This is a genomic window from Vibrio sp. 10N.261.45.E2 (genome assembly GCF_002875705.1).
In the GTDB taxonomy this organism is placed as follows: domain Bacteria; phylum Pseudomonadota; class Gammaproteobacteria; order Enterobacterales; family Vibrionaceae; genus Vibrio.
In genome coordinates this window covers 115,343-173,013 of the sequence record NZ_MCZZ01000111.1, presented here as the reverse complement: position 1 = coordinate 173,013, position 57,671 = coordinate 115,343, and the positions used below count along the sequence as shown (strand labels likewise).

Annotated in this window: 45 protein-coding genes and 2 tRNA genes (1 of these 47 cut by a window edge); 20 read left to right on the top strand and 27 right to left on the bottom strand. The window is 44.8% G+C overall.

From position 1 onward, the window contains the following. Positions 1-67: 67 nt before the first annotated feature. The 4 genes from rimI to BCT34_RS08710 form a co-directional block, all read right to left on the bottom strand. A complete protein-coding gene (rimI, locus tag BCT34_RS08725) occupies positions 68-523 on the bottom strand; it encodes a ribosomal protein S18-alanine N-acetyltransferase (protein WP_050633586.1) in 456 nt (151 codons plus the stop codon). Continuing rightward, positions 516-914, bottom strand: coding sequence for a DNA polymerase III subunit psi (locus BCT34_RS08720; RefSeq protein WP_076655151.1), 399 nt, complete (start codon positions 912-914; stop codon positions 516-518). The genes rimI and BCT34_RS08720 overlap by 8 nt, the downstream gene beginning before the upstream one ends. Positions 915-1,072: 158 nt before the next feature. After that, a complete protein-coding gene (locus tag BCT34_RS08715; protein WP_076655150.1) occupies positions 1,073-1,576 on the bottom strand; it encodes an N-acetyltransferase in 504 nt (167 codons plus the stop codon). Beyond that, complete coding sequence (locus tag BCT34_RS08710) at positions 1,560-2,087, bottom strand: SCP2 domain-containing protein (protein ID WP_076655149.1); 528 nt, start codon at positions 2,085-2,087, stop codon at positions 1,560-1,562. Before BCT34_RS08710 ends, BCT34_RS08715 begins: the two co-directional genes overlap by 17 nt. Positions 2,088-2,343: 256 nt before the next feature. On the opposite strand from BCT34_RS08710, the gene BCT34_RS08705 reads away from it, so the two are divergent. The 3 genes from BCT34_RS08705 (at position 2,344) to BCT34_RS08695 (ending at position 6,474) form a co-directional block, all read left to right on the top strand. Beyond that, the gene (locus tag BCT34_RS08705) at positions 2,344-4,383 is read left to right on the top strand and encodes a bifunctional diguanylate cyclase/phosphodiesterase (RefSeq protein WP_076655148.1); all 2,040 of its coding nucleotides are present in this window, start codon (positions 2,344-2,346) and stop codon (positions 4,381-4,383) included. A 180-nt stretch (positions 4,384-4,563) separates the two neighbouring features. After that, positions 4,564-5,577 (top strand): peptidase U32 family protein, encoded by a 1,014-nt coding sequence (locus BCT34_RS08700; RefSeq protein ID WP_017068227.1) that lies wholly within the window; start codon positions 4,564-4,566, stop codon positions 5,575-5,577. 18 nt (positions 5,578-5,595) lie between these two features. Then, positions 5,596-6,474 carry a U32 family peptidase gene (locus BCT34_RS08695; protein WP_076655144.1) on the top strand — a complete coding sequence of 293 codons (879 nt, stop codon included), beginning with the start codon at positions 5,596-5,598 and terminating at the stop codon, positions 6,472-6,474. 85 nt (positions 6,475-6,559) lie between these two features. Here BCT34_RS08695 and BCT34_RS08690 read toward each other — a convergent pair whose 3' ends face one another. The 17 genes from BCT34_RS08690 to rlmE form a co-directional block, all read right to left on the bottom strand. Beyond that, the gene (locus tag BCT34_RS08690) at positions 6,560-7,897 is read right to left on the bottom strand and encodes an MATE family efflux transporter (RefSeq protein ID WP_076655140.1); all 1,338 of its coding nucleotides are present in this window, start codon (positions 7,895-7,897) and stop codon (positions 6,560-6,562) included. Between the two features lie 88 nt (positions 7,898-7,985). Continuing rightward, positions 7,986-8,393, bottom strand: coding sequence for a MarR family transcriptional regulator (locus BCT34_RS08685; RefSeq protein WP_076655138.1), 408 nt, complete (start codon positions 8,391-8,393; stop codon positions 7,986-7,988). A 157-nt stretch (positions 8,394-8,550) separates the two neighbouring features. Next, the gene (nlpI, locus tag BCT34_RS08680) at positions 8,551-9,474 is read right to left on the bottom strand and encodes a lipoprotein NlpI (protein ID WP_076655136.1); all 924 of its coding nucleotides are present in this window, start codon (positions 9,472-9,474) and stop codon (positions 8,551-8,553) included. A gap of 124 nt (positions 9,475-9,598) precedes the next feature. Beyond that, positions 9,599-11,719: a polyribonucleotide nucleotidyltransferase gene (gene pnp / locus BCT34_RS08675; protein WP_060982624.1), complete on the bottom strand. Its 2,121-nt coding sequence runs from the start codon at positions 11,717-11,719 to the stop codon at positions 9,599-9,601. A 378-nt stretch (positions 11,720-12,097) separates the two neighbouring features. Then, complete coding sequence (gene rpsO / locus BCT34_RS08670; protein ID WP_004728948.1) at positions 12,098-12,367, bottom strand: 30S ribosomal protein S15; 270 nt, start codon at positions 12,365-12,367, stop codon at positions 12,098-12,100. A 218-nt stretch (positions 12,368-12,585) separates the two neighbouring features. Then, positions 12,586-13,539, bottom strand: a complete 954-nt coding sequence (gene truB, locus BCT34_RS08665; protein WP_017059233.1) for a tRNA pseudouridine(55) synthase TruB — start codon at positions 13,537-13,539, stop codon at positions 12,586-12,588. Continuing rightward, positions 13,539-13,952, bottom strand: a complete 414-nt coding sequence (gene rbfA / locus BCT34_RS08660; protein ID WP_017065964.1) for a 30S ribosome-binding factor RbfA — start codon at positions 13,950-13,952, stop codon at positions 13,539-13,541. Before rbfA ends, truB begins: the two co-directional genes overlap by 1 nt. A 134-nt stretch (positions 13,953-14,086) precedes the next feature. After that, the gene (infB, locus tag BCT34_RS08655) at positions 14,087-16,777 is read right to left on the bottom strand and encodes a translation initiation factor IF-2 (RefSeq protein WP_076655134.1); all 2,691 of its coding nucleotides are present in this window, start codon (positions 16,775-16,777) and stop codon (positions 14,087-14,089) included. A gap of 22 nt (positions 16,778-16,799) precedes the next feature. Beyond that, positions 16,800-18,287: a transcription termination factor NusA gene (nusA, locus tag BCT34_RS08650; RefSeq protein WP_076655133.1), complete on the bottom strand. Its 1,488-nt coding sequence runs from the start codon at positions 18,285-18,287 to the stop codon at positions 16,800-16,802. A gap of 35 nt (positions 18,288-18,322) precedes the next feature. After that, positions 18,323-18,778 carry a ribosome maturation factor RimP gene (gene rimP / locus BCT34_RS08645; RefSeq protein ID WP_004738265.1) on the bottom strand — a complete coding sequence of 152 codons (456 nt, stop codon included), beginning with the start codon at positions 18,776-18,778 and terminating at the stop codon, positions 18,323-18,325. A gap of 234 nt (positions 18,779-19,012) precedes the next feature. Continuing rightward, positions 19,013-19,089 (bottom strand) — tRNA-Met (locus BCT34_RS08640). A gap of 53 nt (positions 19,090-19,142) precedes the next feature. After that, positions 19,143-19,227 (bottom strand) — tRNA-Leu (locus BCT34_RS08635). A 16-nt stretch (positions 19,228-19,243) separates the two neighbouring features. Then, on the bottom strand, positions 19,244-19,576 hold the full coding sequence (secG, locus tag BCT34_RS08630; RefSeq protein WP_076655131.1) for a preprotein translocase subunit SecG: 333 nt from the start codon (positions 19,574-19,576) through the stop codon (positions 19,244-19,246). Between the two features lie 294 nt (positions 19,577-19,870). Continuing rightward, complete coding sequence (gene glmM, locus BCT34_RS08620) at positions 19,871-21,211, bottom strand: phosphoglucosamine mutase (RefSeq protein ID WP_076655129.1); 1,341 nt, start codon at positions 21,209-21,211, stop codon at positions 19,871-19,873. A 21-nt stretch (positions 21,212-21,232) separates the two neighbouring features. Further along, complete coding sequence (folP, locus tag BCT34_RS08615) at positions 21,233-22,063, bottom strand: dihydropteroate synthase (protein WP_076655127.1); 831 nt, start codon at positions 22,061-22,063, stop codon at positions 21,233-21,235. Between the two features lie 86 nt (positions 22,064-22,149). Beyond that, positions 22,150-24,117, bottom strand: a complete 1,968-nt coding sequence (gene ftsH, locus BCT34_RS08610; protein ID WP_076655124.1) for an ATP-dependent zinc metalloprotease FtsH — start codon at positions 24,115-24,117, stop codon at positions 22,150-22,152. Positions 24,118-24,224: 107 nt separating this feature from the next. Continuing rightward, the gene (rlmE, locus tag BCT34_RS08605) at positions 24,225-24,854 is read right to left on the bottom strand and encodes a 23S rRNA (uridine(2552)-2'-O)-methyltransferase RlmE (protein ID WP_019824352.1); all 630 of its coding nucleotides are present in this window, start codon (positions 24,852-24,854) and stop codon (positions 24,225-24,227) included. A 114-nt stretch (positions 24,855-24,968) separates the two neighbouring features. Here rlmE and yhbY point away from each other — a divergent pair, with 114 nt between their 5' ends. Next, complete coding sequence (yhbY, locus tag BCT34_RS08600; protein ID WP_004738252.1) at positions 24,969-25,265, top strand: ribosome assembly RNA-binding protein YhbY; 297 nt, start codon at positions 24,969-24,971, stop codon at positions 25,263-25,265. Between the two features lie 125 nt (positions 25,266-25,390). Here yhbY and greA read toward each other — a convergent pair whose 3' ends face one another. After that, on the bottom strand, positions 25,391-25,864 hold the full coding sequence (gene greA / locus BCT34_RS08595; RefSeq protein ID WP_076655121.1) for a transcription elongation factor GreA: 474 nt from the start codon (positions 25,862-25,864) through the stop codon (positions 25,391-25,393). 514 nt (positions 25,865-26,378) lie between these two features. On the opposite strand from greA, the gene BCT34_RS08590 reads away from it, so the two are divergent. Both BCT34_RS08590 and dacB read left to right on the top strand, forming a co-directional pair. Continuing rightward, positions 26,379-27,428 carry a porin gene (locus tag BCT34_RS08590; RefSeq protein WP_076655119.1) on the top strand — a complete coding sequence of 350 codons (1,050 nt, stop codon included), beginning with the start codon at positions 26,379-26,381 and terminating at the stop codon, positions 27,426-27,428. Between the two features lie 112 nt (positions 27,429-27,540). Next, positions 27,541-28,974, top strand: coding sequence for a serine-type D-Ala-D-Ala carboxypeptidase (gene dacB / locus BCT34_RS08585; protein WP_076655116.1), 1,434 nt, complete (start codon positions 27,541-27,543; stop codon positions 28,972-28,974). A gap of 104 nt (positions 28,975-29,078) precedes the next feature. Here the strand turns inward: dacB and BCT34_RS08580 are convergent, their stop codons facing one another. Beyond that, positions 29,079-29,924, bottom strand: a complete 846-nt coding sequence (locus tag BCT34_RS08580) for a magnesium transporter (protein WP_076655113.1) — start codon at positions 29,922-29,924, stop codon at positions 29,079-29,081. Between the two features lie 421 nt (positions 29,925-30,345). Continuing rightward, positions 30,346-31,533 carry a tyrosine--tRNA ligase gene (tyrS, locus tag BCT34_RS08570; RefSeq protein ID WP_017059402.1) on the bottom strand — a complete coding sequence of 396 codons (1,188 nt, stop codon included), beginning with the start codon at positions 31,531-31,533 and terminating at the stop codon, positions 30,346-30,348. Positions 31,534-31,662: 129 nt separating this feature from the next. Between tyrS and BCT34_RS08565 the strand changes: the two genes are divergently transcribed. Further along, positions 31,663-32,952: a peptidoglycan DD-metalloendopeptidase family protein gene (locus BCT34_RS08565; protein ID WP_076655108.1), complete on the top strand. Its 1,290-nt coding sequence runs from the start codon at positions 31,663-31,665 to the stop codon at positions 32,950-32,952. Positions 32,953-33,047: 95 nt separating this feature from the next. Here BCT34_RS08565 and BCT34_RS08560 read toward each other — a convergent pair whose 3' ends face one another. The 3 genes from BCT34_RS08560 to erpA all read right to left on the bottom strand — a co-directional run bounded on the left by BCT34_RS08560 (position 33,048) and on the right by erpA (position 37,877). Continuing rightward, positions 33,048-36,137 carry an efflux RND transporter permease subunit gene (locus BCT34_RS08560; protein WP_076655107.1) on the bottom strand — a complete coding sequence of 1,030 codons (3,090 nt, stop codon included), beginning with the start codon at positions 36,135-36,137 and terminating at the stop codon, positions 33,048-33,050. A 10-nt stretch (positions 36,138-36,147) separates the two neighbouring features. Then, on the bottom strand, positions 36,148-37,272 hold the full coding sequence (locus tag BCT34_RS08555; RefSeq protein WP_076655106.1) for an efflux RND transporter periplasmic adaptor subunit: 1,125 nt from the start codon (positions 37,270-37,272) through the stop codon (positions 36,148-36,150). A 263-nt stretch (positions 37,273-37,535) separates the two neighbouring features. Then, positions 37,536-37,877 carry an iron-sulfur cluster insertion protein ErpA gene (gene erpA / locus BCT34_RS08550; protein ID WP_004734539.1) on the bottom strand — a complete coding sequence of 114 codons (342 nt, stop codon included), beginning with the start codon at positions 37,875-37,877 and terminating at the stop codon, positions 37,536-37,538. A 296-nt stretch (positions 37,878-38,173) separates the two neighbouring features. Here erpA and hemL point away from each other — a divergent pair, with 296 nt between their 5' ends. From hemL to BCT34_RS08485, 13 genes are all read left to right on the top strand, one after another. Next, positions 38,174-39,469 carry a glutamate-1-semialdehyde 2,1-aminomutase gene (gene hemL, locus BCT34_RS08545; RefSeq protein WP_076655105.1) on the top strand — a complete coding sequence of 432 codons (1,296 nt, stop codon included), beginning with the start codon at positions 38,174-38,176 and terminating at the stop codon, positions 39,467-39,469. A 342-nt stretch (positions 39,470-39,811) separates the two neighbouring features. Beyond that, positions 39,812-40,897 carry an AI-2E family transporter gene (locus BCT34_RS08540; protein ID WP_076655103.1) on the top strand — a complete coding sequence of 362 codons (1,086 nt, stop codon included), beginning with the start codon at positions 39,812-39,814 and terminating at the stop codon, positions 40,895-40,897. A gap of 110 nt (positions 40,898-41,007) precedes the next feature. Continuing rightward, positions 41,008-42,030 carry a 16S rRNA (guanine(1207)-N(2))-methyltransferase RsmC gene (gene rsmC / locus BCT34_RS08535; protein ID WP_076655101.1) on the top strand — a complete coding sequence of 341 codons (1,023 nt, stop codon included), beginning with the start codon at positions 41,008-41,010 and terminating at the stop codon, positions 42,028-42,030. 216 nt (positions 42,031-42,246) lie between these two features. Further along, the gene (locus tag BCT34_RS08530) at positions 42,247-45,636 is read left to right on the top strand and encodes a response regulator (protein WP_076655100.1); all 3,390 of its coding nucleotides are present in this window, start codon (positions 42,247-42,249) and stop codon (positions 45,634-45,636) included. 711 nt (positions 45,637-46,347) lie between these two features. Continuing rightward, a complete protein-coding gene (locus tag BCT34_RS08525; RefSeq protein WP_076655099.1) occupies positions 46,348-48,030 on the top strand; it encodes an ABC transporter substrate-binding protein in 1,683 nt (560 codons plus the stop codon). Positions 48,031-48,199: 169 nt separating this feature from the next. Beyond that, positions 48,200-49,186, top strand: coding sequence for an ABC transporter permease (locus tag BCT34_RS08520; protein WP_076655098.1), 987 nt, complete (start codon positions 48,200-48,202; stop codon positions 49,184-49,186). A gap of 2 nt (positions 49,187-49,188) precedes the next feature. After that, positions 49,189-50,214: an ABC transporter permease gene (locus tag BCT34_RS08515; protein WP_017056648.1), complete on the top strand. Its 1,026-nt coding sequence runs from the start codon at positions 49,189-49,191 to the stop codon at positions 50,212-50,214. Between the two features lie 2 nt (positions 50,215-50,216). Further along, entirely contained in the window at positions 50,217-51,200 is a 984-nt protein-coding gene (locus tag BCT34_RS08510) for an ABC transporter ATP-binding protein (protein WP_019824365.1), read from the top strand. A gap of 86 nt (positions 51,201-51,286) precedes the next feature. Beyond that, positions 51,287-52,282, top strand: a complete 996-nt coding sequence (locus BCT34_RS08505; protein ID WP_019824366.1) for an ABC transporter ATP-binding protein — start codon at positions 51,287-51,289, stop codon at positions 52,280-52,282. 98 nt (positions 52,283-52,380) lie between these two features. Beyond that, complete coding sequence (locus tag BCT34_RS08500) at positions 52,381-54,102, top strand: glycoside hydrolase family 9 protein (RefSeq protein WP_076655097.1); 1,722 nt, start codon at positions 52,381-52,383, stop codon at positions 54,100-54,102. A gap of 2 nt (positions 54,103-54,104) precedes the next feature. Continuing rightward, positions 54,105-54,989, top strand: a complete 885-nt coding sequence (locus tag BCT34_RS08495) for an N-acetylglucosamine kinase (protein WP_076655096.1) — start codon at positions 54,105-54,107, stop codon at positions 54,987-54,989. Positions 54,990-55,001: 12 nt separating this feature from the next. Beyond that, positions 55,002-56,936 carry a family 20 glycosylhydrolase gene (locus BCT34_RS08490; protein ID WP_076655095.1) on the top strand — a complete coding sequence of 645 codons (1,935 nt, stop codon included), beginning with the start codon at positions 55,002-55,004 and terminating at the stop codon, positions 56,934-56,936. Positions 56,937-57,064: 128 nt separating this feature from the next. Then, positions 57,065-57,671: the start of a N,N'-diacetylchitobiose phosphorylase gene (locus tag BCT34_RS08485; RefSeq protein WP_076655093.1), read on the top strand. 1,799 nt of this gene lie beyond the right edge of the window; only the first 607 of its 2,406 coding nucleotides appear in the window; it begins with the start codon at positions 57,065-57,067; the stop codon falls past the right edge of the window.

The window sequence follows — 57,671 nt, the reverse complement described above, 5'->3', positions numbered from 1 at the left end:
TTCTAAAGGGTCAGTTTACACCCTATTTTATCGCTAATTATCTGGTCGTCTAAAAGACACAATATAGTTAGCTAAAAGACATAAAAAGATAGCTCATAATGATGGCATCTTCGTTGCCTTGCTTGGTGGGATAATAATTCCGACGGCGATCAACTTCATTGAAACCGGCCTTTTCGTAGAGATTAAACGCGTTCACATTACTTTCGCGAACTTCTAGCCAAGCGCTTTCCGCATCAGCTTGTTCGCACATATCAAGAAAATGTTCAGTTAACGCTTTCCCATACCCTTTGCCTTGCTGGCTTGGGTCTACCGCGATATTAAGCAACGTGACTTCACCAACAATGTTTTGCGCGAAGAAGTACCCGACTACTTGCCCATCGACTTCAAGAACATGATGGCAGGCGCCTCGACTATCGAGATCTCGGATCATATTTTCAGACCATGGATGAGAATGTGCGGCCTGCTCTATCTGCCAAATGGCGTCTAGGTGTTGCTGTGAAGTTGGTAAAAATTGATTAGTCATAAGCACAAATTTGTTGCCATAAGTCGCGGCGATGTTGGTTATTACCGTTAATGTCAGACAGTAATGGCGATTGTAATGTTTTAGCTTTCAACTCTTGAGCCGACTCGCAGCCAGCAAACCATATCCACTCAACCGAACCTAAATCCAAAGAAGATAGGTGCTGAGGCTGAACATGTAATGCTTGAGATAAGTCGAGCTTGATACTTTTGAGTACACGCTCAAACATCACAGCAAGGTCTTCCTGAGGCTTTTCAGGCGAAACCAACAGTAACTTGCAATCGCTCGAAAGCGGAGTCAATTCAGATTCATAGCCCGCCAGACGCTCTGGGTGGCTCAGCTCCCATTGGCTAATGCCCATCTCTTGCAGGTATTGTGCGTGTGTTTGTGACATATCTAGCGGTGCAACCTTAGGTTAATAGTGGCGACTGATTAGAGCGAAGTTAAAAACGAGCTCATCAAAGTTGGGCTGATACTAACAAAAAATAAAGGAGCATCAAGCTCCTTTATTTAGACTAAATCGGTTTGTATCTTATTGCGTAGTGAATCAGCTTATAAGTTGTTGAACTCAGGGCTGTAAGCAATCTCACCAGAATGACCAGCAAGCGCACCTTCAACTAACTCGATAGCTTGGAAAGCACCTTCAGGCACATCCCAAGCACAGCTCAGGCCAAATTCACTCGCAGCCTTGAAACCAAAGCGGCTGTAATAAGCAGGATCACCAAGCACAACACAAGCAGGGTAACCAAAATCGACCAAAGTGGAAAACGCATCTTCAACTAGAGATTTAGCAATGCCTTGGTTGCGGTACTCTTCTTTCACAGCGAGAGGCGCAAGCCCTTGCCAGTTATGATCATCATCACCAAGAGTGATAGGGCTGAACATCAGGTGACCAACCACCTCGCCTTCATCAGAACAAGCCACCAGCGATAGCGTTAAATGGCTATTCTCACGCAAGCTCATAACCAAGTTAGCTTCAGCATCTGTTTCAAAAACAGATTTCAATAAACGATCAATGACAAGTATATCTGCCGGTGCTTCAGTTCGAATAAGCATTCATTACCTCACTTTGTGTATCTGGGGATTGTACTCCCTTCTGCACAAAATCAGCTAATTGATTTAACAAAGTTTTCATAGGAGCCGGCAATAAGTCCAGATCTACGCTATCCATCAAGTTTTTGACTTCTAAACCAAGCTCAGTATCACCTTCGATAGACAATCTACGTTGGAAAAAAAGCGTATCTGGGTCTTCTTTGCGTCCTGCAATCAACACAAGATCATTAAGATTCCCGCTAAAGCTAACGTCTTCAACTACTTCTTTATCAGCGACAACCAGTTGCTCATTTTTGTAGCTAATACACCAACTTAACCCCATGTCTTTTATTGAGACTTTCAGCCATTTGTCTTCTAAAAACTCAAAGTCACCGTCCTCTAAAGCTTCCTTGAAGACATTCTTAAGCGCCTCCAACAAGGCTCTTTTTTGTACTGTTTTAGGCAATAACTGGACTGGAGATCGCAAAATTGATGCGGCATTTTGAACTAGTTGAGTGCGAATCTTGTTTATCACGTGACTTATCCGTAACTTTGTCAATAATATGGAATGCATCATAGATGATGTTAAGATCTCAGTTACTGTTATGTATCAAATTAACTTCTGTTTGATGCTCGACCTTTAATATCCTGAAAATCACAGTTATAGTAACTCAGGTAATGAGAATTACAGCGGATCGCTGCACTCACAGGTAAATATCGATAGCCACAAAACGTAATAAATATTTATCGATAGTGAATATTCAAGCTCTTGGAGAATTGGTAGTACTTTGATGCCTCCCCAGCAATTACAACATTGGTTTACCCAGCTAACTGCAAATAGTCCGTTCTTTTTTGCAGTACTTGATGCTCAACATAACTATTTTATGGTGAATGAGCGTTACTGTGATATTGCTGGTTTGAGTCAAACAGAGCTTGTAGGCATGAATGACCGCCAAACATTGGGCGAACAGTTCTACCAACACCTTAAGCCTTACTATGAACGTGCATTCAATGGCGAAACGATTGAGGCCGAAGTCACTCTCAACGAAACTGACCTCGATACCAGCCTTCATTTCAGCCTATCTCCGCTGACCAACGGCAACAAAACCGACTACATCGTCTTTCACGCCTTCGACACATCAGAAAACCAAGTCCTTATCCGCTCTTTAGAAGAGTCCGAAGCAAAGTTCCATAAGTTATCTCACCTACTCCCAGACGGATTACTGCTCGTTGAAAGTGACTACATCTTGTCATCCAACCCTGCAGCGGCACGCTTGCTTGGTTTTAACTCAACCACAGAGTTAATTGGTGAAGAGTTGGGACGCCTATTTATCGATGAACAAACCAAAACAGTCTTCAATAACAACCTCAGCTCTATTATTTCTGAGTCTGGTTTGGTTTGCTTAACGGGTGCCCGATGCGGCTTCGAACGTAAGGTTCAGCTCAATATCGACTCCACCACCGTTCTTGGAAGTAACACTCAACTGGTGCTTATCCAAGACGCGCAAGAACCCGCAAAACAATATACACAGGCAAACAGTGAAGATGCCTACATCGATGCACTAACCAAGCTCTACAACCGAGTTGGGTTTACCAAGCGTCTTGAGCAGTTTATTCACAACGATACGCCGGTGGTGATGCTCTACTTAGATATTGATAACTTTAAGAATATCAATGACTCACTGGGTCACCACATCGGTGACAAAGTGATTAAAGAGGTCGCTTCACGCCTAAAACGCTTACTGCCTCGTAAGGCCGTGATTGGGCATTTAGGTGGAGATGAGTTTGGTATTATCCTGCCAGAACCTGAACATCAACGAACACCTGAAATGCTCGCTGAAAAGATCATTTCCTTGATCAATCAACCCTTCGATCTTCACCACTTTAGCAAGCGCTTGGCCTGCTCAATTGGTAGCGTGAGCTTTCCTCAAGATGGTACTGATGCTCGTATCTTGCTGCAAAATGCAGACACAGCAATGTATGAAGCCAAAGATCGTGGTCGCAATCGCCTAATCAAGTTCAACGAACAGATGAACAAAGAAGCGCGTATGCGATTGTGGCTTGAGATTGAGCTACAAAAAGCGCTGCAACAGAATGGACTCGAAGTTTGGTATCAACCTAAGGTCAACGCGCGAGATTTCACCATCAATGGCGCAGAAGCTCTGGTACGCTGGAAGCACCCTGTAGAAGGCTATATTAGCCCTGCGGCATTTATCCCTGTAGCAGAACGAGCTGGTCTTATTGAACAACTTGGCCGAGTGGTAATGCGTGAAGTATTTGCGACGGTTAAACGCTGGAAGATGCAAGGTATCCTACCAGGTCGTGTCGCGATCAACCTTTCACCAGAACAGTTTGGTAATCCTAAACTGATTGATTACATGGAAAAGCTACTCCGTTCGACCGAGCTTGACCCAAGTGCAATTACGTTTGAACTAACAGAAAGCGCAGTGATGAGTGATAGTGAACACACACTTCAAATGCTGAACGCCATCAAGAAGCTCGGCTTTGCCCTCTCGATTGATGATTTCGGTACGGGTTACTCTTCTCTGTCTTACCTTGCTCGATTCCCAATTGATGAGCTTAAGATAGACCGTGCTTTCATCTCTGATATCGACACCCTACCAAAGCAAATCACCGTGATTGAAAACATCATCAACCTGGGTAAATCTCTCGATTTAACCGTGGTTGCAGAAGGTGTCGAAACCAGTGAGCAAGCGACTCTGCTATCGAACCTCAACTGTAGTTCAATTCAAGGCTTCCACTTCTATCGTCCTCAGCCAAAACAAGATGTAGAAGAGCTGTTCGCACAAAACCGTCGCCACAAAAATTGATTAGACGATTCGCGTACGCGCCTCCTTCAAAGCCAGAGCAACACACAAAACTACCACTCGTCAGTACCTCAAACGGAGTAAAAGCAGATTTATCCATCTAAACCTGCCTTACATCAATTCCGTCATTCACAATTCTTCATAAAATGCTCGCTTCAACTTAATTCTACTGGTAGTGAGCAAATGGAACTCTTATGCCCAGCGGGTAACTTACCTGCTTTGAAAACCGCTATTGATTGTGGTGCGGATGCTGTCTATATCGGATTCAAAGACGATACCAATGCCCGACACTTTGCAGGCCTAAACTTTGCGGGTAAAAAGCTCGATCGTGCTGTGCAGTATGTGCATGACCACAACAAGAAAATTCATGTTGCCCTAAACACATTTGCTCACCCAAATGGCTTCGACCGTTGGACTAATGCCGTAGATAATGCTGCTGCACTGGGTGTTGATGCACTGATCATCGCAGACATCGCGGTGCTTGAATACGCAGCAAATAAATATCCAGATCTAGAACTGCACCTATCAGTACAAGCGTCTGCAACCAATGCAGCCGCTATCGACTTCTACCATAAAAACTTCAACGTTAAGCGTGTCGTACTGCCGCGTGTGTTGTCGATTCATCAGGTCAAACAGCTTTCTCGTAATATCACTTCTGACGTTGACCTTGAAGTATTCGCTTTCGGTAGTTTGTGTATCATGGCTGAAGGTCGTTGCTACCTCTCTTCATACATGACTGGCGAATCACCAAATACCGTTGGTGCTTGCTCTCCGGCGAAATACGTTCGCTGGCAAGAAACAGAAACAGGCCTAGAGTCTCGCTTGAACGAAATCCTTATCGATAAGTATGAAGCAGGTGAGAACGCAGGTTACCCAACGCTGTGTAAAGGTCGCTTTGAGGCTGAGATCGATGGTGAACGTAAGCGCTATCACGCACTTGAAGAGCCAACCAGCCTAAACACGTTATCCATGTTACCTGAGCTTTTCGCGGCCAATGTTGCCTCAGTGAAGATTGAAGGTCGCCAACGCAGCCCTGCTTACGTTGAACAAGTGACTCGCACTTGGCGCGCTGCTATCGATCGCTACTTAGCGAACCCAGAACAATATCAAGTGGAACAAGCTTGGAATGCGACACTGGCGAATGTATCGGAAGGTACACAAACCACGCTTGGCGCTTATCACCGTAAATGGCAATAGAGCCAAATGGAGAACTCAATGAAATACGCATTAGGCCCTCTACTTTATTTTTGGCCAAAACAAGATGTTGAAAGCTTCTATGAGCAAGCAAAATCAAGCTCTGCCGACATCATCTACTTAGGTGAAGCCGTGTGTTCAAAGCGTCGTGAGATGAAAGCGAAACACTGGATGGACATTGCCAAAGAGCTGTCTGCGTCAGGTAAGCAAGTTGTCCTCTCGACCATGGCATTGCTCGAAGCGCCAAGCGAAGTCAACATCATGAAGAAGTACATCGACAACGGTGACTTCGCGATTGAAGCCAATGACGTGTCTGCTATTCAACTGGCGAGCGAAAGCAAAGTACCATTCGTTGTCGGACCTGCGGTAAATACATACAACGCGCGCACGCTGAACCTGTTCTTGAAGCAAGGTATGACACGTTGGTGTATGCCTGTCGAGCTTTCTCGTGAATGGCTAAGTAATGTAATGACACAATGCGAAGAGCTAAACATCCGCAATAAATTCGAAGTTGAAGTGTTTAGCCACGGCTACCTACCGCTTGCTTACTCAGCACGCTGCTTTACCGCTCGCGCAGAAAATAAAGCTAAAGACGATTGCGAAACCTGCTGTATCAAGTACCCAACAGGGCTACAAGTAGAAAGCCAAGAAGGCCAATCGGTATTCAACCTTAACGGTATCCAGACGCAATCGGGCTACTGCTACAACCTAGTCAATGATTTGCCAAACATGCACGACCTGGTTGATGTGGTTCGTTTAAGTCCACTCGGTGTTGATACCTTCTCTGAAATCAATAACTTCAGAGCAAACGAACAAGGTCAAAAACCGATGAAGATTGAAAGCCGTCAGTGCAATGGCTACTGGCATCAGCTTGCAGGTTTAGACGTTAAGAACATCTAGTTCTTCGAGTAAAACCAATCAGCAGTTGATACAAGAAGGTCTAGCATTCGCTAGACCTTTTTTTATTCGGCTTAAGAAATATGACCTATGCCGTCGCTGTCTCCATCGGAGAGGCATCGAGCTTCTTTACATCTTTGTAGAGCATCACCATCACCACCACGCTTAACGCAATGTTAGACAATGGGTACGCAATCCAAATCCCCGGCACACCGTACAACTTAGGCATGATGTATAAGAAAGGTAACTGGATAAGCATATTACCTATCGTCACAAACATCGCCTTGCTGCCTTTGTTTACCGCTTGATAGTAAGCACCCGCTACTACCAAGAAGCCATCAAGCGCCAGTGCAAACATGTGAAGTCGAATCCCTAACACGGTGTACTCAACGAGCTGAGGTTCGTCCGAGTTAAATACTGATACAAACTCACGTGGGAACGCGTTCAGAAGCAGCACAAATGCCACACCAATCAATACTGAACTCAGCATCGCAATCTTAAGTAACTTACGAATGTTCGCTTGGTTACGCGCACCATGGTTGTAGCTCACTAATGGTTGCATACCGTTCGCGATACCTTCAGCCGTGAGGTAGTAAACCGTCACGATGTAGCCCAAAATTGCGTAAGCGCCGATCATCAACTGGTCACCATATTGAGAGAATAGCGCATTGTGCAGCGCCACCATCATCGAACCATAAGCGTACATAAAGAAGCTAGATGTACCAATCGCGAAGATTTGTGGAATCACATCGAGCTTCAATCGCAGTTCATTCCAACGTAAGCGCAAGTTTGCTCGACGTGAGAAGAAGTAAGCCAAGCCGAGACCCGTTACCACAAACTGAGCAATCGCTGTTGCTAATGCCGCGCCCATCAACTCCCAACCATAAAGAGCAATAAACAGGTAATCGAGCACAATGTTAATCACGGCACCAACGACCATCAAGATGGTAGCTAGATTAGGGCTGTCATCGTTACGCAGTAAAAACGGCATCGCGATCGAACCTAGCGTGAAAACACTAGCACCAATCAAGATGTGCAAGTACTGCAGACCAAGTTCATACACTCGCCCTTCAGCGCCCTGCCAAAGTAAGAAATTATCAGCAAATAAAAACAGCAATGCAGAAACAATAGGCGTTATCGCTAACAACAGGGTTAAGCCTGTTGCTAAGATCTGCTTAGCGCCTTGAGTATCTTTTTCACCTTGGCGAATCGAGACAAGCGCACCTGTACCCACACCCACCAACATACCAATACCGAGAATCGAACCAATCACAGGCCACGCAACATTGATACCTGCAAGTCCATCAGCCCCCACATAGCGGCCAATGAAGATGCCATCCACCACTTGGTACAGGCCATTAACCAACATCGCCGCCACGGTAGGGATTGTGTATCGCCAAAACTGACGACTAATTGAGTTACTCATTTCTTACTCTATTTTCATTGTGAGTCGCATATTAACAAGATATGACTCGAAAAATTAGTTAATAAGGCTAACTAAATATCTAAATTATTTACTTCAAAGCTTTATTTAATAATAGGTTTAGCTGCTGAGATTCTTGCTCAGACAAACGACTTTCCAGTATCTGTGCCATGACCTGATAGATCTTACTTTCTTCTTCTAAGCCGACTTCAGCTTTGCTGGTAAGTACGACCAACTTAGACCTCGCATCTTCGAGCGAAGCTTTACGTTCAACAAGCCCCTTTCTCTCTAGTCTTTGAACCATAGTGGTTGCTGAAGGCTTCGTAACCTGCATCTCAATCGCAAGATCGGTCAGCCGGATCGGCTCTGGAGACGCTTGAATGACCTTTAAGTAGTCATACTCATTGAAGCTCAATTGGCAAATCGGATCTTCATTAACCTGGGTTCGCCATACCTTAGAAGCAAAGCGCTCAATCTTTTCTAAATTCTGGTTCAGCATACTCACCCTATCAAAGAATAGCATTTAGTTAGTAAGACTAACTATTTTAATATTGTTTAAATTAAAAGCAATCAATAACCAGATCCAGTTTATAAAAATAATGGAGCATAAAAAAACCGCTGACAGGCAGCGGCTTTTGGAAATCAAAATGTGTTGCTTACTTAGCGTTGGCTGCTTCTTCGGCCTCAGCCAACTTAACTTGCGCTAAATGTTCGGCTTTAAGCGTGGTGAAGATGCGGCTTAACTCCAAGAAAGAGTAGCGGTGTTCTACATATTCATACACGTTGAAAGACACTGACAGCTTATACAAAGAGATCGCATTCGCGTAGTCACCATTCATGTGGTAACGCTTAGCAAGGTAGAAGTACGTCTCTGTAAGGCGCTGAGCAAGTAACGTGTTGTCACGAGTACCCGTTAAGATCGCCTTGAAAGCCTGCTCTTCAGTAATGTCATCAAGCATAATCGCGACTAATACCCAGCCCCACTGCTCATCACGGTTCTCATAGCGCTTTTGCAAATCAAGCTTGGCTTGTTCTGGCGTTAGTTCATGTTGAATGATGTATAGCCACAAAGCGCGAAACGGATCGCTAGGATCATCGGCATAGTGCTTCATCATCTCTTCATTGGCTAAGTCGTAACGCTCACCATAGTACAGTGCGATAGAGCGGTTTCTTTCTGCGTAAGAGTTTGCAGGATCAAGCTCTAACGTAGAATCAAAAGATTCATAAGCCGCATCAAACTCCCCTACCTGCGTAAAATAAACACCCAAAAGATTGAAGATATCAGGCTGAGCAGGGTTCAATGAAAGAGATTGATTGAAGTCAAGACGCGCGAGATCACGCAGGCCAACACTGTCGTAGTAGTTACCACGTTCAAACAGCATCTTAGCTCGAACTTCATCGTTCAAATCTGGGCGCTGTAATAGCTGACTAAGACGTGCAATTTGAACTTCTTGCTGAACACTTGGTTGCAGTGGCACAGCCATCGGTGGATAAACCCAACGTGAGGCGTTATCTGATGTTGTCGCACAACCTGTTAGTACAAGCAGTAAACACATACTCGCGGTTTGAAACCATTTCACAAATAATTACTCCTGTTATGACCGCAATAAAAAAGGGGAGCGATATGCTCCCCTTTATAACATGCTTTGTTGACGATAGGTTAGAAATCACTAAAAAGCGATATCACCATCGACACACTGAGAATTACTCAGCAGCAGGTGCTTCGCCTTCAGCTGGCGTTTCAACTGCTTCTTTCATGCTTAGACGTACACGGCCTTGACGGTCAATTTCAAGAACCTTAACTGGTACTTCTTGACCTTCAGTTAGGTAGTCAGACACTTTTTCAACGCGCTTGTCAGCGATTTGAGAGATGTGTACTAGACCATCTTTACCTGGAAGGATAGTAACGAATGCACCGAAGTCAGCTAGACGAGCAACTTTACCTTGGTAAATGCGGCCAACTTCAACTTCAGCTGTAATCTCTTCGATACGACGGATAGCTTCTTTAGCAGCTGCGCCTTCAGTAGCAGCAATCTTGATTGTGCCATCGTCTTCGATTTCGATTGTAGTACCTGTTTCTTCACAAAGAGCACGGATAACTGCGCCGCCTTTACCGATAACATCTTTGATCTTATCAGAGCTGATTTTCATTGTGTGGATACGTGGAGCGAATTCAGAGATATCTTCACGAGCACCAGAGATAGCTTCATCCATTACAGAAAGGATGTGCTTACGTGCACCTTGCGCTTGGTTAAGTGCAATTTGCATGATCTCTTTAGTGATACCTTCGATCTTGATGTCCATTTGAAGTGCAGTGATACCAGCGTTAGTACCTGCTACTTTAAAGTCCATGTCACCTAGGTGATCTTCGTCGCCAAGGATGTCAGAAAGAACAACGAAATCGTCGCCTTCTTTAACAAGACCCATTGCGATACCTGCAACAGAAGCTTTGATTGGAACACCAGCATCCATAAGCGCTAGAGATGTACCACATACAGAAGCCATTGAAGAAGAACCGTTAGATTCTGTGATTTCCGATACAACACGAACTGTGTATGGGAATTCTTCAACAGAAGGCATTACTGCTTGGATACCACGTTTAGCAAGCTTACCGTGACCAATTTCACGACGCTTAGGAGAACCAACGAAACCAGTTTCACCTACACAGTATGGAGGGAAGTTGTAGTGTAGAAGGAAGTTGTCTTTCTTCTCACCCATTAGGCTATCGATGATTTGAGCATCACGTTGTGTGCCAAGCGTTGCAGTAACAAGTGCTTGAGTTTCACCACGAGTGAATAGAGAAGAACCGTGTGTACGTGGAAGAACACCAGTACGTACGTCTAGCGCACGAACCATGTCTTTTTCACGGCCATCGATACGTGGGTTGCCAGCGATGATGCGGCTACGTACTACGTTTTTCTCTAGAGAACCAAGCATGCCGCGGATTTCGCGCTCATCTAGGTTTTCGTCTTGTGCAATTAGAGCTTCAACAACGTCGTTCTTGATTGCGCCAACTTGCTCGTAACGAGCCATTTTCTCAGTGATCTGGTACGCGTCAGATAGACGAGTTTCAGCAAGTTCAGCAACTTGAGCTTTAAGCTCAGTGTTAACTGCTGGCGCTTCCCAGTTCCAAGCTGGAGTTGCTACTTCAGCAGCAAACTCGTTGATTGCTTTGATTACAACTTGTTGTTGGTCGTGACCGTAAACAACAGCTGAAAGCATTTCTTCTTCAGACAGGTTATCTGCTTCAGATTCAACCATTAGTACTGCGCCTTCTGTACCAGACACAACTAGGTCTAGTTTAGAGTTTTCAAGCTCAGTATTTGATGGGTTAAGAACAAGTTCGCCGTCGATGTGACCAACACGTGCAGCACCGATAGGACCATTGAATGGAGCACCAGAGATAGCAAGTGCAGCAGACGTTGCGATCATAGTGATCATGTCTGGGTTTACGTCAGGGTTGATAGAAACAACCGTAGCGATAACTTGAACTTCGTTTTTAAACGCACTTGGGAAAAGTGGACGAATTGGACGGTCAATCAGACGAGCTGTTAGTGTTTCGCCTTCAGAAGGACGACCTTCACGCTTGAAGAAACCACCAGGGATTTTACCCGCAGCGTATGTACGCTCTTGGTAGTTTACTGTTAGTGGGAAGAAGTCTTGACCTGCAACTGCTTCTTTCTTAGCAACAACAGAAACGAATACTGATGTATCGTCCATAGTCGCCATTACAGCAGCAGTAGCTTGACGTGCAATTACGCCCGTTTCTAGAGTAACGGTGTGGTTACCGTACTGGAACGATTTTACAACTGGTTTTTCAAACATTGTATATCCTTAGCTCTAAAGTCAAACTTTAGATTAAGTGAATAATGACTCAAGATATTACCAATCGCGACTAGTGAAAAGGGACTTAGAATGGTGACTCTTTGTATGAGTTCATACGCCGAATTAAAACCAAATCCGCCTTTGAATAGTCGCGACCTATTGGCCGACATCTGTGACTGTAATCTCTTGAGAGGTTGATTGCCAAACGCTGAAAACGCTATAGGCGGGCGTAGTATAAACTATTTTTATTAGGAGATATATTTCCTATCAGAAAAAGCCAGATGATATTCTGAGCATCTAGCCTAGCATTTTCTTACAGGTACAAAAAAAGGAGCATAAATGCTCCTTTTCTTCAAACAGTCTTTGCAGACATCGCTATTAGCGACGTAGGCCTAGGCGCTTGATTAGGTCTTGGTAACGAGAAAGGTCTTTACCTTTCAGGTAGTCAAGAAGCTTACGACGGCTAGAAACCATACGTAGAAGACCACGACGGCTGTGGTGATCGCCTTTGTGTGCTTTAAAGTGACCTTGAAGGTGGTTGATAGAAGCAGTTAGTAGTGCTACTTGTACTTCTGGTGAACCAGTATCGCCTTCAGCGCGTGCGTATTCTGCAACGATTGCTGCTTTAGTTTCTGCATTCAGAGACATAATTCTCTCCTGATAAGAGTAGTTTAATATTTGTAGCAGCCAATCTCTGATTCAGCCGCTACGCGAGCCGAGGATTATAGGGAAGTTTGTCAGTTGGTGCAATAACAATCGAACCCATTAAAAACGAAAAAAGCGAACCACCTAAATTAGGCGCTCGCTTCCTGTCTTATTGGCTCGTTGTTCACGAGGAACGACTAAGATCTAACTCGATCTAAGCGTTACGCTTGTGGCTCTTCATCTCTGAAAACAACCAAACGTTTGGGTGCAACTCGGCCATCTTCAGCAATCTGAGCTACGCCGACAAACAGCTTCTCTTCGCCACTTGTCATACGAACCGTGCCTTCAGTTGGTGCACCAGCAACCTGAACTGGCATACCGTGCTGAACCAGGTCAGTCAGTTCCGCGTTCAGATTTACTTCTGGTAAGTCTTCAACAGCAGTGTCCATTGGCATTAACAGTGGATCAAGCAGCTCTTTCGGTGCAATTTCTTGCGCCTGCGCTTGTTCTAAGATCTCGTTCAGTTGTTCCAAAGTCACCATACGCTCATATGGGTACTTCGCTACACCAGTACGACGAAGCATGGTCACGTGAGCACCACAACCTAGCATTTCACCGAGATCGTCGGTAATTGTGCGGATGTAAGTACCTTTAGAACAATGCACTTCCATTTCAACTTCATCACCTTCAAAGCGAAGCAGTTCAATTGAGTACACAGTGATCTTACGAGACTCACGAGGCACTTCGATACCTGCGCGTGCGTATTCATACAAAGGCTTACCTTGATACTTCAATGCAGAGAACATTGATGGTATCTGGTCGGTTTCACCCTTGAAGCTCGCAATACAACGCTCAAGTTGTTCTTGAGTCACGTTTACATCACGTGTCTCTACCACTTCACCATCAGAATCAGAGGTATTGGTACGCTCACCAAGCTTAGCGATAACAACATAGCGCTTATCAGAATCGAGAAGAAACTGAGAGAACTTCGTTGCTTCACCAAGACAAATTGGCAGCATGCCAGTCGCAAGAGGATCCAAAGCACCGGTGTGCCCTGCCTTCTCTGCAAAGTAAATACGCTTTACTTTTTGCAGTGCATCATTAGACGAAATGCCTGTCGGCTTATCTAATAGAATTACCCCGTTGATAGGGCGACCTTTACGACGGCGAGCCATTACTCTTCGCCCTTAGACTGAGTTTCGTCAGTGCGGCCAGCTTCTTCTTGCTTGCGCTTGTCGTCGTTCAGAACTTCACTTACTAGATTAGACATACGCATGCCTTCTACTAGTGTGTTGTCGTAAGTAAAACGAACTTCAGGCGTTAGACGGTGGCGAATACGCTTACCAAGAGCCATACGAACTGGCACTTCATGCTCTTTAAGAGCTTTAAGGCATGATTCAGGTGTTTGCTCACCAACACATAGGAAAGTCACGAACACTTTTGCGTAAGCAAGGTCACGAGACACTTCTACGTCTGAGATAGTTACCATACCAATACGTGAGTCACGAACTTCACGTTGTAGGATAAGAGCAAGCTCTTTTTGAAGCTGCTGAGACACACGTTGTGTGCGGCTAAATTCTTTTGACATTTTCTTTTCTCACTTAGAAAGATGGGGGGCTTGGTAATTACCAGCCCCCCATGGTGTATTCAACAACCGATTACTTATTACCTTTACTAGTAATGTTAGTAACCTTAGTCAATATGTCGAGTCGTACAGACTGATTAGTCTAGAGTACGTTTAACCTCAACGATTTCGAATACTTCGATCTGGTCACCAACGCGAACGTCGTTGTAGTTCTTAACGCCGACACCACACTCGTAACCGTTCTTAACTTCTTGAACGTCATCTTTAAAGCGACGAAGTGACTCTAGTTCACCTTCGTAGATAACAACGTTGTCACGAAGTACACGGATTGGGTTGCTACGCTTAATCGTACCTTCAGTAACGATACAACCAGCGATTGCACCAAGTTTAGGCGACTTAAATACGTCACGAACTTGTGCAAGACCAATGATCTCTTGACGGAATTCAGGAGCAAGCATACCGCCCATCGCCTGTTTAACTTCGTCAATCAGTTGGTAAATGATTGAGTAGTAACGTAGGTCTAGGTTTTCGTTCTGAACCGTGTTACGCGCAGTTGCGTCAGCACGAACGTTGAAACCAAGGATGATAGCGTTAGAAGCTGCAGCAAGAGTTGCATCAGTTTCAGTAATACCACCAACACCAGAACCTACGATGTTCACTTTAACTTCGTCAGTTGAAAGTTTCAGTAGAGAGTCAGCAATTGCTTCTACAGAACCTTGCACGTCAGCTTTAAGTACAACGTTAAGCTCAGCAACTTCGCCAGCCGTCATGTTCGCGAACATGTTCTCTAGTTTCGCTTTTTGTTGGCGAGCTAGTTTAACATCACGGAATTTACCTTGACGGTAGTTCGCAACTTCACGTGCTTTACGCTCATCACGTACAACAGTCGCTTCGTCACCTGATGCAGGTACGCCAGAAAGACCTAGAATTTCTACAGGGATAGATGGACCTGCAGTTTCGATGTCTCTACCGTTCTCATCGCGCATTGCACGAACACGGCCGTACTCTTGACCACAAAGAACGATGTCGCCTTTGTTTAGAGTACCAGACTGTACTAGTACTGTTGCAACTGGACCACGGCCTTTATCAAGACGAGATTCAACAACAACACCAGACGCCATGCCTTCTTTAACCGCTGTAAGTTCAAGAACTTCAGACTGAAGAAGAATTGCTTCTAGAAGACCATCGATGTTTGTACCCTGTTTTGCAGAGATGTGAACGAAGATGTTCTCACCGCCCCATTCTTCAGGGATAACGTCGTATTGAGCTAGCTCATTCTTAACGTTGTCTGGGTTTGCACCCTCTTTATCGATCTTGTTCACTGCAACAATCAGAGGAACGCCTGCTGCTTTCGCGTGCTGGATTGCTTCGATTGTTTGTGGCATTACGCCATCGTCTGCTGCTACTACAAGTACAACGATATCTGTCGCTTGAGCACCACGAGCACGCATAGCTGTAAACGCCGCGTGTCCAGGAGTATCAAGGAAAGTGATCATGCCGTTGTCAGTATCTACGTGGTAAGCACCAATGTGCTGAGTGATACCGCCAGCTTCGCCAGAAGCAACGTGTGCTTTACGAATGTAGTCAAGTGTTGAAGTTTTACCGTGGTCAACGTGACCCATGATAGTAACAACAGGAGCACGACCTTCAGCGATAGCGTCGCTATCACGGTCAGCTAGTACTGCTTCTTCAAGTTCGTTTTCTTTACGTAGGATTACCTTGTGACCCATTTCTTCAGCAACAAGTTGTGCTGTTTCTTGGTCGATCACTTGGTTGATAGTCGCCATAGCGCCCATCTTCATCATTACTTTGATAACTTCAGTTGCTTTAACTGACATTTTGCTAGCCAGTTCAGAAACAACGATAGTTTCGCCGATAGCAACGTCAGATTTAGCAACAGTCGCTGACTTATCGAAGCCTTGCTGCATTGAAGTTGGTTTAGCAAGCTTACCTTTACCGCCACGACCACGTTGGTTACGACCACCACGGTTGTTTGCAGGTTGGTTAGCAGGAGCTGCTTTCTTCTTGCGACGACGAGGTGCTTTCTCGTCTTTCTTATCTGCCGCATCTTCAGCTTCACGAGCGTAAGTAGAAGTAGTCACATGGTAATCCGCAGATTTCTCTTGCTCTTTCTTCTTTTTCTCTTCTTCAGACCAACGTTCTTGGTTCTCTTCTGCTAACTTACGAGCTTCTTCAACAAGCTTAGCTGCTTCAGCTTCTGCTTTACGAGTAGCTTCTAGCTCTTGACGAGCTTTAAGTTCATCCGCTTCTTTTTTCGCTTGTGCGTTAGCGTCTGCATTTTTTGAATTCATGTCTTTTTTAGCCTTTTCAGCTTGTGCGCGTTGAGCCTTCTCTTCAGCTTCACGTTTTGCATCCGCTTCACGTGTTACTTTTTCTTCAGCTTCGCGCTGTGCTTTCTCTGCAGCATCACGTTTCGCTTGCTCTTCAGCATCGCGTCGTGCTTTCTCTTCCGCTTCACGATTAGCTGCTTCCTCAGCTTCACGTTTCGCTTCATCTTCAATAGTGCTGCGCTTCACGTACGTACGCTTTTTACGTACTTCAACTTGAACATCCTTACTCTTACCGCCTCCAGCGGCAACACTTAGCGTGCTGCGGGTCTTGCGTTGAAGAGTTAAACGAGTCGGCTCTGTTTCACCAGAAGTATCGCCGTGCTCCTTTTTAAGGTGCGTTAGCAATGTTTGCTTCTCTGAATCAGTTACTTGATCCGACCCTGATTTCTTCATGCCTGCATCAGCAAGTTGTTCAATTAAGCGGTCAACTGGCGTACCAATCTCTTCACTCAGTGCTTTAACTGTTAATTGTGTCATACCGCTTTCTCTCCTTGCTGAATTATTCTTCGTCGCCGAACCAACAGATGTTACGCGCAGCCATAATTAGCTCGCCAGCACGCTCTGCAGTTAGGTCTTCGATGCCTTCTAGTTCATCAACGCCTTGGTCAGCTAGGTCTTCCAATGTCGCAACGCCTTTTGCTGCTAGCTTGTAAGCCATTTCACGCTCAAGACCTTCAAGTGCAAGTAAGTCTTCAGCTGGCTCAACACCGTCGAAAGTTTCTTCTTTCGCTAGCGCTAGAGTAGTCAGTGCGTCTTTCGCGCGGTTACGTAGTTCTTCAACGATACCTTCGTCTAGACCATCAACTTCAAGAAGCTCGTTCACAGGAACGTAAGCTACTTCTTCAAGTGTTGAGAAGCCTTCTTCAACAAGCATTTGAGCAAAGTCTTCTTCGATGTCTAGGTGCTTCATGAAGTTTTCAATAGAAGCAACAGCTTCTTCTTGGTGCTTCTTCTCTAGATCAGCAACAGTCATTACATTTAGTTCCCAACCAGTAAGTTGAGAAGCTAGACGTACGTTTTGACCACTACGGCCAATTGCTTGTGCTAGGTTATCCGCTTCAACAGCGATATCCATAGAGTGTGCATCTTCATCAACGATGATAGAAGCAACATCAGCAGGAGCCATTGCGTTGATTACGAATTGCGCCGGGTTATCATCCCAAAGAACGATATCGATACGCTCACCGCCAAGGTCGTTAGAAACAGCTTGTACACGTGCACCACGCATACCAACACACGCACCAACAGGGTCAATACGTTTGTCGTTTGTTTTCACAGCGATTTTAGCACGAGAACCAGCGTCACGTGCAGCACCTTTAAGTTCAATTAGCTCTTCACCAATCTCAGGCACTTCAACACGGAATAGTTCAGCTAGCATTTCTGGCTTCGAACGAGTAACGAAAAGCTGGAAACCACGAGCTTCTGGTTTAACTGCGTAAAGAAGACCACGAACACGGTCACCTGGACGGAAGTTTTCACGAGGAAGTTGGTCATCACGAAGGATTACCGCTTCAGCGTTGTTACCTAGGTCTAGGATAATAGTGTCACGGTTAACTTTCTTAACTGCGCCAGTTACTAGCTCGCCTTCATTGTCGATGAACTGTTCAACGATTTGAGCACGCTCAGCTTCACGTACTTTTTGTACGATAACTTGCTTAGCTGTTTGAGTCGTAATACGGTCAAATGTAACTGATTCGATGTCATCTTCAATGAAACCGCCAAGTTCGATCTCTGGATCATCGTACTTTGCAGCTTCAAGAGAGATTTCTCTTGTTGGGAATTCAACTTCCTCAACAGCTTCCCAACGACGGAAAGTTTCGAAATCACCCGTTTTACGGTCGATTTCAACACGAACTTCAATTTCTAGTTCGCTTTTCTTTTTTGTTGCCGTTGCAAGCGCGATTTCAAGCGCTTCAAAAATACGCTCACGAGGAACTGCTTTCTCATTAGAAACAGCTTCTACTACCGCCAAAATTTCTTTGTTCATTAATCTAGCCTCTTAAGCTCTTCTCTCTAGGAGAACTAAAATTTAGGGATCAGGTTAGCTTTCGCAATATTGCTCAGGACGAATTCTTCTTCTTGTCCTTCAACCAATACTTTCACTGTCTCGCCTTCGATAGATTGGATATCACCTTTCCATTTACGACGGTTGCCGACAGCCATTTTCAAAACGATGCTTACCTCGTGACCAATAAATTGTTGGTAATGCTCTGCTTTGAACAGTGGTCTCTCTAAACCTGGTGAAGACACTTCAAGGTTATAAGCCACTGAAATTGGATCTTCAACATCCATTACGGCACTTACTTGGTGACTAACTTCAGCGCAATCATCTACATTGATACCGTTTGGTGAATCGATGTAAATACGTAGCGTTGAGTGCTCACCAGCACGAATAAATTCTAATCCAACTAACTCATAACCTGATGCTGCTACTGGAGCGTCAAGCATTTCAGTAAGTTGTCTTTCTAAACCAGTCATTTAACCACTCCAGAAACAAAAAAAGGGCTCAAAGCCCAATTTAAATTCCAAGCAAACATTATCTAAACGCATTTACAAATGCTTAGATAACAAAAAACCCCGTATAAGCCGGGGTTTTTGTTGCTGGACCCTTATATGTTAAGTGCCATCACATTCGATATCGCACTTAACTCACAGTGAGGTTCACACTGTGCAAACTTGCTACCAATACAAGCTATATAATAGCATTGAAATTGGTTGCGGGAGCCGGATTTGAACCGACGACCTTCGGGTTATGAGCCCGACGAGCTACCAAACTGCTCCATCCCGCGTCCGACTTGCGAGCATTATACGCTCAACAAGATGTTTTACAAGTTTGTAAACATGGTGCCGAGAGAGGGACTCGAACCCTCACACCCTAAGGCACTAGCACCTCATGCTAGCGTGTCTACCAATTTCACCATCTCGGCATCAAATCTTTACAGATTATTGTGGAATTTCGTCGCCTTGCGCCGGAACTTCACTCACTGCATCACCAGCTTGTTGAATCACCTGACCTTGAGTCGGGTCAATCCATTGCGACTCGGTTTTATGTGTAGACATATTACCAAGCACTAAGCTAAGGATAAAAAATGTAGTTGCAAAAATTGCAGTCATTCGGGTAAGGAAATTTCCTGAGCCACCAGCACCAAACACAGTGTTTGAAGCGCCAGCACCGAAAGAGGCTCCCATATCTGCGCCTTTACCTTGTTGAATCAACACTAGGCCAATTACACCAAGCGCTGCCAACAGGTAAATCACAAGTAGAACTGTAAACATTTTTCCACCTATGTTCCTAATTGTTGAGCCAGCGCCGTTCAAAAAACTATTTTTAAGAACAAGGCTAGCGACCTCCTAACTGAAGGCCGAGCAATACTAGCGAATGCGACGATGGCTGACAAGGAGAATTTGCTAAAAAATAAGCCTTTACCAAGTGAATGGTCAAAAAAAGGTCAAAAGCGACACAAAACTCATTTACGTCTCTTTTGACCGTTATATCTTTTAACCGTTATATAAGTTAATCATTTCTAACCACAGGCGCTATTCGTTGCACCTGTTACGTAAGAGGTTAAATTAGCAGTTTGCTTTTACTGCATCGGCAATCTTAAGCGCAGACGCTTGAACAAGCTCAGCATCTTCACCGTCAACCATGACACGCAGTAGTGGCTCTGTACCAGACTTACGTAATAGTACACGGCCTTTCTCGCCAAGTTCAGCTTCCACTTCTACAACCGCTGCTTTCACTGCTTCTGCTTCTAGTGGATTTGAGTCTCCGCTGAAACGAACGTTCTCTAGAACTTGCGGGTACAACGTCATGCCTTGAGAAAGCTCATTCAATGTCATTTCGCTATCAACAACTGAAGCTAATACTTGCAGAGCAGCAACGATAGCATCACCCGTTGTCACTTTATCTAACAGGATAACGTGACCCGAGTTTTCAGCACCGATCTTCCAACCTTTTGCTAATAGTTGCTCCATTACGTAACGGTCGCCAACTGCCGCGCGCACGAATGGAATACCTAGCTGTTTAAGGCCGTTTTCCATACCAAGGTTAGTCATTAGTGTACCAACAACGCCGCCTTTCAACTCACCACGACGCAATGCATCACGAGCAATAATGTAAGCGATCTGGTCACCATCAACCTTGTTACCTAGTTCATCAACCATGATGATACGGTCGCCGTCACCATCAAAGCCAAGACCTAATGCTGCTTTTTCTTCAAGCACTTTCGCTTGTAGTGCACGTACATCCGTTGCACCCACTTCGTGGTTGATGTTAGTGCCGTTTGGCTCAACACCAATAGCAACAACCTCAGCACCTAGCTCTTTAAATACCGCAGGAGCAATGTGGTAAGTCGCACCATGAGCACAATCGACAACAATCTTCATTCCTGCAAGCGTCATCTGATTAGGGAACGTGCTCTTACAGAATTCAATATAACGACCTGCGGCATCGTTCAAACGTACCGCTTTACCAAGATCGAATGAGTCAACACATTCGATATCTTTATCAAGTTCAGCTTCAATCGCCAACTCGATATCGTCTGGCAGTTTTGTGCCTTCAGAAGAGAAGAACTTGATACCGTTATCGTAATATGGGTTATGCGATGCAGAGATAACGATCCCCGCTTCAGCGCGGAAGGTTTGTGTTAGATAAGCAACAGCAGGTGTTGGCATTGGGCCTGTAAACGTAGCCTGAAGACCCGCAGCAGCAAGGCCAGCTTCTAATGCAGACTCAAGCATATAGCCAGAGATACGAGTATCTTTACCAATGATCACTTTCTTTGTGCCTTGTTTTGCAAGAACACGACCTGCAGCCCAGCCAAGCTTCAGTACAAAATCAGGTGTAATCGGGTACTGGCCAACTTTGCCACGTACACCATCTGTACCGAAGTAACGTCTTTTATCAGACATATTGATTTTCCTTAATTATGATTAGTGATTGTTATTCATCACTTCAATTATCTTCATCGCTTCCAATGTATCTTCAACATCGTGAACGCGAATAATTTGTGCACCCTTCATAGCAGCGATAGTAGCGCAGGTCACGCTAGCGACCATGCAATCAGCTGGGGCTTTGTCTAGTAGCTTAAAGATCATCGACTTTCTCGACATCCCCGCTAAGACAGGTAACCCAAGTCTGTGAAATTTTTCGAAGTGCGCTAGTAGGTGGTAATTATGCTCAATGGTTTTACCAAAACCAAAACCAGGGTCCAGAATCAGCTGCTCTTTTGATATGCCAACAGCCTCACAAACTTCCACCCTTTCTTTTAAGAAAGCTTCAACATCCGCTAAGACATCGTCGTAATTTGGGTTGGCTTGCATGGTTCTTGGCTGACCTTTCATGTGCATTAGGCAAACTGGCACATTAGCATTAGCGGCCGCTTCTAAAGCTCCGGGTTCTTGTAATGCGCGCACATCATTGATCAAATCAGCGCCCGCTTCAACGGCTTGGCGCATCACTTCAGCTTTACTAGTATCAATAGAGATCCACACATCAAATTTGGCGCGAATAGCTTTAATGGCAGGGATAACGCGAGAGAGTTCTTCTTCTAAAGTTACATCTGGCGCTCCCGGGCGAGTTGATTCACCACCAATATCAATAATGCTAACACCGGCTTGAATCATTCGCTCTGCTTGCAGTATGGCATTATCTAATGAACTGAATTTTCCGCCATCAGAGAAAGAATCTGGCGTGACATTGAGGATACCCATCACATGTGGGCGGTCTAAAACGAGCGTTTTATTATGTGCTTTTAATATCATGAAAGGCAGGTCTTAAAGGTAAAACATCTTGGCTATAAACAGAAAAACCCTGAGCGTACTCAGGGTTTTAATTTATAGCTTAGTGATTAAGAATCTTTGTTTTGAGCATCATCTGTTTCAGATTTAACTTCTTCAACTTTTGACTCTTCAGCTTTCGGTTCCGCTTTAACTTCTTCAGCCTTAGCTTCAGGTTTTGCTTCTTCCTTTGCAGGCTCAGCTTTTACCTGATCACCCCAACCAGCTGGCTCACGAATGTCGTCTTTACGTTCCATCAAGTCATCAATCTGACCTGCATCAATCGTTTCAAACTTCATTAGCGCATCTTTCATCGAGTGCATGATATCCATGTTCTCTTCAAGAATCTTCTTCGCTCGGTCGTAGTTGCGGTCGATAAGAATACGAATCTCTTCATCGATCAGCTTAGTCGTATCATCAGAAACGTGCTTAGCTTGGCTCATGCCACGGCCTAGGAAAACTTCACCTTCTTCTTCAGCGTAAAGAAGAGGACCTAGTTTCTCAGAGAAGCCCCACTGCGTTACCATCTTACGAGCAATATCAGTTGCTCGTTCGATATCGTTTGACGCACCAGTTGAAACCTTGTCTTTACCGTAGATAAGTTCTTCAGCCAGACGACCACCGTACAAGCTAGAGATCATTGATTCTAGATGCTGGCGAGACATACTTACACGGTCTTGTTCTGGCAAGTACATGGTTACACCAAGTGCACGACCACGTGGAATGATTGAAACCTTATACACGGGATCGTGTTCTGGTACCAAACGGCCAACAATTGCGTGACCCGCTTCGTGGTAAGCCGTTGACTCTTTCACTTCTTCAGACATCACCATTGAACGGCGCTCAGCACCCATCATGATTTTATCTTTAGCAAGTTCAAACTCAACCATAGATACGTTGCGCTTGTTACCACGAGCTGCAAATAGCGCCGCTTCGTTCACAAGGTTCGCAAGATCTGCACCAGAGAAGCCTGGTGTACCGCGAGCAATCAGAGATGGTTCAACATCGCCTGACAGTGGCACTTTACGCATGTGCACTTTAAGAATCTGTTCACGACCACGTACATCAGGTAGACCAACCACAACTTGACGGTCAAAACGACCAGGACGAAGTAATGCAGGGTCTAGTACGTCTGGACGGTTAGTCGCAGCGATAACGATAATACCTTCGTTACCTTCGAAACCATCCATTTCAACTAGCATTTGGTTCAGTGTTTGTTCACGTTCATCATGACCACCACCAACACCAGCGCCACGTTGGCGACCTACCGCATCGATTTCATCGATAAAGATGATACAAGGTGCAGCTTTCTTCGCTTGTTCGAACATGTCACGCACACGAGATGCACCAACACCAACAAACATTTCAACGAAGTCAGAACCAGAGATAGTAAAGAACGGTACTTTTGCTTCACCGGCAATCGCTTTTGCAAGCAATGTTTTACCCGTACCAGGAGGACCAACCAACAGGATACCTGTAGGGATCTTACCACCTAGTTTTTGGAAGCGGCTTGGGTCACGAAGATAATCCACAAGCTCTTTCACGTCTTCTTTTGCTTCGTCACAACCCGCAACATCAGCAAACATCGTTTTGATCTGTTCTTCGCTCATCATTCGAGCTTTACTCTTACCGAAAGACATCGCGCCTTTACCGCCGCCGCCGCCTTGCATTTGACGCATGAAGAAAATCCATACACCAATCAGTAAGATCATTGGGAACCAAGAGATGAAGATAGTGCCAAGCAGGCTCTGCTCTTCAGGTGGTGTACCCTGAACTTTTACGTTTTGATTAATTAAGTCATCAAGTAGCTTTTGATCATAAACAGGCATGTAAGTTACATACTTAGAACCACCACCACGACGAGTGAAAGTGATTTCGCTGTTATTGAACTGTGCGTCTTGAATCTGGCCTTGGCCAACTTCCTGTACAAACGTGGTGTAATCTACTGCTCTGCCGTTACTTTCCCCAGGACCAAAGCTCTGGAAAACCGACATCAACACTACCGCGATAACAAGCCACAGAATTAAATTTTTTGCCATGTCACTCAAGGTGTAAGCCTCTCGATAACTAATTGTAATTAAAGGTAGGGTACTACAGTTTGTAACCTGTAGCCATGTTGTTAACTCTCACTCTTGGAAGAGAATCGTTAACCTTTGTAACCAGTGGCTACGATAAACACTTCACGAGAACGAGCTCGAGAAGAGTCGGGTTTTCTAACTTTCACTGTTTTAAACATCTCGCGGACGTCCTTAACGTATTGGTCAAACCCTTCGCCTTGGAATACTTTTACAACAAAACTACCATTGGTAGCTAGAACTTGTCGACACATATCCAAAGCTAATTCAACTAAATACATAGCTCTTGGCTGATCCACAGAATTGTTGCCTGCTATATTAGGCGCCATATCTGACATCACAACGTCAACCATGTCTGGTTGTATACGTTCCAACAAGGCTTCAAGAACAGCGTCCTCGCGAAAATCACCTTGTAAAAAGCTAACACCAGCAATCGGATCCATTGGTAGCAAATCACACGCAATGATTTGTCCGTTGTCTCCAACAATCTTAGCAGCATATTGAGACCAACCGCCAGGCGCTGCACCCAAATCCACAATGGTCATCCCAGGAGACAGCAATTTATCTTTCGTTTGAATCTCTTCCATTTTGAAATAAGCACGTGAACGATAGCCTTTCTTTCTTGCTTCATTTGCGTACTTGTCGTCGAAGTGTTCCTTCAACCAACGGCCTGAACTGGCCGAGTGTTTCTGTTTGCTCATTGGATACCTAAATTGGAGGAAAGTACTAATTGCTGAATAAATTATAGTCTTCAGCTTTAGATGGCGTTAAAATAGGTTTTTTCAACCCTAATAGTAAAGAAAATTGGCCGCGTAATGAACCTAAGTACCAAACAAAAGCAGCATCTAAAGGGCCTAGCTCACAGTTTAAAACCTGTTGTGCTAATGGGCGCAAATGGACTTACTGAAGCTGTTCTAGCGGAAATCGAATTAGCTCTAGACCACCACGAACTGATCAAGATTAAAGTTGCATCAGAAGACCGTGAGACTAAGCAGCTGATTATCGATGCAATTGTACGTGAAACTAAAGCTGAGAAAGTACAGACTATCGGTAAAGTTCTAGTACTGTTCCGTCAGTCAGAAGCACGTAAAATCGAGATTCCACGTAAATAAGCGAGCTTAATATAAGCTAACTTCACTAATGAGTAGCCACAGCGCTTATCTTTTAGTGTAGCGTGAGAAACGAAAAAGGTCGCATTTAGCGACCTTTTTACTTATCAGAAACAAAGAAAATTCAATTAGATATATTCTACTTTGTCGATTTCGAAGTCTTTATCGCCACCAGGGGTAGAGATCATTACTTCGTCGCCTTCCATTTTACCGATAAGACCACGTGCAATTGGTGATTTCACAGAAATGCGACCCGTTTTGATGTCCGCTTCATCTTCAGAAACGATCTGGTAGCGGAATTCTTCATCGGTATCTACATCGATCAAAGTCACTGTCGTACCAAAGATAATCTTACCCGTGTTATCCATCTGAGTTACATCGATGATCTGAGCGAGCGATAGCTTGTATTCGATATCGCGAATCTGTGCTTCACAGATACCCTGCTCTTCACGAGCAGCGTGGTACTCTGCATTCTCTTTCAGGTCACCTAGTTCACGTGCTTCACCAATAGCTGCTGAGATAACAGGGCGTAGCTTAAGTAGGCGATCTAATTCGTCACGTAGCTGCTGAGCGCCACGTACTGTCATTGGAACCTTTTCCATTTTTTACCTCTATGCCAAAGCTTTCTTTGGCCAACATAAATACACCCAACGTATTTATTTGGGTGATAGAAACAAAACGATTTGGCTTAGTGTAAACAAACTTTATGGCTAAATCACCTTTATTCCACTTTGCGTTATAAAAGCTTTATCTAGGTCTAAATTACAGACATCACAGAAATGAATAATAACTTCCTCATCAATAAGTCAAAGAATAAATACCTAAAAAAACAAAAAACAAACAAAACAAACACAGATCACACTTTTATAAAAATACTGTTAAAACAGCAACTTGATAAACAATAAATATAATAAAACAGTGTTCATTTTTTAGTTTTATATCATTTTACTAACTAACTATGGAACTTTAGAGGTAAAAAGTAACCCATGGATTGCACTGGCATTTTTCAGACTTCTGTTCTAATCATGATTATGAAGCCTGATTGATACAGGCAATACACAAAAGGGTTCAAATCCTTAATAAAACCTCTATGGACAGTAATTAGGAAATAATAACATGAACAAGACTATGATCGCGCTTGCTGTATCTGCTGCAGCTCTTGCTACTAACGCAGTGGCAGCGGACGGTAAACAAGCTGGTGGTATCGACGGTACTTCTGTATACAGCTCAAACGGCACTTCTCTAGAGATCGGTGGTCGTGCAGAAGCTCGTCTATCTATGAAAGATGGCAAAGCACAAGACAACTCTCGTGTGCGTCTTAACTTCCTAGGTAAAGTTGAAATCCAAGACGGCCTATACGGTGTTGGTTTCTACGAAGGTGAGTTCACAACTTCTGACTACGATAAAGACGGCAACAATGTTAGCGGCGACAACACTATCGACAACCGTTACACATACGCAGGTATCGGCGGCGACTTCGGTGAAGTAACTTACGGTAAAAATGACGGCGCGCTAGGCGTTATCACAGACTTCACTGATATCATGTCTTACCACGGTAACTCTGCAGCATACAAGATTGCAGCAGCTGACCGTACTGACAACATGGTTTCGTACAAAGGTCAATTCCAAGACCTAGGCGTAAAAGCAAGCTACCGTTTTGCGGATCGTAAAGATTCAACAACTGACACTGGCTACGATGACAACAACGCAGATGGCTACTCTCTATCTGGTATCTACTCAATCGGCGACTCTGGCGTTAAGCTAGGTGCTGGTTACGCTGACCAAAATGAGCAAAACGAGTACATGCTAGCAGCATCTTACCGTACTGAAACTCTATACTTCGCTGGTACATTCACAGACGGTGAACTAGCGAAAAAAGACGGCGACTACACTGGTTACGAATTCGCAACTGCGTACACTCTAAACCAAGCTGCATTCACGCTAACGTACAACAACTCTGAGTTCGACAGCGAAACTGCTGCAGATAATGTTGCAATCGATGCTACTTACTACTTCAAGCCTAACTTCCGTACGTACATCTCGTACAACTTCAACCTAATCTCTGAAGGCGACCAGTTTGGTGATACTAAGAACCTAGTAACACGTCCTGCGTTAAAAACAGATGCTGAAGACGAGCTAGCTATTGGTCTACGTTACGACTTCTAATTCTGATTATCTAATTGATTAATTAGTTAATTGAGAATCAAAACGCCCGCTACCTAGCGGGCGTTTTTTATATCTGTATACTGAAAACACCAGCCATCCAAGACAATCTTCTATGCGCCTTCTATCCACACTACTGGTATGTAGTTTTTCCATTAGCGCTTTATCTGTTAACGCTTTCGCATACGTCCCTCTTAATAAACTGCCCGATGGTAGTAGTACAAGCTTGATACTCAAATCATTGAGTGATGATTCGAGCGAGCTCAATTCCAATAGCGATGACTTTTATCCACCCGCCAGTACTTTAAAGCTAGTGACAGCTTTGGCTGCCAAACTGGAGTTAGGGGATGACTTTCACTACACGACCAGCATTGCTCTTTCTGGGAGTGACTCAATCATTTCATTCAGTGGCGACCCAACACTACAACGTGAGCAACTTAAAGGCCTGTTAGCTCAATACACTAAGTCTCAATCCAGAACCATCAAAGGTAACTTATACCTGGATAACACGGCTTATACCGGCTATCAACGAGCGGTTGGTTGGCCTTGGGACATTCTAGGTGTTTGTTACAGCGCGCCCTCGAGTGCAATGACCTTAGACAGCAACTGCGCACAAGCTTCTATTTATACAAAAGATAACGGTGGCACTCGCGTCTATATTCCCGCTCACTACCCGATAGACGTGACGACCACCGCAGCGACAGTAACTCGCTCCGGGCAGAAGGCAACACAATGCGACTTAGAGCTCATCACCACGTCAAATAACGCTTACAAGCTATCTGGCTGCTTGGTGGAACGTAAAAAGCCACTGCCACTCAAGTTTGCTATTCAAAACCCAGAACTTTACACCTCTCAAGTGGTTCACTCACTACTTAAAGAATTGAAGATCCAGGTTAAAGGCGATGTGATTGTTGGTAAAAAAGAGAAAGCAGACAAAACCACGTTAGTCGCTAGTCACAACTCAGAAAAGCTTCCTGAACTGCTCGATATCATGCTCAAGAAGTCGGATAACCTTATCGCAGACAACCTAACTAAAACGCTGGGTGCGACGTTTTATGTCCAACCGGGCAGCTTCAATAACGGCACTGAAGCGATAAAACAGATATTGCTGACTAAGGCCAATATTGACCTCAGTAAAGCGCAGCTTGTGGATGGTTCTGGATTATCTAGAAATAACCGAATGAGCTCGCAAACCATGGCACAGGTGCTTCGTTATATCTGGGAAAACGACCAAAAACTAAATCTAATTGAAGTGATGCCAACATCAGGTGTAAGTGGAACACTCAAGCACCGCCCAAGCATGAGGAAGGCACCGGTTCAAGGCAACATCATTGCCAAAAGCGGCTCTTTATACGGCAGTTACAACATGGCGGGATATGGTTTAGATGAGTCAGGAAAACCAAACTCTCTGTTTATACAGTTTGTTCGTGATTATTTCCCTGAAAAGCCAGATCCGGACAAACCAGTTGAAGCACCGATCACCCAGTTTGAGCGTGCTTTTTACAAAGATGTGGTTGAATTCAGTCAAACACAAAGCAAGTCGAAGTAATGTTTGGCTCTTTGTAAGCCTCTTCCTAAAAAAATGGCACTGAAGACCTTCAATCTTCAGCGCCATTTTTTTCTCAGAGTTATTTTAGCTATTTTTAATAGCTTTTAAGCAATTCCTAGGAACGAGTTCACTACAGTAAAGTAGATCCACATGCCTGAGATATCGACTATCGAAGCGAGTACTGGGCTCACTAAAACAGCTGGATCAAGCTTAAAGAGCCTAGCAACTATCGGTAATCCACCGCCGAGCACGGTAGATATGGTCACTTGAATGAACAGCGCTACCGCAATGGCTAACGCAATCATGTTGATGTCATAACCACCTGTCGATTGGTTTTCACTGAATAGTAAAATACGACCAATCATCACTACTGCAATCGCTAAAGCTAAACAAATAGCGACTCTAAACTCTTTCCATAACACCTTAGCCCATTGGCGTTTTTTCAACTCACCTGTGGCTAAGGCTCTGATGACTAAAGTCGCGGCTTGGGTTCCGGTGTTACCACCAGCAGCAGCAATTACCGGCATGTAGATTGCCAACAGTACCAACTGACTGAGAATGTCTTCATACTGAGCAATGATAAGCCCGGAGACGATTCCCAATAGCGCTAATGCAATAATCCAACCGATACGCTGCCTAACGTGGCTCATTACACCCGTAGAAAGGTAGCCCTGCTGAGGCTCCACCTCTGAGTAGATCAGCCCTAGTTGGTGAGCTAGATGTCGAGAGCGCTTCTCAAAGCCCTGCTCTTCTAGCTCACTAAGTAAAGTCTGAATCGTACTAAGAGAGCACTGCCCCAGTACTAACACCGCATCTTCAAGCGGCATTTTGTTCAAAAGGTTAATTTGTTGCTCACGTCCATACTGTTGAAATGCATTCGATACAGCTTGGATGTCTTGCTCTGAGTACAGAGCTTCAATAGATAAAAAAGTGTTGTTCATTACCGTCATGGCGAATCTCCCGATTGGCAAAGGTAACGACCATCAAAACAAGTAACTTATAGCTAGTACACCAAGAGCATATAACTAGTGCGTCAACGTATAACTATATACCAATAGCGTAAAAATACGTGCACCAAGAGCTTAAAGCACTGATGTGTCTACTTGTTAGAATCTAGTGTGTGGAAAAGAATGAGGGGGAAAAACAAAGATACCCTACCTGAACGGCAGGACAATAGATCAATACCGAGACAGGTTACTCTTCTCCATTCAAACTAGGAGGATGGTCGGTATTGTTCATAAAAATCTCCAGAATTACTGTCAATTTGACAGCGCGCATAGTGTAGCAATTGGTGTTTCAAAGTTTCGTCAACGTTCTGTCAATAAAAAAGGCATCCGTGGATGCCTTTTGTTCAACTATTGATGTGCATTATTACTTAATAGTAATACGAGCAAACTTACGCTTACCGACTTGGTAAACCGCAGTACCTGCTTCAGGTACGAATTTGCTGTCTTCAATCTTCTCGCCTTCAAGCTTAGCCGCGCCTTGCTTGATCATACGCATCGCATCAGAAGTCGAGTTTACAAGACCCGCTTCTTTTAGAACGTTAGCAATTGGTAGGCCTGCTTCGAATTCAAATTCAGGCATTTCATCAGGAACTTGGTTCTTAGCAAAACGGTTAACGAACTCTTGCTCAGCCGCTTCAGCATCTGCTTCACTGTGAAAACGAGCAATGATTTCTTTCGCTAGAAGTACTTTAACGTCACGCGGGTTTTTACCTGCATCAACACCAGCTTTCAGTTCCGCAACTTCTTCAAGTGGACGGAAAGACAGTAGCTCGTAGTAGCTCCACATTAGATCATCAGAAATAGACATGATCTTACCAAACATCTCGCTTGGCGCTTCGCTAATACCGATGTAGTTGTGCGCAGACTTAGACATCTTCTTAACGCCGTCTAGACCAACAAGTAATGGCATCATCAGTACCGCTTGTGGTTTTTGACCTGCTGCTTTTTGCAGTTCACGACCCATTAGCAGGTTAAACTTCTGGTCAGTACCGCCAAGCTCAACGTCGCTCTCTAGTGCAACAGAATCGTGACCTTGTAGAAGTGGGTACATGAATTCGTGAATTGCGATCGGTTGACCACCAGCGTAGCGCTTTTTGAAATCGTCACGCTCAAGCATACGAGCAACAGTTTGGTTAGAAGCAAGACGAATCATGCCTTCAGCACCAAGCTCAGATAGCCACTCAGAGTTGAAACGAATTTGCGTTTTCGCAGGGTCTAAAATCTTGAATACTTGCTCTTTGTAAGTTTCAGCATTCTTCAATACGTCTTCACGGCTCAGCGGTGGACGCGTTGAGTTCTTACCTGATGGATCACCAACCATTGCAGTGAAATCACCAATAAGGAATGTCACTTCATGACCAAGCTCTTGGAAAGCACGAAGCTTGTTAAAGATAACCGTATGGCCTAGGTGGATATCTGGAGCAGTTGGATCGGCACCCAGTTTAATGCGTAAAGGACGACCTTCTTTTAATTTAGCAATCAGTTCGTCTTCTGGAATCAGTTCTTCTACGCCACGTTTGATCTCGGCTAGTGCAGCTTCAATACTCGCCATTCTTGTTCACTCCCACAGATTTGGCAAAAATATAATAATTAGACATCTTACTTGAATAGCGATGTATTTTGAAACCAGTTACACTATTCCGTCGTCGATTTTCATAATATTTACTGAACGAACCGGAACATGTTGTCTATTTTTGCACGCCTTCCTATTTTGCACCGGGCTTTTATCGCATTTTTTAGTGCCGTAATTTTCGTCGCGATTTTCTTACTCCCCGATGTCAGCAGTTTGCGTGACAATTCGGGCGCTTTAGTTGTGGGAAAACATTACCCATTGACGATCAATGCCTCTGCGCTTATTAGCTCAAGTGACGCTCCACCGACGGCAGTACTCAATTGGGAGAAATACACCGTTCGCTCTGGCGAAAGCACCTCGGTTTTATTCGAGCGTATTGGGCTTTCATACCGCCTGCTGATCACACTACTCAATACCAATGATGATATTAAGAAACAGCTGTCTAACCTGAGACCTGGCGATGTATTGCAATTTGGCTTTGATGAGAACAACGACCTTATTCAACTCAAACGACAACTTAGCGCGTTTGAAAGCTTCAAAATCACCAAATCAGGTGACTCTTTCACTTCAAGTTTTGATAAAAAAGAAGTGGCTTACCAATATAACTATGCAGAAGCCAACATCACCTCTAACTTCTGGAATGCCGGTGTAAGCGCAGGTTTAACTGCAAACCAAATTATGGAACTGGCGGGTATCTTTGGTTGGGATATCGACTTTGCATTGGATATTCGTAAGAACGACAGCTTTAAAATCTTATACCAAGAGAAAGTGGTGGAAGGCGAAGTCATTGGTCGCGGCAAGATCATGGCAGCCGTATTCAAAAACCAAGGTGACTCATTTACCGCGGTATTAGACGATAAAACGGGTAACTACTACGACGAAAATGGTCGTGCGATGAAGAAAGCCTTCTTGCGCTCTCCTATTGATTTCCGTCGTGTGACATCAAACTTCAACCCAAACAGAAAGCACCCAGTAACAGGCAAAGTTCGTGCTCACCGAGGCACTGACTACGCAGCCCCTGTTGGCACACCAATTTGGGCAGCCGGTGACGGTATCGTGCAGAAGTCTGGTTACAACCAATTCAACGGTAACTACGTGTTCATCCGCCACAGCAACACCTACATCACCAAATACCTGCACATGAAGCGACGTATGGTGAAAACAGGTCAGCGCGTAAAACAAGGCCAAACCATTGGTACTTTAGGGGGTACAGGTCGTGTGACTGGCCCACACTTACATTATGAATTCTTGGTTAATGGCGTACACAAGAATGCGCGTACCGTGAAGTTGCCTCAATCTAAGTCGTTAACCGGTAAAGCAAAAGCAACATTTATTGCGAACTCAGAGATTCGATTGAATAACCTAGAGCGATACGGTCAGTTACTAGCAACTAATTAGGTTACTGACGACCAATTAGGTTAAGAGCCATAGAACCAATAAAAAGAGCGCCCACTAAGGCGCTCTTTTTATTTCCGCCGAATCAGAGTCCTCTGTTATTCTTCAGACTTCTTATCTCGCCCAAGCATTAACAGGCAAGGCGTCAATACCAAGGTTAGCACCGTAGCAAACGCCAAACCTCCAGCAATAGCGGTAGCAAGTTGCGACCACCACTGCGTGCTCGGCGCGCCAAATTCTATCTTTTGATTAATCAGGTCGATATTCATCTCTAGCACCATCGGCATTAATCCTAAAATGGTGGTGACCGTGGTGAGCATTACCGGCCTTAAACGCTGAACACCGGTTCTTAGAATCGCATCTCGCTTATCCAAGCCTCTTTTAATTAGCTGGTTATAGGTATCGATCAGTACGATATTGTTGTTCACCACTATCCCTGCCAACGCAATCACTCCAATACCAGACATCACGATACCAAACGGGCGCTGGAAGATAAGCAAGCCAACAAATACACCAACGGTTGAGAACAACACCGCACTTAGAATCAGGAACGCTTGATAGAAACTATTGAACTGAGTAATCAAAATCAAAGCCATCACCGCCAGTGCTACCAAGAAAGCACTTTGCAAAAAGGCTGACGAGTTCTCTTGCTCTTCATTTTGACCTCGAATACGGAACTCAACGCTACTCGGTAAGCCCAACTCGCTTAACGCTTGCTCTATCTTCGGTAGTTCAAGCGCAAGGTTATAGCCCTCTTCCATATCCGCCATAATGTTCACCACACGCTTTCCATCAAGGCGCTTAATCGTGTCTTGCTTATGGTCGGGAATAATCTGAGCAAAGTTAGTGATCGGCACTAAGCCGGCAGGAGTTTTGACTCTTAGCTGGTCGAAACGCCCAATATCGCGCTTGTCATTAGGGTAGCGCACCAAGATATCGACCTCTTCTGAAGAGTCATCAGGCAGGTAATCACCAATCTTGAGACCATTAGTGACGAACTGAACGGTGTTGCCGACCAAGGTCGCGTCTGCTGCAAAACGCGCGGCATCGTCTCGGCGGATATCCACCTTCCAATCGATGCCGTCTTTACTCGCAGTGTCGCTAATATTGGTCAGTGCTTGATTTCCATCCGCCCAATTTCTCACAATTTTTGCGGCCTGATTAAGTTGCGCAGGTGTTTTAGCGGAAAGCTCGATAACCAAGTCATTTTCAACCGGAGGCCCTGCATCAGGGAACTTGTATTCAATCTCGACACCAGCGTATTGATCGGTTTTCACCTTTAACTCATCAATGATCTCCTTAACACTACGGCGATATTGCCAGTCGACAGGAGTAATCGATATCAAACCAATCTGGTCGTCGCCACCAGTACGCGTATAAACCGTATCAAACTCGTCATGATTCAGCATCATCTGTTCAATATCACGCATGATGTCATCCTTTTCTTGGATGGACAGATCACCATGGGAACGCACTTTGACATTAAAGAATGGCGGATCAACTTCAGGGAAAAACTCGGCACCGAGTCCCGCTTTTGAATACGTAAAACCAACCGCAACCGCGAGCAGTATCGCACTGAACAAAATCTTAAAGGGGTGCTTAATCGCAACTGAAAGTGTGTGGTAATACGCCTTAGTTAAGCCAGTGGCTTGTGAAAAATCGCCATTATGCAGTGCGACCATTCGAGCTTGGCTTTTAGACGATACGTATTGAGGTTTGCCAATCAAACCACCGAGTACGGGCACAAACAACAAAGCCATGATCAGTGATGCTGTTAATGTCGCGATCAATGTTAATGGCAGGAACTTCATGAATTCGCCCGTTACATCCGGCCAAAACAACAAAGGAGCAAATGCAGCTAAGGTTGTCGCTGTGGATGCGGTTATCGGCCACGCCATCCGTTTTGCCGCATCTCGGTACGCGGCTTTACGTCCTTCGCCCTCTTGCATCCGCCTGTCGGCAAATTCGGTCACCACAATCGCACCGTCAACCAGCATCCCTACCGCCATAATCAACGAAAACAGCACTACAATGTTTACGGTTAACCCGAATACAGAAAGAACTAATAGCCCCGTCAGGAATGATCCAGGAATTGAAATACCTACCAATAATGCAGTACGAACACCAAGAATCGCGATGATAACAATCACCACCAGAATAATGGCGGATAAGATATTGTTTTGCAGATCATTGAGCATGATCTTCACATCTTTCGATTCATCCCAGGTGTATTTAACCAGCAGGTTATTTGGCCATTCTGCTTGCTGCTGAGCACCAGCCATTACGGCTTTGACTAACTCAACTGTTTCTATGATGTTCTCACCTGCGCGCTTCTTAATATCCAACACCACCGCAGATTTGCCATCTAAACGAGCAAAGCTTTCTGGATCTCGAAACGCTCGGCGAACCGTGGCGACATCACCAAAAGTGACTACCTGTTTACCATCCACTTTGATTGGCAACTCAAGCACGTCTTTTAAGGAGTTAAACACAGAAGGAACCTTGACAGAAAATCGTCCGTAGCCAGTATCAACAAAGCCAGCGGCAACCACTCGATTGTTCAAAGCGATTAAGTTATAGATATCCGCTTGATCTAGGCTGTAACTCTCCATCAACAGGGGATCAACGATGATTTCAACTATGTCTTCCCTATCACCCGCAATATCGACCTCTAATATCTGACGATAGCTTTCGAGCTTATCTCCGACTTCTCTGGCAATTTGCACTATGGTGCGTTCAGGAACAGTGCCGAACAACACAACAGAAAGCACAGGTTGTTCCGAAGCAAGAGTAACCTCATTTACGGTCGGCTCATCGCTGTCTTCTGGAAGTTTTGGCTTAGCAAGGTCAACGGCGTCACGCACATCAGCCATTGCTTTAGTAAGATCGACTCCGACATTAAACTCCAACACTACAGAGGCATGCCCTTCTGCGGCAGTTGCTGTCATCTCTTTTACGCCTTCAATCGACCTCAACTCTTGTTCTATCGGCCTAACCAATAAGCGTTCGGCATCGGTTGGCGAAATACCCTGGTGCCCAACAGAAACATAGATAATCGGGATGGTAATGTCTGGGCTCGATTCTTTGGGGATCGTGATATAGGTGACGACACCGGCGACAAGGATTAGCGCCAATAGCGAAAGCATTGTTCGAGCACGAGACAAGGCTGCATCAATAATTGAATACATCGGCAATCTCCTACTCAGCGGCTACATTTGAGAGTTCAGCACCTTGCTCAACAGCAATCACAGAATCACCGTCACGCACAAAACCTTGACCTACAGTGATGATGTCGACACGTTGACCTAGTCCCGTGAGCCATACTCCATCTTGCTCAGCTTTTACTAATTGGATTTCCACAAACTTCACCGTCGGTGAATCACTAGCCGAGACCAAGGTTTTAACCCCAAGGTTACCCGCCTCATCCAATGCCAGCATCGCTGGTGTAATCTTGATAGCATCTTGTGTTTCTAGGTTGAGCTTTACTTCGGCGCTGACACCTGCAGGTAATAGGCCTTCAGAGTTATCGATCTCAATCTCGATTGGGAAGGTATTGGTAGAAGCAGAAGAGATTCGAGAAACATAACGCAGGCGCCCTTCTGCTTCTTCTCGTCCTAACAGACGAACCAAGGCTGCTTGATTAACTAGCAGATGTTGGATATGACGCTCACTGACATCCGCTTCAATAACAAGGGGATCGAGATCAATCACGCCTGCGACTGGATCGCCAACACCTACGAAATCACCCAACTCGACCATCAAGTCTTGCACCACACCCGAGAAAGGCGAAGTAATCACCGTATTCTTTAAAGCCAACTCCGCATTGCGCATCATGGCTTTCGCTTCAGTTAAAGATGCCTCTGCGGTGGTATAAGCAATTTCTCCTTGCAGACCTCTTTTCTTCAATGATTGCGCCGCTTTGAACTCTTTCTGCTTCAAGCGATACAGAGCTGATGCACGCTCTAGCTGTATTTCCAGATCACCTTTATCTATTTGAGCTATGGCTTGTCCAGCTTTTACTATATCGCCTTTAACCACATTCAATCTGACAATCTTGCCCGCAACTTCCGCCCCTAATCGCGCATGCCTATCGGGCGCAGTTCGACCATAAAGGTCTATCGTTTTATAAGTCGGTGATGAAGTGAATGTTTGAAAGGAAACCTTAGCCAATGGGATTTCTGTCGCTTTTTTTTCAGGTGCTTCTTCTGCTTGTCCTACACCTAAACCAAGCCAGATAGACAACAACACAACTAGAGCGAGAGAAACCAACCACGGCTGTTTAAGCTTCTGAAGAAATGGTGAGTTAGAAAATAGAGTGGGCATAGCAAATCCTTTTGTGGCGCATTAGGTACGTCAATTGGCTCAACAACATCGCGTGCAACTTCCTGATGCACATGAGTAACCTTACCAGACCAATCCCTAACGAAGTTGGACGCTATCGACAATTTAAAAAATATGCCGTGTACTAAAAATGAAGGGAATGCTTTGAAAAGTAATAAGTTGTAAAAACAAAAACGCCGAACATAAGTCCGGCGTTTACGATGTTTCGAATATGGCTTTCGATGAAAGCTATATTTCGGTTCAATCTATACGCTGAATGATGCGCCACAACCACATGTTGTTGTCGCATTTGGGTTGTTCACAAAGAAACGTGCGCCTTCGAGGCCTTCTGTGTAATCAACCATGCCGCCCATAAGGTATTGTAGGCTCATTGGGTCAACAACTAGCGTTACACCGCTGTTTACAATCGTAGTGTCGCCATCATTTACTTTTTCATCAAATGTGAAGCCGTATTGGAAACCACTACAACCACCACCTGTAATGTATACACGCAGTTTTAGTTCTGGGTTTTCTTCTTCAGCGATTAGCGTTTGTACGCGGGTAGCTGCTGCATCAGAAAAAGACAATGGGATATTTACTTCGCTCACGACAACCTCTCTTACCTGTGTCAAAAACAACATGATACAAATCGAATTCGAGACCATAGTTGTTGAGTATTTTCTTATATTCGGGTGATTATCTAATACCTGACTGAAACGTTCAAGTATTCACCACCGGATCCTTCCTTTTACTGCTGTAAACTCGTCAATATCTGGCAATTAAAACGTGTAACCACACAAAACAACCAGATTCGGGTGATTATATGGGCGAAAGCATTCCTAGTTGGATTAGGGATAGGTACAATGCGTGCCAATTGGTCCGACAGTCAAAAGAGGATATATCAATGACCAAATCAGCAGAGCTGTACGAAAAAGCACAGCAAACTATTCCTGGTGGCGTAAACTCTCCAGTTCGTGCATTCAATGGCGTAGGTGGTTCTCCAATCTTCGTTGAACGCGCTGATGGCCCACTTATTTTTGATGCTGATGGTAAAGCATATATCGATTACGTTGGCTCTTGGGGTCCAATGATCCTTGGTCACAACCACGCTGTTATTCGTGATGCTGTGATTGGAGCTGCTCAGCGCGGCCTTAGCTTCGGTGCACCAACTGAAACTGAAATAAAAATGGCTGAGCTTGTATCTGAGATGGTTCCATCAATGGAACAACTACGCATGGTGAGCTCAGGTACTGAAGCAACAATGAGTGCGATTCGTCTAGCTCGCGGTTTCACTGGTCGTGACAAAATTCTTAAGTTTGAAGGCTGCTACCACGGTCACGCAGATAGCCTACTTGTAAAAGCAGGTTCTGGTGCGCTGACTCTAGGTCAACCAAGCTCTCCTGGCGTTCCAGCTGATTTTGCTAAGCACACACTGACTGCAACCTTCAATAACCTAGATTCAGTACGTGAACTGTTCGCTGCAAACAAAGGCGAGATTTCGTGCATCATCGTTGAGCCAGTTGCGGGTAACATGAACTGTATCCCACCAGTAGAAGGCTTCCACGAAGGTCTACGTGAAATCTGTGACCAAGAAGGTGCGTTGCTAATCTTTGATGAAGTGATGACAGGTTTCCGCGTTGCTGAAGGTTGTGCGCAGGCTTACTACAACATCAAGCCAGACCTAACATGTCTTGGTAAAGTGATTGGCGGCGGCATGCCAGTGGGTGCTTTCGGTGGTCGTAAAGAAGTGATGCAATACATCGCACCAACAGGCCCAGTTTACCAAGCAGGTACACTTTCAGGTAACCCTGTTGCAATGGCTGCGGGCTACGCATGTTTGAACCTTCTACGAGAAGAAGGCAACGAAAAGCGTCTAGCTTCAAAAACTAAGCAACTAGCGAATGGCTTTAAGCAACTTGCTGACAAGCACGGCATCCCGATGCTAGTACACCAAGTTGGTGGTATGTTTGGTTTCTTCTTCACAGACCAAGAAACGGTGACGTGCTACGAAGATGTAACCAAGTGTGATGTAGAACGCTTCAAGCGCTTCTTCCACCTAATGCTGGATCACGGTGTTTATCTTGCTCCTTCAGCATTCGAAGCAAGCTTTACTTCTCTTGCTCATGGTTCTAAAGAACTTGATGCAACGCTAGAAGCCGCTGACCGTTCTCTTGCGATCATTGCTGCTGAAAGCAAATAGTCGAAAGCACTTTATAAGTCGCTAACCGATTGAATTAAGGGCTGCATTAACGCAGCCCTTTTTGATGCGCCGATTTAATTAGCCTTAAGCATCGTGCTGAAACTACTCGTCAATTTATTCAAATACTCAACGAAAAGCGTTTAACGTTCCCAGAAAAGAAAAACCAACAACATCAAGGTACCCAGAAACATTCTGAACCAAGGGATCTCTTTTTTTGTTTGCTGTTGTTCGTCTTGGCATTTCTTATCTTTATCACAGCATCCCATAATAAAAACTCCTCATTGCTAACTCTCTGTTTTGCAGCCATTATAAACTCAGAACGCAAATATAGAGACCATTACCGTGTCAGAAAAAATTAAAATCAATTCCAGCCATTGGGTAATCATCATTGCCCTACTCGCGGCGGCTTATGCTTGTTACCTGCTTATTGAGCCATACGTTAACTCAATCGTGATGGCCTTTATCATTTCACTATTGATGTTCCCGATCCATGAGTGGCTTGAAAAAAAGATACCGAATAAAGAAAACATCGTATCCCTGCTCTCTTGTATCATCTTAACCTTTATTATTGTTATCCCTTTATTAGCCGTTTTTGCCGCGATTGTGCAGCAAGGTTCTTTGTTCTCTCAGAACACCTATCAATGGGTAACACACGGCGGTATTCAAACTCTATTCGAACACCCTTTGGTTGTGAAAGCCCTGTCTTTCGTAAACAACTATCTGCCTTTTGACAATATTGAACCTCAAGCCATCGCCCAAAAGGTGGGTGAGTTCGCGACAAGCTTCGGCTCTAAACTGGTTGGCATTAGTGCGAAAATCTTAGGTGACGCGACCAATTTCTTGATGGACTTCTTCTTGATGTTGTTTGTTCTGTTCTTCTTATTAAGAGATCACGACAAAATCATCAGTGTGGTTCGTCATATTCTTCCGCTGTCTCGTAGCCAAGAAGACAAACTACTTAATGAGATAGAGCAAGTATCTAAATCAGCCGTTATGGGTTCATTCCTAACTGCAATTGCACAAGGTATTGCAGGCGGCTTAGGTATGTGGCTTGCAGGCTTCCCGGGGCTATTCTGGGGCACCATGATGGGTTTTGCTTCTTTCATCCCTGTTGTCGGTACCGCACTAATCTGGATCCCAGCAGCAACTTACTTGTTCCTAACGGGTGATACCACATGGGCGATTTTCCTAACGGTTTACTGTGTGGCGATTGTTGGTTCAATTGATAACCTATTACGACCGCTGTTAATGCAAGGCAGTGCAGGAATGAACACCCTAATGATCTTCTTCTCGCTATTGGGTGGTATTCAACTGTTTGGCCTAATTGGTCTTATCTACGGCCCACTGATTTTTGCGATTACGATTGTCCTATTCAACATCTACGATGAAGAGTTTAAAGACTTTCTAAACCAGCAAGACAAGAGTTAACCAACTGTTCAGCAACTTGGTTGCCGAACGAGTATTAAACACTTCAAGCTTTGGGCGGATTATGCGAAAATCCGCCCTCATTTTTTGCTAACGATTCAACAGAGTGTCCTATGTCAGCTTATATTGCCCCAAGCCAGATTGCTCAACGCCAACTCGCCTACTTTGAAGGCAAACATGTTTTAGTTGCCGGTGAGGCTGAAGACTTGTTCCCTGTTGAGTTAGCGAAACATTGTGAATCAGTCACCGTATTTACTTCGAATTACAGCTACTACCGCCAATTGGAGGGTTGCAATACCATCCAACGTTTTTATGGTGCAGAGTTTACCGAAGAGACCAAAGCCGATTTAGTGATGCTGTACTGGCCAAAAGCCAAAGCTGAAGCTGAATTTTTGTTAGCGATGCTGTTTGCTAAGCTAGGCGAAGATACAGAGATCGTCGTAGTCGGTGAGAACCGTTCAGGCGTGAAAAGCATCGAGAAGATGTTTGCCCCTTACGGCAAAGTCGTTAAATACGATTCAGCACGTCGTTGCTCTTTCTACTGGGGTCAATGCTTCGAACAACCTCAAGCATTCAACTTACAAGACTGGTTTAAGACCTACACGGTTAACATTGATGAGCAATCACTGACGGTAAAAAGCCTTCCAGGAGTCTTCAGTCACGGTCAATTCGATGTCGGTAGCCAACTTCTACTTGATACTCTGCCTAGTCTAAAAGGCAAGGTGCTGGACTTTGGCTGTGGTGCAGGTGTATTGGGCGCAGTAATGGCATCTCGTAACCCTGATATCGAGCTAGAAATGTGTGATATTAGTGCATTTGCCGTAGCATCAAGCCAAGCAACGCTAGAGGCGAACGGTTTAACGAGTAAAGTCTTCGCTTCAGATGTCTACTCTGATACTGCAGAAGACTATCAGTTCATCATCAGTAACCCACCATTCCATTCAGGTTTAGACACGAGCTACAGCGCGACTGAGACCTTGCTTGCTCAGGCTCCTAAGCATTTGAAGCGCTCTGGTGAGATGATTATTGTTGCGAACAGTTTCTTAAAATACATTCCGATTATTGAGCAAGCTTTTGGAAAATGCGCGACTCTAAATAAGACCACTAAATTCGCGATCTATCACGCAAACAAATAACCCATCTAGCACAGCGCAGGTTCATTATCTGCGCTGTCTGTTCATATTTTTGTCAAAACTCTATAAAAATGAGCTTTTGCACACGCTTTAAATACCACTTACTTGTCAAAGTAAAAAAACTCGTTAATTTCGTTAAATTGGAACCCGTTAATTCTATTCTCTGTACTTGTTTTCGCCCCTTTTAGCAGTACATCAAAGGAAAGTAGTACCCAATTTATGTTTAGATTTTATCGTAAGCAGAAGTTTAAGCGTCTTCAAAATACCTTAATGCTGGCATTTCTTGTCCTCAGTATTACCCCTGTGACACTTATTGCGATATTTTTCCTTCAATCGCACAGTCAGGATCTTCAGGAACAAAGTACCTCACACCTTGTTTCGGTTCGTGATACTAAGCAGCAGCAAATTGTCGATTACTTACAAGCTCAAGAGTCACAAGTGATGGGCTTTGTTCGCTCAGAATTAGCCAATGCCAGTGGCGGCCGGTTCTATGGATTGATCAATGCCTTCCAACGATTAGGGTTAGATATTGACGAAGCACGCAGTAATGCTCAGCAACGCTACATTCAAGGCTCTGGCGATCAGATCAAAACGTCAATTCTTCCAGAGTCCAGCAGCTTCATTGGCAGTGAGCGTTATCGTCTCCTGCACAAGCGCTACCATAATGCTTACCTAGAGCTGCTTAAACGCTCTGATTTTGACGATATTCTATTGGTTGATATCAACGGAAACGTTGCTTATTCCGTCTTTAAAAATGACGATTACGGTACTAACTTGCTGACTGGAAAATACAAGGACTCCAACCTAGGTATTACCTTTCAACGACTAGCCAAAGACGTGACTGACCGACGTAAATCTAACGAGGACTACACGCCAGTTATCGTTTCTGACTTTAAAGACGAGAACGACAAACAGACCGCATGGTTAGGCGCACCTATCGTTCAGCAAGGCTACCTTCACAGCTACGCGATGTTTAGGCTGCCAATCAATGGCATCACCAAGCTGATTGCAGATCTCAACAAGAGTTCAAATATTCAAACGCTACTTGTGGGTGACGATCACCTGCCACGTAGCCTTGCTCATTCACAAGAATCTATCAATTTGAGCCTTGACGTTGTTGATAAAGCATTGGCTGGCGAAACAGCAGTTGGCACCTTCGACAACACACTAGATCAAGCGATCATTGCGGCCTATACGCCAATTGAGCTCAAATACGCAACATGGGCTCTTGTCGTAGAACTGCCAGAAAAAGAGGCGTTTGCCCGAATTCATCAGTTAGAAAAGATCTTTGTGATCGTGATGCTAACGGCGATCATTCTCGTAGTCGTTGCATCGCACTATCTGTCTAACTTCATTACATCGCCACTACTTAAATTGACGTGGGCTGCTGAAAAAGTGTCTGCTGGCGATCTCGATGAAACTATGATCAATACCGAACGCAAGGATGAGATAGGCCGTCTTGCAGTCAGTTTTGAAAGAATGCAGCGTTCGATTCGTGAAAAAATGCAGCTGATCAAAAGCCAAAACGATGAGCTTGAAGACAACCTTAAGACCATTCAAAAGCAGAACGAAGAGTTGCAGCTAGCGAACAAACTTAAAGATGAGTTCCTAGCCACGACTTCACACGAGTTGAGAACACCACTGCATGGCATGGTTGGTATCGCTGAGGCGTTGATATCCGGTGCGAACGGTCCTATTCCTGCGAACCAGAAGTACCAGTTGGACATCATCATCAATAGTGGTCAGCGATTAGCAACCTTGGTTGATGATCTGCTTGATTATCACAAAATGCGCTATGGCAGCTTAGATATTAAGAAATCAGCTGTTGATTTGTCGGCAGCCACCAGCCTTGTACTAGAGCTATCTCATCACCTATTGGGCAATAAGCCAATCCGTATTATTAACCAAGTTCCAAGCGATTTAGGGCTGGTTTCATCCGATCCTCAACGACTTGAGCAAGTGATGTATAACTTGGTCGGTAATGCTATCAAGTACACTTCCGAAGGTAAGATTGTTATCTCTGCCAGCGTTATTGACGACAACATTCGTGTTCAAGTTGTCGATACTGGACAGGGCATACCGGCTGAGTACCTTGAACATATCTTCGAACCTCTGATTCAAGCAGGACAAGATGCGAGTAACTACCGCCAAGGTGCAGGGCTTGGGTTATCGATCAGTCGTCAGCTAATCGAGTTAATGGGTGGCTCACTGTACGTAAGTAGTCAGCCGATGCTTGGCACCACGTTCAGCTTTACTCTGCCTTTGGCAACGGAAGAAGAGCTTAAAAACTACAACGAATCAGGCAGCTACTCACACTTCCAAGCACCTGATTTAATTGATAACAGCCAACAAGAAAACAGTGTTATCAGTGAGAACCCAGATGGTCCGCTATTGGTTATCGCCGATGATGAACCCGTTAACCTACGAGTGCTAGACAGCTTCTTGAAATTAGAGGGATATCGAGTACGAACTGCGTGTGATGGCCCTGAAACTATTGAGCTGATTGAAAAAGAGAAACCTGAATTGCTTCTACTCGACATCATGATGCCAGGCATGAGCGGTTACCAGGTTTGTGAGTCACTACGAAAGCAATATGACCATGCTCAATTGCCAATCATTATGCTAACAGCGCTCAACCAAGCAGAAGACCGTGTTCGAGGTTTCGAAGCGGGTGCCAATGACTACTTGTCTAAGCCGTTCAACAAACAAGAACTAGCAGCTCGAATTACGGCACACTTATCAGCGAGTAAAGCCGAGCAGAGACGCCTTGAGAACGACCAATTGCAACTCGAACTCAAACACCGAGCTATGGTTGAAGCTAACTTACTAGAAACACAAGGTCGCTTATTAGAGCAATTAGAATCAGCACCAGAGGCCATCATCTGTATTCGCGATGATCAGCGTATTCGCTTTGCCAACGAAGCGGCAGCGAAGCTGTTTAGACGTGGACAAGAACAACTTAAGCGCTCTATGGCCGACGAGATCATCGCACCTAAATACCTTAAGGTGGAACAAGCGCACTACTGCGGTGATATTGATATCTATATAGATGACACACGTCAGCGCATACCAAGTGACATCCTAAAGCTACCTGAAGGCTCAGGGCTCGACACCATGTATATCTTTAATGTAGGTGGTGGTGTTAACTCAAACCGAATCAATAACCTTGAGACGGCTGTTGAGGCACTCTCTAGCTATGCGTTTGAAGGGGACAAAGATAAGTTACAGCAGCTGAAAGAGCTTGGCGGAGAATTTACTCGTCTTGCAGACAAAGCAACGGGGGAAGGTAAAAACAAACAAGAGTTGATGCGTGAAGTGCTGGTCGATGCCATGACTAATGCCATCATCTACTGGGAGTCTGTTACTGGTGAAACCAAGTTTGCTTTCGCCGAGAAGAGTGGCTTGTGGCGCGTCTATTTAGACCGCAGTACGCTTCAAACGCGAACGTTGGATAAATACCTACGTGTAGAAACGCTGCCGAAAACGCCTCGCTGGCGAACGGTATTGAGCTCAATCGAGTTCATACTGGAACACTGTAAAGAACAAACTCCTGAAAGAACCCACATTGAGATGCTAAGGGATAAACTGCAGAAGCTACTGACCAGTTAACCCCTGAACCAACATCACGATACTTTGAATCATGGAGCCCACCTAGCGTGGGCTTTTTTGTCAGTATTAGTATCGCTCAAAGCACAATCGTGTCTATTCAAATACACTTTTTTTACTGTATTAAACAAGAGAAATGGCACGTTACTCAAGCTTAAACAAACACCCGTTCAATCGCTATTTTGAGCCTTATTCTTGGCTGAATTTCACATTCTTCCGACTATTTGTTGCAGTTTGAGAAGCGAGTCACAACAGAACGGCAGATTTAATTTTCTAGGGAAATTTAACGTAAAACTAGCAAGTGACCGAGATCTACAATTATACCAAGCTTAGGTAAAGCACTATAATAAAAAGCCTTTAAAGTTAGTAACCACTTACAGCCAACCAGAACTACAAAACCAAATGCGAGTCACATCACCTTAACAAATGCGCACAAAAAACCATCAAAGCCACCTGTTTTGACGTTAATGACGTGACATTATCTGTTTTTAACGTTTTTGACGGGAAACGAGTTTGATTAATTCATCGATAAGGTGTTTTCTTACTCCTGCCAAAGGCCTACAGGCCACTCTTACCACTTCTCAGAATCAACGATGAATCTGGAGCAACGAAGAAGAGGTAGGCCTTTAACCAGAGTGTGTATCTACTAAACAATTTAGCGACAGATAACATTCAATCCATTAGTGAAATGAAAGCAAATAGTAAGGAACAGCTATGCTTGCCAATATAAAAAAAACAGCAATAGCAACAGCAATTATTGCAACTGCTACAACAGGTTTTGCATCAGTAGCAACAGCTGCAGAACGCAGTGAACTGACCGTTCACCCGAAAGAGTACACTACATTCGTACGTAACTTTAACCCGTACCTTGGTGCTACTAACCTACATACTACAACTGACTTCATGTATGAGCCGCTAGTAGTATTTAACGAAATGCACGGTAACACTCCAGTGTTCCGTCTAGCTGAAAACTTCAAGATGTCAGATGATCTGATGAGCGTTGTTTTCGACATTCGTAAGGGTGTTAAATGGTCTGACGGAGAAGCTTTCTCTGCTGATGATGTTGTTTTTTCTTTCAACCTTGTAAAAGAGAAGCCAGAGCTTGACCAATCTGGTATCAACTCTTGGGTAACTTCTGTAGAAAAACTGAACGACAACCAAGTCAAGTTCACTCTAACAGAAGCAAACTCGAACGTACCTTATGAGATTGCTAAAGTACCTGTAGTACCTAAGCACATCTGGAAAGACGTTAAAGATCCATCAACGTTTACCAATGAAAATCCAGTTGGTTCTGGTCCATTTACAGAAATCGATACGTTTACAGCGCAACTGTACATCCAGTGTGCAAACCCGAACTACTGGGATGCTGACAACCTAGATGTTGACTGTCTACGTGTTCCACAAATCGCGAACAACGACCAATTCCTAGGTAAAGTTGTAAACGGTGAAATGGACTGGACATCTTCTTTCGTTCCAGATATCGACCGTACATACGCAGCAGCTAGCCCTAAACACCACTACTGGTACCCGCCAGCAGGTACACAGGCATTCATCGTTAACTTCAAACACCCTGATGCTGCGAAGCATGAAGCGTTGAGCAACGTTGACTTCCGTCGTGCTTTCTCTATGGCTCTTGACCGTCAAACTATCATCGACATCGCATTCTACGGCGGCGGTACTGTGAACGATTTCGCATCGGGTCTTGGTTACGCGTTTGAAGCTTGGTCTGATGAAAAAACTCATGACAAGTACAAAGGCTTTAACACTTACAACGCTGAAGGCGCGAAAAAGCTTCTTGCTGACGCTGGCTTCAAAGATGTAAACAAAGATGGTTTTGTTGACACTCCATCTGGCAAGTCTTTCGAACTCATGATCCAATCGCCAAACGGCTGGACTGACTTCAACAACACAGTTCAACTAGCGGTAGAACAGCTAAACGAAATCGGTATCAAAGCGAAAGCTCGTACGCCAGATTTCTCTGTATACAACCAAGCAATGCTTGAAGGTACATACGACGTAGCATACACAAACTACTTCCACGGTGCGGATCCATACACGTACTGGAACAGTGCTTACAACTCATCACTACAATCTGGTGATGGTATGCCTCGTTTCGCAATGCACTTCTACAAAAACGAAAAGCTAGATGGTCTTCTAAACAGCTTCTACAAAACAGCAGATAAGAACGAGCAGCTAGATATTGCACATGGTATCCAGCAAATCATCGCTGCAGACCAAGTGACAATCCCTGTGATGTCTGGTGCTTACATGTACCAATACAACACAACTCGCTTCACTGGTTGGTGGAACGAAGAAAATCCAAAAGGCCGTCCAAACATTTGGGCTGGTATTCCAGAGCGTCTACTTCATGTACTGGACCTAAAACCAGTTAAATAAGTAATCGTTCAATCCTTGCGGCGTAACCTCTTACGCCGCTTATAAAAATCCCCACACTCTCAATTGAAAGTATGGCGCTAGTCGTCAGGGGGTTTTTCGTTCCAAATTTCGCTAGGAGCGACCTGAATCCAGAAACAGGGAAACAATCTGGGTGAGTAAGGTGTGAGTTATGGGTTATTTTTTAAGACGTTTGTCATTTTATTTTGTCGCGCTATTAGTTGCTGCGACGTTAAACTTTATTATTCCAAGAGCAATGCCTGGTGACCCAGTTACCATGATGTTTGCGAACGCTTCTGTACAAGTTACTCCAGAGCGTATTGCTGCAATGAAAGAACTATTAGGCTTCGTTGATGGCGGCTTACTGGTTCAATACGCAGCATACATGAAGAACATTCTTAGCTGGGAACTTGGTACATCAATTCAATTCTACCCACTTTCTGTAAACACACTGTTGGGTGGAGCATTCGGTTGGTCGCTTTTCTTAGCTGGCACCGCCGTTATTCTTTCTTTCTCGATCGGTTCAATCCTAGGTATTTTCGCAGCGTGGAAACGCGGCAGTAAATACGATGCCTTCGTAACACCAGGGATGCTGATTCTTCAAGCCGTTCCTCAAGTTGTTATCGCGATGATTGCACTATTTACCTTTGCGATTGGCTTGAAGTGGTTCCCAACAGGTTATGCCTACACTGCAGGTACCATGCCTGACTGGACAAGCTGGGCATTCATTAAAGATGTCGCTTACCACGCATTCTTACCACTGTTCTGTGCTTCTGTTGTTCAAATTGGTGGCTTCCTAGTAAACATGCGTAACAACATGATCAACCTACTAGCAGAAGACTACATCACCATGGCGAAAGGCAAAGGCCTTAGCGAAAACCGAGTGGTGTTCAACTACGCGGCTCGTAACGCGATGCTACCAAGTGTGACAGCACTTTCAATGTCGCTAGGTATGGCAATCGGTGGTCAGTTAATTATCGAAATCATCTTCAACTACCCAGGTCTTGGCAGTGTACTTTTCAACGCAATTAACGCTCGTGATTACCAAGTACTACAAGGTCAACTGCTTATCATGACGCTATTCATGCTGTTCTTTAACCTAGTTGCAGACATGCTTTACGTTGTTCTTGACCCTCGTCTTCGTAAGGGTGGTAAATAATCATGAAAGACTTTCTAAAACTCATTTGGCGTAACCCGATGGCCCTAACAGGCGTCATCATCCTAAGTATTTTTATTCTTGGCGCGATTGCAGCTCCATTGATCACCAAACATGTACCAGACAAGCGTACAGGTAACCCACACGAATACCCTGGTTTCGTGGTGAAATCGGCACAAACTAACCCTGATGGCTGGGTTGCTCAAAACCTAGCAGATGACCGTCGTACATTGATTATGTCTAAAAAGGCAGACCACGTACTTGGTACAACACGTATGGGTCGTGACGTTTGGTCTCAAGTGGTATACGGCGCACGCGTATCTCTTGCTGTAGGTTTTGGTGCGGGTCTAACCGTGTGTTTACTCGCAACTGTTATTGGTGTTTCTGCAGGTTACTTCGGCGGCCGTGTCGATGACGTTCTAACAGCCGCAATGAACATCATGCTGGTTATCCCTCAGTACCCACTACTGTTCGTAGTAGCAGCCTTTATCGGTGAGGCAGGGCCACTCACCATAACCTTGGTTATTGGCTTTATGTCCTGGGCTTGGGGCGCCCGTGTTGTTCGCTCCCAGACCTTAGCACTGCGTGAAAAAGAATTTGTAAAAGCAGCAGAAGTATTGGGTGAATCTTCATTCCGTATCATCTTCGTAGAGATTCTGCCAAACCTTATCTCTATCGTTGGCGCAAGCTTCATCGGTTCGGTGATGTACGCAATCATGATGGAAGCAACGATTTCGTTCTTAGGTCTTGGTGATCCGAACACAATCAGCTGGGGCATCATGCTTTACAACGTTCAAACCTCTTCATCAATGCTGATTGGCGCTTGGTGGGAACTGTTGGCTCCTTGTATCGCACTGACATTACTCGTAACTGGTCTTGCTCTGCTTAACTTTGCTGTCGATGAAATTGCTAACCCGCAACTGCGTTCTCACAAAGGCATGAAGCGTTGGAAAAAACTAGCAGCTCAAGACAAAGAAGAACGTGAACCAGAACTACCACCACAAAATGCACTTTGGAGCGGAGATAAATAATCATGTCTGAACCACTAATTTCTATCCGCAACTTATGCGTGGATTACATCACAGAGTCTGGCGATGTTCGTGCGTGTAACAACGTAAGTTTCGATATCGCTCCGGGTGAAGTATTCGGCCTAGCTGGTGAATCTGGCTGTGGTAAATCAACAGTCGCTTTCTCTCTTATGCGTCTTCATAAGCCGCCCGCTTACATCAGTGGTGGTGAGGTTATCTTCAACGGTGAGAACATCCTTGAATACAGTGATGACCGTATGCAAGCGTTCCGTTGGAGCGAGATGTCGATGGTATTTCAGAGTGCAATGAACGCACTCAACCCAGTACTACCGATGGAAGAGCAGTTCTGTGACGTAATCATGCGTCACACGAACATGACTCGTGAGCAAGCTAAGCAGCGTGCTGAAGGTCTACTTGAAATCGTAGATATTCACCCGAGCCGATTGAGTGACTACCCTCACCAATTCTCTGGCGGCATGCGTCAACGCTTGGTTATCGCTATCGCGCTAGCACTGAATCCAAAGCTGATCATTATGGATGAGCCGACAACTGCCCTTGATGTGGTTGTGCAACGCGAAATCCTGCAAAAGATCTACGCACTGAAAGAAGAGTTTGGCTTCTCAATTCTGTTCATCACCCATGACTTGTCATTGATGGTCGAGTTCTCTGACCGTATCGGCATCATGTACTCAGGTGAGCTAATCGAAGTGGCTAACTCACAAGATATTCTAGAAAACCCTTACCACCCTTACACCAAAGGGCTGGGAAGTTCTTTCCCTCCACTGACAGGGCCAAAGACAAAACTAACCGGTATTCCAGGCAACCCTCTGAACTTATTAGAGATTCCTGAAGGGTGTCGTTTCCAAGCTCGTTGCGACCGCGTACATGAAACGTGTACTAAGGTGCCAACTAAGCTGCGTTCTATCGACCCTGGGCATTTGTCTAACTGCCACCTGTACGGTGACCCAATAGTACAAAGGAAGCTATAGCTTGCACGCTTTTCGGCGTGAATAACTAGACAGGCGACCCGACCGCCTAAAAACAAGCAAAGCGAATAAGGATTCTGGAGACAATTATGAGCAAAGATTTCGGTCAATTATTGGTAGAAGGCAAGAATGTCGTAAAAGACTTCCCGATAAGCAGTACCACCATTCAAACCCCGATGATGCGTGCGATTAACGACGTGTCATTCAAGATGTACAAAAGCCGCGGCTTAGCAGTGGTTGGTGAGTCTGGTTCAGGCAAATCAACAACCGCCAAAATGATCGCAAAAATGTACGCGCCTTCAGGCGGTACGATCGAATACAAAGGTCGTGATATCCAAGAGATCTCAAGCAGAAAAGATCTTATGCATTACCGTGAAGGTGTGCAGATGGTATGGCAAGACCCGTTTGGTTCCCTAAACCCAACACACAACATCTTCCACCACATTGCTCGACCATTGTTGATCCACAAGAAAGTATCTCCAGGCAACAAGAGAGAATTAGAAGAACGTGTTTACGATCTTTTAGAGCAAGTAGGTCTAATTCCGCCAAAAGAGACGGCGAAAAAGTATCCTCACCAACTGTCTGGTGGTCAGCGTCAACGTGTAAACCTAGCCCGCAATATTGCGGTAGGTGCAGAAGTTGTCCTAGCCGATGAACCTACATCAATGCTTGATGTATCGATTCGTGCGGGTGTTTTGAACCTGATGGAAGAGATGAAGTTTGAGAAGCAAATGTCTCTGCTTTACATCACTCACGATATCGCAACTGCGCGTTATATCGCTGAAGATCTTTCAGTGATGTACGTCGGTCACATGGTGGAATGGGGCGATACCGATGACGTTATTGCTAACCCTCAACACCCTTACACTCAGCTACTGGTTTCGGCAGTGCCAGACCCTAAGAAATCAATCCACGATCAACTTGCTGGGAACAAAGGTGAGATTCCTCTTTGGACACCTGTATCAGCAGGCTGCCCATTTGCAGGCCGTTGTACTCACGCAATGGACAAGTGTAAAGAGCAACTTCCTGGAGTGACTCAATTGGCAGAGAACCACTTTGTACGTTGTTACCTACACGAAAGCTAAACAATAAAACCTAAGTTAGGGTCTGCGGGCCCTAACTAATTATATCCAAAACATTCAAGTACCTAGCCAATAGAAACTAGGACTGTCGGAGAATATTGATGCTGTTATTGACCAACCATATTGGCTATGAGTCCACAGGCCCCAAGCAGGCTATCTTACAAACTAAGAAAGCTCGCCTCTCTAGCACAACAGCTCTACTCGTCTGTGCAGACAACCATATGACTGTCGGAAGTTTTGATGTGGTTAAACAAGGCCGCGTAGCAAATTGGCATCAAGGGCAGTTCTTCACTATCGATTTCAGTTCAGTGACTGAATCTGGTCGCTACTACCTGCGCTTTGACAACCTACGTTCAGAAGTGTTTGAGATTGGCTGCAACCTATTAATGAATCACACATTTTCTGATGTGCTTCATTATTTTAAGTCACAGCGCTGTGGCGGTATTTTCGACAAAAAAGATCGACAGGCACAAATTCTAGGTACCGACCGATACGTCGATGTCCACGGTGGATGGTATGACGCATCAGGTGATGTCAGTAAGTATTTTAGCCACTTGTCTTACGGCAACTACCTAAACCCACAACAAATTCCAATGGTAGTTTGGAACATGCTAAAAAGTGTACGCTTGACTAGCCATAATCCAGACTTCCCGAAATTCTCTATGACTCGCCTAACGGAAGAAGCGCTTTTCGGTGCTGACTTCTTGGTGCGAATGCAAGACGCTGACGGATACTTCTACATGACGGTATTCGACAAATGGAGCAAAGATATCAATCAGCGCGATATCTGCGCTTATGCGACTCAAGAAGGTCATAAATCAGCGGATTTACAAGCTGGCTATCGACAAGGTGCTGGCGTTGCTATCGCAGCATTGGCCTCAGCTTCTGAGCTTGAAGTCTCAGGCAGCTACTCTAGCCACACTTACCTTGAAACAGCTGCTAAGGGTTACTGGCACCTAAAAGAGTACAACCTCCAGTACCTGAATGATGGTGAAGAGAACATCATCGATGAGTATTGCGCCCTACTCGCAGCCAATGAGCTCTACCGAGTAACACAGGACGAACAATACCTTTCAGAAGCAAGAACTTGGGCAACTCGCTTGGTTGCTCGTCAACAGTCTGATAATTCGTTTGATCACTTCTGGTCAGCAAACTCTGATGGCTCTCGCCCATACTTTCATGCCGCTGAAGCTGGCCTTCCAGTAATTGCTCTATGTGAGTACATCAACAATGAAACCGATACAGAGCTGAAAGAACAAGCTCGCACCGTTGTTGAACAAGCATGTCAGTTCGAAATCAACATCACCGATAAAGTAACCAACCCATTTGGCTACCCAAGACAGTACGTTAAAAATGTTGATGGTGATAAGCGCGATGCCTTCTTCGTTGCTCAACAAAACGAAACCGGTTACTGGTGGCAAGGTGAAAACGCACGTCTTGGTTCAATCGCAACCATGGCTTACCTAGTTCAACCGCATATTAAAGATACCGCTCTTCAGCAACGTCTAATCCAGCTTTCGCAAAACAGCCTTGATTGGATTTTAGGTCTCAACCCTTACCACATGTGCATGCTCGATGGTCATGGCCATAACAATCCAGATTACCTACCTCAGCTTGGTTTCTTCAATGCGAAAGGCGGTATCTGCAACGGTATTACCGCGGGTTTTGACGATGAGCAAGACATTGCATTCAATCCACCAGCTCAAAAATACGACATGCTTCAAAACTGGCGTTGGGGTGAGCAATGGATCCCTCACGGCGCTTGGTTCCTCTTGGCAACCGCTGCGCAATTCAATTACCTAGCACAGCGTAAGGAGCAATAGTCATGACGCTTTACTACGTAGGTATTGATGGTGGAGGCACGTCTTGTCGCGCTCGTATTCGTGATGACCAAGGCAAGCTGATTGGTGAAGCAAAAAGTGGCAGTGCCAACATCCTTCTGGGTGTTGATGTAGCGATGAGCTCAATTATTGATGCCATTACTCAAGCGGCACAACAAGGACAGCTCGACTCAAGCCACTTTTCAAATATGCATATTGGCCTAGCACTGGCTGGCGCAGAACAAAAATCGGCATGGTTCAACTTCATGGCTCAACCACATCCTTTCGCAAGTATGACGCTCAACACTGACGCTTACGGTGCTTGTATTGGCGCTCACAATGGCCAAAACGGTGCGATCATGATTGGCGGTACCGGTTCTTGCGGTATCTACCTACAAGACGGTGAGCAACACGTGGTTGGTGGTCGTGAATTCCCAATCTCAGATCAAGGTGGTGGCGCAGTTATGGGACTTCGCTTAATTCAACAAGTCCTGCTTGCAGAAGACGGTATTCGCAACAAGACACCACTGACTCAACACGTGATGAACCATTTTGGTAATGATATTGATGCTATCGTCGAATGGTCAAAAGGTGCTATTCCAAAAGACTACGGTCAGTTCTCACCTGTCATTTTTCAACTCGCTAACGAAGGCGATGAGCTAGCTATCGAGATGCTCAAGCAAACCGCTGCTGATATCGAAATGTTTGTGTTAGCACTGCATCGCAAAGGCGCTGACAAGGTGTGCCTAATGGGAAGTATCGCAGAGCGTATTCTCAACTGGCTATCACCACCGGTTCAACAATGGATCGTTAAACCTCAGTTCGACGCTATTGAAGGCGCATTGATGTTTGCCGGAAAATCACAACACAACTTGTATCAACAGGCTTAGCAGGGAAGTTATATGAATTATCGCATCGACTTAGCTGTTCTTTCTGAACAAAAAAATAACTGCCGATTTGGCCTTACGGTACATAACTTAAGTGACCTTGATGTAACTGATTGGTCACTGCATTTTGCGTTTGACCGATTCGTCCTTCCAGAGAGTTTATCTCAGGGTGAGCTAACTCAAGTTGGAAGCTTTTGTTCGTTCAAACCAAGTTCGTCAGTGTTGAAGGCGAACAACCATTACTACCTTGAATTCAGCATTCAAAGCGCCCCATTTCGTTTCTATTCTGACGGGCTAAACGATGCCTTTATCCAAACGCATCACCAAGGTGAAGCATCGGTACTACCTGTCGCAATATCACCCATTGTTCTGGCTTCACCATACCGTGAACGCAATCAAATACCTGAAGTGAATGCTGCTGAGATTGCATTGATTCCTCAGCCAAACCAGATCGAACTTAAGCAAGGTAGCTTCACCCTAAATAGCGAATGCAAGGTTGAGGTTCAATCTCACCTTGCAGATAAAGCCGTCTCTTGGCTGCAACAAGAATTACTTTCAACCTTTGAACTGTCGATTTCGAATCAGCTTCCAACAGAAGAAGGCGATGATATTCTACTTCGCAGCAACCCGACTTTAGACGAAGCCGAATACAAACTCCGCATTACTGAACAACAGATAATTATTGAATCAGGCAGCCAGTCTGGATTTACACACGCTGTAGCAAGTTTGATTCAATTGGTTCAACAACAGGATGCCGAAAACTTCTCTGTACCATGTTGCCAAATAGCCGACCAACCTCGTTTCAAATACCGTGGCATGATGCTGGACTGCGCTCGTCACTTCCACTCAGTGGAACAAGTGAAGCGTTTAATCAACCAACTGGCACACTACAAGTTCAACGTTTTTCATTGGCACCTAACCGATGATGAAGGTTGGAGAATCGAGATAAAAAGCCTACCTCAACTAACTGAAATTGGCGCTTGGCGTGGTCCTGATCATGCACTGGAGCCGCAATATACCCATATTGCTGAAAACTACGGCGGCTTCTACACACAACAACAGATTCGTGAAATCATTGAATACGCAGAACAGCGCAGCATCACAGTAATCCCTGAAATTGATATCCCGGGACACTGTCGCGCCGCCATCAAATCATTGCCTGACATGTTGGTAGAGCAAGCTGATACCACTCAATACAAGAGCATTCAGCACTACAACGACAACGTGCTAAACCCTGGCTTACCAGGTACATACCAATTCTTAGATGCGGTTATTGAAGAAGTCGCAGAGCTGTTCCCGAGCGAACTGATTCACATGGGCGCAGACGAAGTACCACCGGGCGTGTGGACTAACAGCCCTGCAGCTCAAGCACTGATGAAAGAGCACCAGTACCAAGACAGCAAAGACTTACAAGGTCACCTATTCCGCTATGCCGAAAACAAACTCAAGCAACTCGGCAAACGTATGGTCGGCTGGGAAGAAGCACAGCACGGCGACAAGGTGAGCAAAGAGACCATCATCTACTCGTGGCTAAGCGAAGAAGCGGCTGTCAATTGCGCTCGCCAAGGCTTTGATGTGGTGTTGCAACCTGCACAATTTACTTATCTCGACATGACCCAAGATTATGCACCGGAAGAACCGGGCGTCGATTGGGCTGCCGTTATCCCATTAGAACAAGCTTATACCTACGAAGCGCTTGCTGAGATATCCGACACCGACCCAATTCGTAAGCGGATTCGCGGAATTCAGTGTGCTCTATGGTGCGAGATCGTCACCAACCAAAAGCGTATGGATTACATGGTATTCCCAAGAATTAGCGCTTTAGCTGAAGGATGTTGGACACACAAAAACAACCGAAACTGGCTAGATTACCTATCTCGCCTAAAGGGGCATCTGCCATTACTCGACAGACTCAATGTTGATTATCGCAACCCTTGGAAAGCTCAATAAAACAAAACCAAAGCGATACTCATACCGAGTGATTGCTGACTCAAATTAAGGTGCTCAGTCAGAAAAGACTCAGCATCACTATTTAAAAATTAGCTGCATAGATGCAGTTTGTTAAAAAGGAAATGACAATGAAATACGGCTATTTCGATAACGACAATCGCGAATACGTCATCACTCGCCCTGATGTACCAGCACCTTGGACCAACTACCTAGGAACTGAAAAGTTTTGTACCGTGATTTCGCACAATGCGGGCGGTTACTCGTTCTACAATTCTCCGGAATACAACCGTGTTACTAAATTCCGTCCAAACGGCACCTTTGACCGTCCTGGACACTACGTTTACCTGCGTGATGATGAAACGGGTGATTACTGGTCTATCTCTTGGCAACCAGTGGCAAAAAGCCTAGATGAAGCAAACTACGAAGTTCGTCACGGCCTGTCATACTCAAAGTTCAAATGTGAATACAGCGGTATTACAGCGACCAAAACGCTATTCGTACCTAAAGGCGAAGATGCAGAAGTTTGGGACGTTGTCCTAAAGAACAACACTGATAAGCCACGTACTATCAGCACATTCTCATTTGTTGAGTTCTCGTTCAGCCACATCCAATCGGATAACCAGAACCATCAGATGTCTTTGTACTCTGCTGGCACGTCTTACCAAGAAGGCGTGTTGGAATACGACCTGTACTACAACACTAACGATTTTGAAGGCTTCTACTACCTAGCTTCAA

Coding starts and splice junctions, on each gene's coding strand:
- rimI (WP_050633586.1), bottom strand. CDS start 523: ATGACTAATCAATTTTTACCAACTTCACAGCAACACCTAGACGCCATT.
- BCT34_RS08720 (WP_076655151.1), bottom strand. CDS start 914: ATGTCACAAACACACGCACAATACCTGCAAGAGATGGGCATTAGCCAA.
- BCT34_RS08715 (WP_076655150.1), bottom strand. CDS start 1,576: ATGCTTATTCGAACTGAAGCACCGGCAGATATACTTGTCATTGATCGT.
- BCT34_RS08705 (WP_076655148.1), top strand. CDS start 2,344: ATGCCTCCCCAGCAATTACAACATTGGTTTACCCAGCTAACTGCAAAT.
- BCT34_RS08700 (WP_017068227.1), top strand. CDS start 4,564: ATGGAACTCTTATGCCCAGCGGGTAACTTACCTGCTTTGAAAACCGCT.
- BCT34_RS08695 (WP_076655144.1), top strand. CDS start 5,596: ATGAAATACGCATTAGGCCCTCTACTTTATTTTTGGCCAAAACAAGAT.
- BCT34_RS08690 (WP_076655140.1), bottom strand. CDS start 7,897: ATGAGTAACTCAATTAGTCGTCAGTTTTGGCGATACACAATCCCTACC.
- BCT34_RS08685 (WP_076655138.1), bottom strand. CDS start 8,393: ATGCTGAACCAGAATTTAGAAAAGATTGAGCGCTTTGCTTCTAAGGTA.
- pnp (WP_060982624.1), bottom strand. CDS start 11,719: ATGTTTGAAAAACCAGTTGTAAAATCGTTCCAGTACGGTAACCACACC.
- rpsO (WP_004728948.1), bottom strand. CDS start 12,367: ATGTCTCTGAATGCAGAAACTAAAGCAGCAATCGTTGCAGAATACGCA.
- truB (WP_017059233.1), bottom strand. CDS start 13,539: ATGGCTCGCCGTCGTAAAGGTCGCCCTATCAACGGGGTAATTCTATTA.
- rbfA (WP_017065964.1), bottom strand. CDS start 13,952: ATGTCAAAAGAATTTAGCCGCACACAACGTGTGTCTCAGCAGCTTCAA.
- infB (WP_076655134.1), bottom strand. CDS start 16,777: ATGACACAATTAACAGTTAAAGCACTGAGTGAAGAGATTGGTACGCCA.
- nusA (WP_076655133.1), bottom strand. CDS start 18,287: ATGAACAAAGAAATTTTGGCGGTAGTAGAAGCTGTTTCTAATGAGAAA.
- rimP (WP_004738265.1), bottom strand. CDS start 18,778: ATGACTGGTTTAGAAAGACAACTTACTGAAATGCTTGACGCTCCAGTA.
- secG (WP_076655131.1), bottom strand. CDS start 19,576: ATGTTTACAGTTCTACTTGTGATTTACCTGTTGGCAGCGCTTGGTGTA.
- glmM (WP_076655129.1), bottom strand. CDS start 21,211: ATGTCTGATAAAAGACGTTACTTCGGTACAGATGGTGTACGTGGCAAA.
- folP (WP_076655127.1), bottom strand. CDS start 22,063: ATGATATTAAAAGCACATAATAAAACGCTCGTTTTAGACCGCCCACAT.
- ftsH (WP_076655124.1), bottom strand. CDS start 24,117: ATGGCAAAAAATTTAATTCTGTGGCTTGTTATCGCGGTAGTGTTGATG.
- rlmE (WP_019824352.1), bottom strand. CDS start 24,854: ATGAGCAAACAGAAACACTCGGCCAGTTCAGGCCGTTGGTTGAAGGAA.
- yhbY (WP_004738252.1), top strand. CDS start 24,969: ATGAACCTAAGTACCAAACAAAAGCAGCATCTAAAGGGCCTAGCTCAC.
- greA (WP_076655121.1), bottom strand. CDS start 25,864: ATGGAAAAGGTTCCAATGACAGTACGTGGCGCTCAGCAGCTACGTGAC.
- BCT34_RS08590 (WP_076655119.1), top strand. CDS start 26,379: ATGAACAAGACTATGATCGCGCTTGCTGTATCTGCTGCAGCTCTTGCT.
- dacB (WP_076655116.1), top strand. CDS start 27,541: ATGCGCCTTCTATCCACACTACTGGTATGTAGTTTTTCCATTAGCGCT.
- BCT34_RS08580 (WP_076655113.1), bottom strand. CDS start 29,924: ATGACGGTAATGAACAACACTTTTTTATCTATTGAAGCTCTGTACTCA.
- tyrS (WP_017059402.1), bottom strand. CDS start 31,533: ATGGCGAGTATTGAAGCTGCACTAGCCGAGATCAAACGTGGCGTAGAA.
- BCT34_RS08565 (WP_076655108.1), top strand. CDS start 31,663: ATGTTGTCTATTTTTGCACGCCTTCCTATTTTGCACCGGGCTTTTATC.
- BCT34_RS08560 (WP_076655107.1), bottom strand. CDS start 36,137: ATGTATTCAATTATTGATGCAGCCTTGTCTCGTGCTCGAACAATGCTT.
- BCT34_RS08555 (WP_076655106.1), bottom strand. CDS start 37,272: ATGCCCACTCTATTTTCTAACTCACCATTTCTTCAGAAGCTTAAACAG.
- hemL (WP_076655105.1), top strand. CDS start 38,174: ATGACCAAATCAGCAGAGCTGTACGAAAAAGCACAGCAAACTATTCCT.
- rsmC (WP_076655101.1), top strand. CDS start 41,008: ATGTCAGCTTATATTGCCCCAAGCCAGATTGCTCAACGCCAACTCGCC.
- BCT34_RS08530 (WP_076655100.1), top strand. CDS start 42,247: ATGTTTAGATTTTATCGTAAGCAGAAGTTTAAGCGTCTTCAAAATACC.
- BCT34_RS08525 (WP_076655099.1), top strand. CDS start 46,348: ATGCTTGCCAATATAAAAAAAACAGCAATAGCAACAGCAATTATTGCA.
- BCT34_RS08520 (WP_076655098.1), top strand. CDS start 48,200: ATGGGTTATTTTTTAAGACGTTTGTCATTTTATTTTGTCGCGCTATTA.
- BCT34_RS08515 (WP_017056648.1), top strand. CDS start 49,189: ATGAAAGACTTTCTAAAACTCATTTGGCGTAACCCGATGGCCCTAACA.
- BCT34_RS08510 (WP_019824365.1), top strand. CDS start 50,217: ATGTCTGAACCACTAATTTCTATCCGCAACTTATGCGTGGATTACATC.
- BCT34_RS08505 (WP_019824366.1), top strand. CDS start 51,287: ATGAGCAAAGATTTCGGTCAATTATTGGTAGAAGGCAAGAATGTCGTA.
- BCT34_RS08500 (WP_076655097.1), top strand. CDS start 52,381: ATGCTGTTATTGACCAACCATATTGGCTATGAGTCCACAGGCCCCAAG.
- BCT34_RS08495 (WP_076655096.1), top strand. CDS start 54,105: ATGACGCTTTACTACGTAGGTATTGATGGTGGAGGCACGTCTTGTCGC.
- BCT34_RS08490 (WP_076655095.1), top strand. CDS start 55,002: ATGAATTATCGCATCGACTTAGCTGTTCTTTCTGAACAAAAAAATAAC.